43 protein-coding genes and 1 riboswitch (1 of these 44 running past the window's edge) are annotated in these 54999 nt (G+C 70.8%); of the genes, 12 read left to right on the forward strand and 31 right to left on the reverse strand.

Annotated elements, in window-relative coordinates; all coding sequences use genetic code 11:
• On the reverse strand, nt 1-1211 hold the 5' portion of the coding sequence (locus ACZ6QO_RS08135; RefSeq protein WP_465848814.1) for a PQQ-dependent sugar dehydrogenase. 1219 nt of this gene lie to the left of the window's left edge; 1211 of the gene's 2430 nt are visible here — the first part of the coding sequence; it begins with the start codon at nt 1209-1211; the stop codon falls past the left edge of the window.
• Nucleotides 1212-1915: 704 nt separating this feature from the next.
• A complete protein-coding gene (locus ACZ6QO_RS08140) occupies nt 1916-2038 on the reverse strand; it encodes a hypothetical protein (protein WP_465848816.1) in 123 nt (40 codons plus the stop codon).
• A 173-nt stretch (nt 2039-2211) separates the two neighbouring features.
• Between ACZ6QO_RS08140 and ACZ6QO_RS08145 the strand changes: the two genes are divergently transcribed.
• Together ACZ6QO_RS08145 and ACZ6QO_RS08150 are read left to right on the forward strand one after the other, a co-directional pair.
• Nucleotides 2212-3504, forward strand: a complete 1293-nt coding sequence (locus ACZ6QO_RS08145; protein ID WP_465848817.1) for an L-fuconate dehydratase — start codon at nt 2212-2214, stop codon at nt 3502-3504.
• A gap of 1 nt (nt 3505) precedes the next feature.
• Nucleotides 3506-4213, forward strand: a complete 708-nt coding sequence (locus ACZ6QO_RS08150; protein WP_465848819.1) for a FadR/GntR family transcriptional regulator — start codon at nt 3506-3508, stop codon at nt 4211-4213.
• A 42-nt stretch (nt 4214-4255) separates the two neighbouring features.
• On the opposite strand, the gene ACZ6QO_RS08155 is transcribed toward ACZ6QO_RS08150, so the two are convergent.
• From ACZ6QO_RS08155 to ACZ6QO_RS08175, 5 genes are all read right to left on the reverse strand, one after another.
• Nucleotides 4256-5302 (reverse strand): ABC transporter permease, encoded by a 1047-nt coding sequence (locus ACZ6QO_RS08155; RefSeq protein WP_465848821.1) that lies wholly within the window; start codon nt 5300-5302, stop codon nt 4256-4258.
• The gene (locus tag ACZ6QO_RS08160) at nt 5295-6863 is read right to left on the reverse strand and encodes a sugar ABC transporter ATP-binding protein (protein WP_465848823.1); all 1569 of its coding nucleotides are present in this window, start codon (nt 6861-6863) and stop codon (nt 5295-5297) included. The genes ACZ6QO_RS08155 and ACZ6QO_RS08160 overlap by 8 nt, the downstream gene beginning before the upstream one ends.
• An 11-nt stretch (nt 6864-6874) precedes the next feature.
• Nucleotides 6875-7957, reverse strand: coding sequence for a sugar ABC transporter substrate-binding protein (locus ACZ6QO_RS08165; RefSeq protein WP_465848824.1), 1083 nt, complete (start codon nt 7955-7957; stop codon nt 6875-6877).
• A gap of 369 nt (nt 7958-8326) precedes the next feature.
• Nucleotides 8327-9901, reverse strand: a complete 1575-nt coding sequence (locus ACZ6QO_RS08170; RefSeq protein ID WP_465848826.1) for a cellulose binding domain-containing protein — start codon at nt 9899-9901, stop codon at nt 8327-8329.
• A gap of 386 nt (nt 9902-10287) precedes the next feature.
• Nucleotides 10288-11037, reverse strand: a complete 750-nt coding sequence (locus ACZ6QO_RS08175; protein ID WP_465848828.1) for a FadR/GntR family transcriptional regulator — start codon at nt 11035-11037, stop codon at nt 10288-10290.
• A gap of 445 nt (nt 11038-11482) precedes the next feature.
• Here ACZ6QO_RS08175 and ACZ6QO_RS08180 point away from each other — a divergent pair, with 445 nt between their 5' ends.
• The 4 genes from ACZ6QO_RS08180 to ACZ6QO_RS08195 all read left to right on the forward strand — a co-directional run bounded on the left by ACZ6QO_RS08180 (nt 11483) and on the right by ACZ6QO_RS08195 (nt 19393).
• The gene (locus ACZ6QO_RS08180; RefSeq protein WP_465848830.1) at nt 11483-11896 is read left to right on the forward strand and encodes a hypothetical protein; all 414 of its coding nucleotides are present in this window, start codon (nt 11483-11485) and stop codon (nt 11894-11896) included.
• A gap of 104 nt (nt 11897-12000) precedes the next feature.
• Nucleotides 12001-14133 carry a family 43 glycosylhydrolase gene (locus ACZ6QO_RS08185; RefSeq protein ID WP_465848832.1) on the forward strand — a complete coding sequence of 711 codons (2133 nt, stop codon included), beginning with the start codon at nt 12001-12003 and terminating at the stop codon, nt 14131-14133.
• 184 nt (nt 14134-14317) lie between these two features.
• Entirely contained in the window at nt 14318-16654 is a 2337-nt protein-coding gene (locus tag ACZ6QO_RS08190) for a beta-L-arabinofuranosidase domain-containing protein (protein WP_465848834.1), read from the forward strand.
• A 681-nt stretch (nt 16655-17335) separates the two neighbouring features.
• A complete protein-coding gene (locus ACZ6QO_RS08195) occupies nt 17336-19393 on the forward strand; it encodes a family 43 glycosylhydrolase (RefSeq protein WP_465848836.1) in 2058 nt (685 codons plus the stop codon).
• A 170-nt stretch (nt 19394-19563) separates the two neighbouring features.
• On the opposite strand, the gene ACZ6QO_RS08200 is transcribed toward ACZ6QO_RS08195, so the two are convergent.
• Entirely contained in the window at nt 19564-20586 is a 1023-nt protein-coding gene (locus ACZ6QO_RS08200) for a cytochrome d ubiquinol oxidase subunit II (RefSeq protein ID WP_465848837.1), read from the reverse strand.
• Nucleotides 20587-20588: 2 nt separating this feature from the next.
• The gene (locus ACZ6QO_RS08205) at nt 20589-21956 is read right to left on the reverse strand and encodes a cytochrome ubiquinol oxidase subunit I (RefSeq protein ID WP_465848839.1); all 1368 of its coding nucleotides are present in this window, start codon (nt 21954-21956) and stop codon (nt 20589-20591) included.
• A gap of 248 nt (nt 21957-22204) precedes the next feature.
• Here ACZ6QO_RS08205 and ACZ6QO_RS08210 point away from each other — a divergent pair, with 248 nt between their 5' ends.
• Nucleotides 22205-23191, forward strand: a complete 987-nt coding sequence (locus ACZ6QO_RS08210; RefSeq protein ID WP_465848841.1) for an NAD-dependent epimerase/dehydratase family protein — start codon at nt 22205-22207, stop codon at nt 23189-23191.
• 9 nt (nt 23192-23200) lie between these two features.
• On the opposite strand, the gene ACZ6QO_RS08215 is transcribed toward ACZ6QO_RS08210, so the two are convergent.
• From ACZ6QO_RS08215 to ACZ6QO_RS08260, 10 genes are all read right to left on the reverse strand, one after another.
• Nucleotides 23201-25264 (reverse strand): hypothetical protein, encoded by a 2064-nt coding sequence (locus ACZ6QO_RS08215; protein ID WP_465848842.1) that lies wholly within the window; start codon nt 25262-25264, stop codon nt 23201-23203.
• Nucleotides 25261-26427, reverse strand: a complete 1167-nt coding sequence (locus ACZ6QO_RS08220; RefSeq protein WP_465848844.1) for a molybdopterin-dependent oxidoreductase — start codon at nt 26425-26427, stop codon at nt 25261-25263. Before ACZ6QO_RS08220 ends, ACZ6QO_RS08215 begins: the two co-directional genes overlap by 4 nt.
• The gene (locus tag ACZ6QO_RS08225; protein ID WP_465848845.1) at nt 26406-27017 is read right to left on the reverse strand and encodes a methyltransferase domain-containing protein; all 612 of its coding nucleotides are present in this window, start codon (nt 27015-27017) and stop codon (nt 26406-26408) included. Before ACZ6QO_RS08225 ends, ACZ6QO_RS08220 begins: the two co-directional genes overlap by 22 nt.
• A gap of 501 nt (nt 27018-27518) precedes the next feature.
• Entirely contained in the window at nt 27519-29483 is a 1965-nt protein-coding gene (locus ACZ6QO_RS08230; RefSeq protein ID WP_465848846.1) for a glycoside hydrolase family 127 protein, read from the reverse strand.
• Nucleotides 29484-29512: 29 nt separating this feature from the next.
• Nucleotides 29513-30331 (reverse strand): carbohydrate ABC transporter permease, encoded by an 819-nt coding sequence (locus ACZ6QO_RS08235; protein ID WP_465848848.1) that lies wholly within the window; start codon nt 30329-30331, stop codon nt 29513-29515.
• A complete protein-coding gene (locus ACZ6QO_RS08240; protein ID WP_465848850.1) occupies nt 30328-31308 on the reverse strand; it encodes a carbohydrate ABC transporter permease in 981 nt (326 codons plus the stop codon). The genes ACZ6QO_RS08235 and ACZ6QO_RS08240 overlap by 4 nt, the downstream gene beginning before the upstream one ends.
• Before the next feature lie 5 nt (nt 31309-31313).
• On the reverse strand, nt 31314-32600 hold the full coding sequence (locus ACZ6QO_RS08245) for a sugar ABC transporter substrate-binding protein (protein WP_465848851.1): 1287 nt from the start codon (nt 32598-32600) through the stop codon (nt 31314-31316).
• Between the two features lie 97 nt (nt 32601-32697).
• Nucleotides 32698-33714 (reverse strand): LacI family DNA-binding transcriptional regulator, encoded by a 1017-nt coding sequence (locus ACZ6QO_RS08250; protein ID WP_465848853.1) that lies wholly within the window; start codon nt 33712-33714, stop codon nt 32698-32700.
• A gap of 363 nt (nt 33715-34077) precedes the next feature.
• The gene (locus ACZ6QO_RS08255; protein WP_465848855.1) at nt 34078-35802 is read right to left on the reverse strand and encodes a CBM35 domain-containing protein; all 1725 of its coding nucleotides are present in this window, start codon (nt 35800-35802) and stop codon (nt 34078-34080) included.
• Nucleotides 35803-35931: 129 nt separating this feature from the next.
• Nucleotides 35932-37887, reverse strand: a complete 1956-nt coding sequence (locus ACZ6QO_RS08260) for a glycoside hydrolase family 127 protein (RefSeq protein ID WP_465848856.1) — start codon at nt 37885-37887, stop codon at nt 35932-35934.
• 218 nt (nt 37888-38105) lie between these two features.
• Here ACZ6QO_RS08260 and ACZ6QO_RS08265 point away from each other — a divergent pair, with 218 nt between their 5' ends.
• Nucleotides 38106-39122 carry a LacI family DNA-binding transcriptional regulator gene (locus ACZ6QO_RS08265; RefSeq protein ID WP_465848858.1) on the forward strand — a complete coding sequence of 339 codons (1017 nt, stop codon included), beginning with the start codon at nt 38106-38108 and terminating at the stop codon, nt 39120-39122.
• 147 nt (nt 39123-39269) lie between these two features.
• On the opposite strand, the gene ACZ6QO_RS08270 is transcribed toward ACZ6QO_RS08265, so the two are convergent.
• The 4 genes from ACZ6QO_RS08270 to ACZ6QO_RS08285 all read right to left on the reverse strand — a co-directional run bounded on the left by ACZ6QO_RS08270 (nt 39270) and on the right by ACZ6QO_RS08285 (nt 42949).
• Nucleotides 39270-40454 (reverse strand): anhydro-N-acetylmuramic acid kinase, encoded by a 1185-nt coding sequence (locus tag ACZ6QO_RS08270; RefSeq protein ID WP_465848860.1) that lies wholly within the window; start codon nt 40452-40454, stop codon nt 39270-39272.
• A gap of 138 nt (nt 40455-40592) precedes the next feature.
• Nucleotides 40593-41318: a CHAP domain-containing protein gene (locus ACZ6QO_RS08275; protein ID WP_465848862.1), complete on the reverse strand. Its 726-nt coding sequence runs from the start codon at nt 41316-41318 to the stop codon at nt 40593-40595.
• A gap of 304 nt (nt 41319-41622) precedes the next feature.
• Nucleotides 41623-42009, reverse strand: coding sequence for a hypothetical protein (locus ACZ6QO_RS08280; RefSeq protein ID WP_465848864.1), 387 nt, complete (start codon nt 42007-42009; stop codon nt 41623-41625).
• 64 nt (nt 42010-42073) lie between these two features.
• The gene (locus ACZ6QO_RS08285) at nt 42074-42949 is read right to left on the reverse strand and encodes a glycoside hydrolase family 25 protein (RefSeq protein WP_465848865.1); all 876 of its coding nucleotides are present in this window, start codon (nt 42947-42949) and stop codon (nt 42074-42076) included.
• Nucleotides 42950-42961: 12 nt separating this feature from the next.
• Nucleotides 42962-43106, reverse strand: a riboswitch (cyclic di-AMP (ydaO/yuaA leader).
• A 311-nt stretch (nt 43107-43417) separates the two neighbouring features.
• Here ACZ6QO_RS08285 and ACZ6QO_RS08290 point away from each other — a divergent pair.
• Complete coding sequence (locus ACZ6QO_RS08290) at nt 43418-44464, forward strand: LacI family DNA-binding transcriptional regulator (RefSeq protein WP_465848866.1); 1047 nt, start codon at nt 43418-43420, stop codon at nt 44462-44464.
• Nucleotides 44465-44486: 22 nt separating this feature from the next.
• Here the strand turns inward: ACZ6QO_RS08290 and ACZ6QO_RS08295 are convergent, their stop codons facing one another.
• Entirely contained in the window at nt 44487-44690 is a 204-nt protein-coding gene (locus ACZ6QO_RS08295) for a hypothetical protein (RefSeq protein ID WP_465848868.1), read from the reverse strand.
• Nucleotides 44691-45046: 356 nt separating this feature from the next.
• Here ACZ6QO_RS08295 and ACZ6QO_RS08300 point away from each other — a divergent pair, with 356 nt between their 5' ends.
• Nucleotides 45047-46291, forward strand: a complete 1245-nt coding sequence (locus tag ACZ6QO_RS08300) for a PP2C family protein-serine/threonine phosphatase (protein ID WP_465848870.1) — start codon at nt 45047-45049, stop codon at nt 46289-46291.
• A 57-nt stretch (nt 46292-46348) separates the two neighbouring features.
• Here the strand turns inward: ACZ6QO_RS08300 and ACZ6QO_RS08305 are convergent, their stop codons facing one another.
• The 3 genes from ACZ6QO_RS08305 to ACZ6QO_RS08315 all read right to left on the reverse strand — a co-directional run bounded on the left by ACZ6QO_RS08305 (nt 46349) and on the right by ACZ6QO_RS08315 (nt 48138).
• Nucleotides 46349-46726 carry an STAS domain-containing protein gene (locus ACZ6QO_RS08305; RefSeq protein WP_465848872.1) on the reverse strand — a complete coding sequence of 126 codons (378 nt, stop codon included), beginning with the start codon at nt 46724-46726 and terminating at the stop codon, nt 46349-46351.
• A 162-nt stretch (nt 46727-46888) separates the two neighbouring features.
• The gene (locus ACZ6QO_RS08310; RefSeq protein WP_465848874.1) at nt 46889-47296 is read right to left on the reverse strand and encodes a four-helix bundle copper-binding protein; all 408 of its coding nucleotides are present in this window, start codon (nt 47294-47296) and stop codon (nt 46889-46891) included.
• 221 nt (nt 47297-47517) lie between these two features.
• The gene (locus tag ACZ6QO_RS08315) at nt 47518-48138 is read right to left on the reverse strand and encodes a TetR/AcrR family transcriptional regulator (protein ID WP_465848876.1); all 621 of its coding nucleotides are present in this window, start codon (nt 48136-48138) and stop codon (nt 47518-47520) included.
• 90 nt (nt 48139-48228) lie between these two features.
• Here ACZ6QO_RS08315 and ACZ6QO_RS08320 point away from each other — a divergent pair, with 90 nt between their 5' ends.
• Complete coding sequence (locus ACZ6QO_RS08320; RefSeq protein ID WP_465848878.1) at nt 48229-48945, forward strand: SDR family NAD(P)-dependent oxidoreductase; 717 nt, start codon at nt 48229-48231, stop codon at nt 48943-48945.
• 61 nt (nt 48946-49006) lie between these two features.
• Here ACZ6QO_RS08320 and ACZ6QO_RS08325 read toward each other — a convergent pair whose 3' ends face one another.
• From ACZ6QO_RS08325 to ACZ6QO_RS08340, 4 genes are all read right to left on the reverse strand, one after another.
• A complete protein-coding gene (locus ACZ6QO_RS08325; protein ID WP_465848880.1) occupies nt 49007-49429 on the reverse strand; it encodes an ester cyclase in 423 nt (140 codons plus the stop codon).
• 308 nt (nt 49430-49737) lie between these two features.
• Nucleotides 49738-50373, reverse strand: a complete 636-nt coding sequence (locus ACZ6QO_RS08330; RefSeq protein WP_465848882.1) for a CHRD domain-containing protein — start codon at nt 50371-50373, stop codon at nt 49738-49740.
• Between the two features lie 241 nt (nt 50374-50614).
• On the reverse strand, nt 50615-51817 hold the full coding sequence (locus ACZ6QO_RS08335; protein WP_465848884.1) for an SGNH/GDSL hydrolase family protein: 1203 nt from the start codon (nt 51815-51817) through the stop codon (nt 50615-50617).
• A gap of 315 nt (nt 51818-52132) precedes the next feature.
• Complete coding sequence (locus ACZ6QO_RS08340; RefSeq protein WP_465849181.1) at nt 52133-52927, reverse strand: ATP-binding protein; 795 nt, start codon at nt 52925-52927, stop codon at nt 52133-52135.
• A 1160-nt stretch (nt 52928-54087) separates the two neighbouring features.
• Here ACZ6QO_RS08340 and ACZ6QO_RS08345 point away from each other — a divergent pair.
• A complete protein-coding gene (locus ACZ6QO_RS08345) occupies nt 54088-54909 on the forward strand; it encodes a helix-turn-helix domain-containing protein (RefSeq protein ID WP_465848885.1) in 822 nt (273 codons plus the stop codon).
• Nucleotides 54910-54999: the final 90 nt, after the last annotated feature.

The raw sequence follows: 54999 nt of genomic DNA on the forward strand, positions 1-54999 counted from the left end.
GCGGCGTCGTACCGGTAGACCGGGCCGCCCATCGGCGACTCCGAGCCGCTGCCGAACTCCGGCGGCGAGCCCGAGTCACCGCCGTACTTGATCCAGCTCGGCTTCGCCGGCGGCAGGGTCGCCAGGCCGGTGTTGCGGAAGGAGTTGTTGGCCGGGCCGTTCGCGCAGTCGTACTTCCCCAGGGAGGGGCCGCTCGGGAACGTCCACTCGTTGTAGCTCTCGGCGGTGGTGTTGGTCCCGGTGCAGTACGGCCAGCCGTAGTTGCCGGCGGCGGTGATCCGGTTGAACTCCACCTGCCCGGCCGGACCGCGGGTGGAGGAGGTCGTGCCCGCGTCCGGGCCGTAGTCCCCCAGGTAGACGATGCCGGTGGCCTTGTCCACGCTCATCCGGAACGGGTTGCGGAACCCCATGGCGTAGATCTCCGGCCGGGTGTTGGCCGTGCCGGGGGCGAACAGGTTGCCGCTCGGGATGGTGTAGGTGCCGTCGGCCTGCGGCTTGATGCGCAGCACCTTGCCGCGCAGGTCGTTGGTGTTGCCGGACGAGCGCTGCGCGTCGTACGACGGGTTGCGGTTGGTGCGCTCGTCCAGCGGCGAGTAGCTGTTGGACTCGAACGGGTTGGTGTCGTCCCCGGTGGTCAGGTACAGGTTCCCCTGCGCGTCGAAGTCGATGTCACCGCCCACGTGGCAGCACAGCCCCCGGTCGTTGGCGACCTCCAGCACGACCTTCTCGCTGCTCAGGTCCAGCGTGTCGTCCGACTTCAGCGTGAACCGGGACAGGTTCAGATGCCCCTTCCACTGGTCGAACTGCGACTGGGTGCCGGTGGCCGGCGCGTCGCCGCCGGGCGTGCTCAGCCGCGGCGAGTAGTACAGCCAGACGTAGCGGTTCGTCGCGAAGTTCGGATCGACCGCCACACCCTGCAGACCCTCCTCGTCATGGGTGTAGACGCTCAGCTTGCCGGCCACCTTGGTGTTGCCGGCCGCGTCGGTGATCCGCAGTGTGCCGTCGCGGGCCGTGTGCAGGACCGACCGGTTCGGCATGACGGCCAGCGCCATCGCCTCGCCGAGTTCCGAGCCGCCGGTCGCCAGGGCGATCTGCTGGTAGTCGGAAGCGGGGATGGCCGCCGCGTCGGCCGCGGGGGCGGCGAGCGCGATGCCCGCGGGGATGAGCAGCGCCAGCGTGGCCAGTGCGGAGAGCCACGGAGGTCGGGTCATAGAGACGTTCCTTCCTGACGTGAAAAGTTCAGTCAGGCAAGGCGCGCGCCGTCGCGCTGTTGCCGGATGAAGGTTGAGCGTCGACCGTGCCGATCTCCGCCTCAGACACCCGATGTTAAGCGCGCGTTTCCGACTGTCAAGGCCCTCCTAAGGTCACCTGGCATGGATACATCGGACCTTTATGTCGACCGGCCGTGGAGGTGCCCCGTACCAGGGGTTTCGACGCGGCATCGGCCCGGAACGGGCTCTTCGCGAAGGCGGAGAAGAAGGGCCGCAAGGCCTCTGAGCTGAAAGTTTCAACTCAAGACATGGGATGTGGGCCGGCGCAGAGAGCCTCTAAGGCTCGTGGTGCGATGCGCCACCTGCCACCGCCTGTCCCCGCTGCCATTCCACAAAGCTGGACAAGGCGAAGATTTGCCCCTAAAAACTCATCCCATGTCGGTGCGCGGTTTCGGAGCGTCCTCCCACAGGACGACCGTTGGGGCGCCGGCCCGATCGCGGGCGCGCTCGTGCCGCGCGGCCCGCCTCCGGCCGGACGCACACCGTCCATCCACCCCACATGCTCCCGTCCGCCCGTCCGGCGAACCCGCCACGGCGCCGTCGGCGCCGACTTCGGCTCCGTGGCAAGGGTGCCGCTCGTCCGGATACGGGCGGACGGGTCCCCGGCTCGCCGGGCGCCGGCCCGTTCAGGCCGCCCGCGCCCGCTAGACGCCTCCCCCCGCCAGGAACGCGCCGTCGAGGTCCGCCGTCGGCGACGGCAGATCGAGCGACCGGCCGCCGGACTCCATGACGCAGGGCCGCTCGTGGCCTCGCAAACCCACACGCATCAGCTTCACGGTCCGCCCTCTCCGCTCGCGCTCAGGCATGTGTCGTGGGGAGCTTGGCAGATTCATCGGGTTAATGTACAGCCAGTGTGACAAGATCTGCCGGTGCGCTTGACCGCACTCAGGGCGGACCTTACTGTTCACAGCATATTCATCGGGTCAATTGGAGTTCTCTTATGCCGACGATCACCTCGGTGAACGTGATCGACATCAGGTTCCCGACGTCCGCCACGCTCGACGGCTCCGATGCCATGAACCCGGACGGCGACTACTCGGCGGCGTACGTCGTGCTGGAGACCGACGACCCTGACCTGGCGGGGTACGGCCTGACGTTCACGATCGGCCGGGGCAACGACCTGTGCGTGGCCGCGGCCGAGCAGATCGGGAGACGACTGACCGGCTGCGACGTGGACCAGGTGGCGGCCGACCTCGGCGGCCTGTACCGCGACATCATGGCCGACAGCCAGATGCGCTGGCTCGGGCCCGAGAAGGGCGTCGTGCACCTGTCGGCCGCGGCCGTGCTGAACGCCGCCTGGGACCTGGCGGCGCGCCGGGCGGGCAAGCCGCTGTGGCGGCTCGTCGCGGACATGTCGCCCGAGGAACTGGTCGCCGCCTGCGACTTCCGCTATCTGTCCGACGTGCTCACCCCCGCCGAGGCCGTCGAGATGCTGGCCGCGCTCGCGCCCACGCGCGAGACGCGCGTCGCCGAACTCGCCGAACACGGGTACCCCGGCTACACCACCTCCCCCGGCTGGCTCGGCTACGACGACGACAAGCTCCGCCGCCTGTGCCGTGAGGCCGTCGCCGACGGCTGGACCCACGTCAAGCTCAAGGTCGGCGCGATGGTCGAGGACGACATCCGCCGGCTGTCGATCGCGCGTGAGGAACTGGGCGGCAACACGCTGATGATCGACGCCAACCAGGTGTGGGACGTGCCCCAGGCCATCGAGTGGGTGAACCGGCTCGCGCCGTACGAGCCGCTGTGGATCGAGGAGCCGACCAGCCCCGACGACGTTCTCGGCCACGCGGCCATCCGCAAGGCCGTCGCGCCGGTCGGGGTGGCCACCGGCGAGCACTGCCACAACCGGGTCATGTTCAAGCAGCTCCTGCAGGCGGGGGCGATCGACTACTGCCAGATCGACTCCTGCCGCCTGGCCTCGGTCAACGAGATCGTCCCCGTCCTGCTGATGGCGGCCAAGTTCGGCGTGCCGGTGTGCCCGCACGGCGGCGGCGTGGGCCTGTGCGAGCTGGTGCAGCACATGGCGATCGTCGACTACGTCTGCGTGAGCGGCAGCCTGGAAGGCCGCGTCCTTGAGTACGTGGACCATCTGCACGAGCACTTCACCGACCCTGTGCGCGTCCGGCGCGGCCGCTATCTGCTGCCCGAGGCGCCCGGTTACAGCGCCCGCATGCACCCCGGCTCCGTGGCCGCCTACCGCTACCCTGAGGGGCACCGATGGGGAGGCTGAGATGGGCGTCGTCGAGGGCGCGATCGACACGATCAAACAGATGATCATCGATGGGAGACTGCGCCCCGGACAGAGACTCCCCGTCGAGAAGGACCTCGCCAACCGGCTCGGCGTCGCCCGCAACACCCTGCGCGAGGCCGTCCGCGCGCTGATCGCCATGCGGGTCCTGCACGCGCGCCAGGGCGACGGCACCTACGTCACCAGCCTGTCTCCCGGCCTGCTGCTGGACGGGATGGGCTTCGCCGCCGACATCCACGTGGACGCCGTGGCCGGGCAGTTCCTGCACGTGCGCAGGATCCTGGAACCGGAGGCGACGGCGGCGGCGGCCACCCGCATCCCCGACGCCGACCTCGTCCGCCTCGGCGAACTGCTCGACGAGGCCGAGCGGCTCGTCGCCGCGAGCGAGATCGACCACGGCAAACTGGTCGCCCTCGACGAGGACTTCCACTCGCTGATCATCTCTCACTGCGGCAACCCAGTGCTCGCCGCCGTCATCCAGAACATGTCCGGCCGCACCGTACGCGCCAGGATCTGGCGCGGCATGTCCGACCCCGGGGCGGCCCGGCGCACGCTGCGCGAGCACTGGGCCGTCCATCGGGCCCTGCTGGCGCGCGACCCCGAGCGTGCCCGCCTGCACGCCGCCCTGCACGTCCTCGGCGTCGAAGAGAGCCTCACCGGCTCGCGCGCCCCGGGCGACGCCCCCGACTGACGTCGCCCGGACCGCGCGAGGCCGGCCGGCCCCCTCACCCCCTCATTCCTGGATCTTCCCGCCGGTGAGGCGGGAGATGGCGAGGGCGGTGAGGATGATCCCTCCGTTGAGCGCCTCGATCCACTGCGCCGGGACGCCGGCCAGGGTGAGGACGTTCTGGATCATGTAGAGCAGCAGGATGCCGGTGAAGGCGCCGAACACCGTGCCCTTGCCGCCGTTGAGACTGACACCGCCGATGACGGCCGCGGCGAACACCGTGAAGATCGCTCCGTTGCCCTGGCCCGCTGCGACGGAGGCGAGCCGGCCCGACAGCAGGAGCCCGCCGATCGCGGCCAGGACGCTCGCGGCGATCAGCGTGATCCACAGGACCCGGCCGGTGCGGATGCCGGCCGCCTTGGCGGCGTCGATGTTCCCGCCGATGGCGTACAGCGAGCGGCCGAACCGGGTGTACCCCAGGAGCACGATGCCTCCCGCGAACAGCAGCAGGCAGATCCAGATCGACGCGGGCACGCCGAGCCACATGGTCGAGCCGAAGTAGGTCATGGAGGGGGGAAGGTTGAAGAACGTCTGCCCGCCCGAGATGCCGGTGAGCAGTCCCCGCAGCACGATGAGCATGCCGAGGGTGACGATGAAGCCGTTCAGCCCGAAGCGGACGATGAACAGCGCGTTCACCACTCCGGCCAGCGCCCCGACGGCGAGGGTCACCGGGATGGCCCACCCTCCCGACAGCAGCCCGAGCCCGTGCCCGGCCCCCGCCGCGACCGTCATCCAGGCGGCCACGCCGGGCGCCAGCCCGAAGGTCGACTCCAGTGACAGGTCCATCCGTCCGCCGACCAGCACCAGCGTCTGCGCCAGGACCAGCAGCGAGATCTCCGACATGGTCTGCAGGATGTTGATCACGTTGTCGCCCTGCAGGAAGATCGGATTCACGATCTGCCCGACGATGGCGATCACGATGACCGCGGGGACCAACGCCAGGTCCCGCAGTCTGGCCAGGCGAAGTCCGGCACGGCGACTTCGCGCGCCTTCCGGCGGCGGCGAGTCCGCCGGGCGTCCCGCCGTGGCTTGGGCGGCGGTGGTCTCAGGCATCGAGGTCGACTCCTTCCATGGCGGCCACCATCTCGTGGTCGTGCCAGCCGGCGGGCAGCTCCGCGACCACGCGGCCGTGGAACATCACGAGCACCCGGTCGCATAACCGCAGGTCGTCCAGCTCGTCGGAGGCGATCACCACGCCGGTTCCCTTCCCAGCGATCTCCTCGACCTTGCCGAGCAGGAACTCCTTCGACCGGACGTCGACCCCCGCGGTCGGTGTGATCAGCACGAGCAGGCGGGGGTCGTTGGCCAGAGCGCGCGCCATGACCACCTTCTGCTGGTTGCCGCCGGACAGTCCCGAGACGGGCAGTTCAGGGCCGGGTGTCTTGATCGCGAGATTGTCGATCATCTCGCGGGCCAGCTCGTCCTTGCGCCGGCCGCTGACGAAGCCCGCCGCGCCGAGCCGTTCGGGAACGGTCATGGTCGCGTTGTCGGCGATGGACATCAGCGGCACCAGGCCCTGGTGATGGCGGTCCCGGGGCACGAACCCCACCCCCGCCGCCAGCGAGGACGGCACGCTCCCGGGGCGCGGACGGCCGCCGGCCACCTGCACGGTTCCCTCTCGCGGAGCCCGCAGGCCCACGATCGTCTCGGCGAGCTCGGTCTTCCCGCTGCCGCCGAGGCCGGCCAGTCCGACGATCTCTCCCGAGCGAACCTGGAGATCCACCTCCTGGTAGACGCCTTCGTCGGTCAGGCCCCGGGCGTCGAGGACGACCGAGGCGTCCGCCCGGACCTGCGGGCGGACGGCGTGCTCGCGGAGCCCCGCCGCCTCGCCGGTCATCGCTGCCACCAGCTCCGCCTGCGGCAGCTCCTCCACCGGCGCGGTGAGGATGTGCCGGGCGTCCCTGAACACCGTGACCGTGTCGCAGATCTCGTAGACCTCCTGCAGGTGGTGACTGATGAACAGGAAGGTGACTCCCTGCTCGCGCATCGCCCGCATCCGCTGGAAGAGCCGGGCGATCGCCGCGCCGTCGAGCTGGGCGGTGGGCTCGTCCAGGATGATGAACCGCGCGCCGAACGACAGCGCCCGCGCGATCTCCACGAACTGCCGCTGCTCCACGCCGAGCTCGCCGGCCGGGCGGCGGACGTCGACGTCCACCGACCACATCTCCAGCAGCTCGGCCGCCTTCCTCCACAGGCCCTTCCAGCCGACCAGCCCGAACCTGTTGCGCTCGTGCCGGTTCAGGTACAGGTTCTCCGCCACGGTCAGCTCGGGGATGATCGTGGACTTCTGGTACACGCAGGCGACCCGCTCACGCCAGGCGTCCCGGTCGGACAGCCGCGGTGCGGGAGTCCCGGCGAAGTCGATCTCGCCGTCGTCCGGCGCCTGCAGCCCGGTGAGCACGGACACCAGGGTCGACTTGCCCGCGCCGTTGCGGCCCACGAGGGCGTGGGTCTCACCCGGGTTGATCGTGATGTGCGCGCGGTCAAGCGCGACCGTCTCGCCGTACCTCTTGGTTATGCGCCGCGCCTCCGCGATGGCGGGCCGGCCCGTGCGGACCGGCTCGCCCTCGCGGGCGGGTGAAGGGCTCGCGGGCCCTCCCGCGAACTCGCCCATGACAGTGCCTCTCAGCTCAGGTTGTTGCCCCAGAGCGACTTGTCGTCGTTCTTCAGGCTGGAGATGCCGCCGTATGTGCCGCCGTCCCTGGTGACCAGGGGCGCGGACAGCTGGTCCTCCAGGAGTCCGGGACGCACCTCGATGATCGTGCTGTCGTGGTCGGTCTTGCCGGGCTGGAAGGTCTTGCCCTCGGTCGCGGCCTTGGCGTACGACAGCGCGTACTTCGCGTAGAGGTCCGCGGGCTGGGAGACGGTGGCGTCGATGTTCCCGGCGGCGATCTCCTTGAGCTCCTGCGGGATGCCGTCGTTGGACACGACGAAGACGTGCTTGGGGTCGTCCGGCGGGACCAGGAGGTTCCGCTGCTTGAGCACCTGAAGCGTGCCGGCGAGGGCGAAGCTGGACTGCATGTAGACGCCCTTGATGTCCGGGTTGGCGGTGAGGTCGGTCGACAGCTTCTGCGCGGCCACCGCCCCGTCCCACTTCGCGGCCTCGCCGAAGACCTTGATGCCGGGGTAGTTCTGCTTCATGCAGTCGTTGAACGCCTCGGTGCGGTCCCGGCCGTTGATGGACGCCAGGTCGCCCTGCAACATGACGACCTTGCCCTTGCCCTGGAGCTTCTCTCCGAGGAAACGGCAGGCCTTCTCCCCGTACGCCCGGTTGTCCGCGCGCACGACCATGAAGGCGTTGCCGGTGTCCGGGCGGGTGTCCACCAGGACGGCGGAAATCTTCTTGGTCTCCAGCTGCTGGAGCGTGGGGGCGACGGCGGCGGTGTCCTGCGGCGCCATGACGATGCTGCGCACGCCCTGTCCGACCAGGGTCTGCACGTTGGCGGTCAGCTTGGCGATGTCGTTCTGGGAGTTGGTGGTCTTGAGCTCCACCCCCAGCTCACCGGCGGTCTTCGGCACGTAGCTGATGTAGGAGTTCCAGAAGTCGGTGTCCGAGCGCGGGTAGTCCACGCCGATGATCTGCTTCGCCGGCGCGCCGGCGCCACCGGTGTCTTGGCCGCCGCCTGTGCCGCCGCTCCCGCCGCAGGCCACGGCCAGCCACCCCGATATAGCGAGGGCCGCGACGAGCGCGAACCGTCTGCGTTCCATCGTCTCTCCTTTGAAGCACCACGGCTGCCCCGCCGTCGCCGACCGCACCGCACTCGGGCGGGTCCACGCTTCGGTACGTGGAACTCCGGGAGGTTCGCTCGAGCTAGCCCATCACCGACAGGACATGGGATGTCTTTCTATGACCAAACCGAGGTCGGTGTCCAGACCTGCGCCGCGAAATCGCCAATATCCGTGCATATACCGGCGTCCGCACCTCGGCGGCTCGCTGCGCGCACTCGGCGCGGGGCGGAGATGACAACGGATACATCGCATGTCTTCGGCCCTGCGAGCACTCCGGCGCCGCCCGGCGCGCTCGCGCGGCGTCGTACGGCCGCGGTCACGCGCCTGGCGGCGCCGGAGAGCCGATCGTCACGGGTTCGAGCAGGTCACCTCGCTGGGAGTGGTCGAGCCGTTGCCGTTGGCGGTGAACCCGAACGCCGTCGACCCGCCGGCGGGAACGGTGCCGTTGTAGGGGGCGTTCGCCACGGAGATCGTGCCGCTGGTCCCGGTGTTCACGCCGCTCCACAGGCTGGTGATGGTCTGTCCGCCGGCCAGCGTCATCCGCACCGTCCAGCCGTTGATCGCCGACGGGCCGGTGTTGCTGACGGTCACCTCACCCTGGAAGCCGGAGCCCCAGCTGTTGATCAGGCGGTACGTGGCCGCGCATCCGGCCGGCCCGCTCGGCGAGGGTGTGGGCGTCGGGGTCGGAGTGGGCGTGGGGGTGGGGGTGGGGGTCGGCGTGGGGGTCGGGGTCGCGCCGCCGCTGACCCGGTAGACCACCGTGCCGTGCGCCGGGACGCTGGCCGAGATGGTTCCGTTGGTGGTGCTGGTCGCGTTGGTCCAGGCGTCGCGCAACGTGAACGAACCGCCCGACAAGCCGATCGCGGAGGCGGTGGTCGAGACGGTGGTGGTGCCGCCGCCCTGGTTGAACAGCGCGACCGCGACATCGCCGTTGGCCAGCCGCTTGGCCAGCACCCGCCGCGTCCCGTCGTTGCTCACCTGAACCGCCTGCACCCCCAGGGTGTCCTGGTTGATCGCGATGAGATTGGCGTTCTTCAAAATCGTCTGCGTCGCCGAGTCCATGTTCCGCAGATCGTTCCCCGCGATCAGCGGCGAAGCCATCATCGCCCACAACGCGAAATGACTGCGCATCTCGGTGTCGTTCATCCCGCCCCGGCCGACCTCCATCATGTCCGGATCGTTGAACGCCCCCGGCTTGGCGTACCCCGCCAGCGGCACCGTCACGTTCACGATGTTCTGAATCCCCATCGGATACCCGTTGGTCTGACCGGTGTCCCACTTGTTGGTGATGTCCTCGGTCGTCCGCCAGATATTGGCCACATCACCCCAGTTACGCCGCGGCCCGGTCTTGTCATGCACACTGTTCGAATTGATGCTGTACAAGATCGGCCGCCCCGCCGCCGCCAGCGCGTCCCGCATCTTCGCGAACGTCCGCACCTGATCATCGATGCTCCCGCTCGGCGAGCACCAGTCGTACTTCAGATAGTCCACCCCCCACGCGGCGAACTGCCGGGCATCCTGCGCCTCATGCCCCTGCGCCCCCGTCGCCCCCGGATAGGAGTTGAAGTACTGCGCACACGTCTTGTCGAGCGGAGCCTGATAGATCCCGAACTTCAGCCCCTTGCCATGCAGATAATCCCCCAGCGCCTTCATCCCGCTCGGGAACCGCGACGCATTGGCCTGCAGGTTCCCCGAGGAGTCCCGGGTGGAGTTCATCCAGCAGTCGTCCACCACCACATACTGATAACCCGCGTCCCGCATCCCCGACGACACCATCGCATCGGCCATCTGCCGGATCAACGACTCGCTGATATTGCACCCGAAGGTGTTCCAGCTGTTCCACCCCATCGGCGGCGTACGCCCCACACCGTTCTCCAGCGCGCCGGCCTCGGTCTGGACGGCGAGCAGGCCGCCGACGAGCACGGCGGCGGCGAGCGCGGCCGAGAGGGAGCGGGATCCCACCTTGCTCAAGGTTCCTCCTATGGGTGAGCGAGCGGGACGGCCCGGTGCCCGCGGCGATGCCGGGCCTCCTGGCGTCCGCGGCCCCGCATGGCCCCGCGCTCGGAGCACAGCCCACCTGTTAGCGTTAACAAATCGGCTGTTCGAGCACGGCTGGGACGGTCGCGACGGGGATTCATGACACGCCGGAGCAAATCGAAGGATCCGAATCTCGTCAAGGCCCGGCTTCGGCCCTTCCACCGGCCGGGCGGCCCCGAGGGCTCGTACCCGGGCGCGGACCGCGCGCGGGAGCGGCGCGCTGAGCTGAAAATTTCAGGCAGGGAAGCCGCAACGGCGGCCGAACCCCCCGATCAGCGGACGGCCGCCGGGTCGTCGGCCCCGGTCTCCGCGGCGCTCTCTCGCGCCTCGGCGTCGGTGAACGACCTGCCGAGGTTCGCTCTGAGCCAGGTCTCGGTGGTGCTGACGTGCATGAGGGCCGCCGCCTGGGCGAGCGGGGCGTCGCGCAGCACCAGCGCCTCGTAGATGGCGGTGTGCTCGGCCACGGTACGGCCGGCCGCGTTGTTCTCGACCAGCCCGCGCCACACCCGGGCACGAAGCGTCTGGCCCGCGATGCCCGCGAGCAGGGCGAACAGCGATCTGTTGCCGGTCGCCTCGAACACCGCGCGGTGGAAGGCGTCGTCGTGGTGGTTGAGCGCCTCCACGTCGTCCTGGGCGTCGATCATCACTTCGAGGTGACGCTCGACCACCGTGAGCTGGGCGGCGGTGATGCGGGTGGCGGCCAGCCCGGTGGCCACCGGCTCGAACAGGCGGCGCACCTCCATGATCTCCAGCAGGTCGTCGCCGCGGATCATCTCGACGGCGAGGCCGACGCCTTCGAGCAGCAGTTCGGGCTTCAGGCTCGTGACGAACGTGCCGTCGCCCCTTCGCACCTCCAGCACACGGGTGGTGACCAGGGAACGCACGGCCTCCCTGAGCAGGTTGCGGGACAGGCCGAGCTCCACGGCCAGCTCCTGTTCGGGCGGCAACCGGGCCCCCGGCGGCAGCGCGCCTTCCTTGATGAGCTGCCTGATGTGCTCGATCGCCTGCTCGGTCAACGACATAGACGAATTCTCGTCTCTTGGCGCAGGACACGACCACCCGCCCCCGCCGCCCCCCGGCAGGACGGCGCCCACTTCAGAAGGGCGGCGCGGCGTCTCGCCGGAGGGCGGCGCGGGATCGGCCCGCCGCCGCTGAAAGTTTCAACGCGCCGGATCCGCCGGAGTCGCCGCCCGCTCCAAATATCCGCACACCAGGCGCGCTCCGGCGCCCCGGGGCGCCGGGACGCACGAGGCCGGGCCGTTGACGAAAGCGGGCGTGTCGTATTGGCTCCGCCCCACCACCGTCTCCGGCCTCGAAGAGAGGAGCGATCGGGACCGTCCGCACATGTTAGCGCTCACAATATCGCCGTTCGGTCCGTCCGAATCGAGTGCCGACTGTGTCCCGAATCCGGGATTCCTGTCGGACCCGCAGGAGTCGTCCGTCCATCACCTCACCGGGAAGGTGGTCGTGAGAATCACATCGCCGCCGTTCGTCGACGTCAGATCCAGGCGCGCCGCCGGCGCGCCGCCCGGCGGCGGCGGTCGCACCCGCTCGGTCGCGGTGGAGAAGCCCGGCTACAACTCCGACGCCGGGAACGTCGACTGGTGGCGGTTCACCACCACCGGCGGCGGGAACCCGCTGACGAAGGGCGACATGGAGGGCGGCACGCCGAGCGTGAAGGCCACCCTCGCGCTGACCGCCGACGGCACGACGCGCTACATCCGGCTCACCCCGGCGGCGACGGCGAACACCGGCGGCTGGACCCGGATCTCCGCCAAGGCCGAGGTGTCGTGGACCGGCACATTGCCGAACGCGAGTTTCTACGTCGAGACCGCGTCGGGCACCGACGGCTTCTCCATCGACGACGCCTCGTTGCAGTAGCCGCCCGGCGATCGGTGCGAGCAGCGGTTCCAGGGTTCGGCCGATCTGAGACCCCACAGTCGTGATCAGGCCGCCTGGAACCACCTCGTCCCCCAAGGAGAGTCATGATCAACACCGTTGAACCCCCGCGGCCGGTGCCGCGGCGGCGAAGTCTGTGGTCGCGGGTGGCGGCCATCGTCGTGGCGATGCTGCTGGCCGGCACCGCCGCGGCGGTGAACTCCTCGACCGCGTCGGCGGCGACCGTCGACACCAACGCCTGGTACGTGCTGGTCAACCGCAACAGCGGCAAAGCCCTCGACGTGTACAACCTGTCGACCGCCGACGGCGGCCGGATCACGCAGTGGACCCGCAACAACGGCAACAACCAGCAGTGGCAGTTCGTCGACTCCGGCGGCGGCTACTACCGGCTGAAGTCACGTCACTCCGGCAAGGTACTGGACGTCTACAACTTCTCCACCGCCAACGGCGCGTCCATCGTGCAATGGGCCGACGGCAACGGCACCAACCAGCAGTTCCGCCTGGCCGACTCCGCCGGCGGGTACGTGCGGCTGATCAACCGCAACAGCAACAAGGTCGTCGAGGTCCAGAGTGCCTCCACCGCCGACGGCGGCAACATCGTGCAGTACGACGACTGGGGCGGCAACAACCAGCAGTGGCAGCTCGTCCAGGTCGACGGCGGCTCCGGCCCGACCCCGACTCCGACCCCGACTCCGACTCCGACTCCGACGGGTGGTGGCGGCACGTACAACAACCCGGTCGTCTGGCAGGACTTCCCCGACGTCGACATCATCCGGGTCGGCGACGCCTACTACATGTCGTCCTCGACCTTCCACTACTCGCCTGGCGCGCCGATCCTGCGCTCCTACGACCTGGTGAACTGGGAGTTCGCCGGCCACTCCGTGCCGACGCTGGACTTCGGCAACAAGTACAGCCTGAACGGCGACCGCGCCTACGTCGACGGCATCTGGGCGTCGGCCTTCGGGTACCGCCAGAGCAACAACCAGTTCTACTGGCTCGGCTGCATCGACTTCGCCCGGACGTACGTCTACTCCTCCTCGTCCGTCGAGGGCCCGTGGCAGCGGCGCTCGGTGATCAACAACTGCTACTACGACGCCGGCCTGCTCGTGGACGACAACGACACCATGTACGTCGCCTACGGCAACAGCAACATCAGCGTCGCCCAGCTCTCCGCCGACGGCACGAGCCAGGTGCGGACGCAGCAGGTGTTCACCACGCCCTCCAGCGTGGGGACCCTCGAAGGCGCGCGGTTCTACAAGCGCAACGGGGCCTACTACATCTGGCTCACCCGTCCGGCCAACGGCCAGTACGTGCTGAAGTCCACCAATGGACCGTTCGGCCCGTACGAGATGCGCCAGGTGCTGCTCAACATGCCGAGCCCCATCTCCGGCGGAGGCGTGCCGCACCAGGGCGGGCTCGTGCAGACGCAGAACGGCGCCTGGTACTACATGGCGTTCGTGGACGCCTACCCCGGCGGCCGGGTGCCCGCCATGGCGCCGGTCACCTGGACCTCCGACGGCTGGCCGGTCGTGACGACCGTCAACGGCGGCTGGGGCGCGACCTACCCGCGCCCGAACCTGCCCACGCCGCCGCGCCAGGTGAAGCCGCTGACCGGCACCGACACCTTCTCCGGCACGACCCTCGGGCCGCAGTGGGAGTGGAACCACAACCCCGACACCAGCCGGTACTCGGTCAACGACGGCCTGACGCTGCAGACGGCCACCGTCACCAACGACCTATACAACGCGCGCAACACCCTGACCCACCGCACACAGGGACCGTCGTCCACGGCCACCATCGAGCTGGACTACTCGACGATGCGCGACGGTGACCGCACGGGTCTCGCGATCCTGCGCGACTCCTCGGCCTGGATCGGGGTCAGACGCGACAACGGCGCCACCCGGGTGGTGATGACCAACGGCCTGAGCATGAACGGCAGTTGGAACACCACCAGCACGGGGACCGAGGTCGCGTCCGCGTCCGTCTCGGGCGGCCGGATCTGGCTGCGGGCCACCGCGGACATCCGCCCGGGAACCGGCAGACAGGCCCGCTTCTCCTACAGCACCGACGGGGTGAACTTCACCTCGTTCGGCTCGGCGATGACGCTGGGCAACGCCTGGCAGTTCTTCCCCGGCCACCGGTACGGGATCTTCAACTACGCCACCCAGGCGCTCGGCGGCTCCGTCACCGTGCGCCGGTTCGACCTGACGACCCCGTAAGGCTCCGAGCGTGACGACCGGCGGTCGTGTTCCGTGTGTTCCCGGGCACGGCCGCCGGTCCACCGCACTGGTGGCCGATGGCTCTCACCGTGCGGCTCCGACCACCCGAACGCTGCACCAACGCCTCGAAAGCACTGATTGTTAGCGCTAACAACCCGTCCCCCTTCCCGTTTCAGGAGATCAAGTGCCGTCCTCACCTCTCAGCCGCCGTCAACTGTTCCAAGCCGCGGGTGTCGCCGTGGTCGCCTCCACCGCCGCCCAGGCCGTCGGCGCCACGGCGGCCGAGGCCGCGGTCGTGCCCCCCGCCCGGCCCGACATCGGGGTGTCGGCGTACGCGTTCGACGCCGGCCAGGTGCGGCTGACGTCCGGCCGCTTGATGGACAACCAGAACCGCACCCTGTCGTACCTGCGGTACGTCGACGTCAACCGGATGCTGTACAACTTCCGGGCCAACCACCGGCTGTCCACCAACGGCGCCGCCTCCAACGGCGGATGGGACGCCCCGTCGTTCCCGTTCCGCACCCACATGCAGGGGCACCTGCTCACCGCGTGGGCCCAGGCCTACGCCGTGCTCGGCGACACCACCTGCCGGGACAAGGCCACCTACATGGTCGCCGAGCTGGCCAAGTGCCAGGCGAACAACGGCGCCGCCGGGTTCAGCTCGGGCTACCTGTCGGGCTTCCCCGAGTCGGACTTCAACGCCCTTGAGGCCCGCACGCTGAACAACGGCAACGTGCCGTACTACTGCATCCACAAGACCCTCGCCGGCCTGCTCGACGTGTGGCGCCTCATCGGCAGCACCCAGGCCCGCGACGTGCTCCTCGCGCTCGCCGGCTGGGTGGACCAGCGCACCTCCCGGCTCAGCTCCAGCCAGATGCAGAACATGCTGGGCACCGAGTTCGGCGGCATGAACGCCGTGCTGACCGACATCTACCAGCAGACCGGCGACTCGCGCTGGCTGACGACCGCGCAGCGGTTCGACCACGCCGCCGTGTTCAACCCGCTGGCCTCGAACTCCGACCAGCTCAACGGCCTGCACGCCAACACCCAGGTGCCCAAGTGGATCGGCGCGGCCCGCGAGTACAAGGCCACCGGCACGACCCGCTACCGGGACATCGCGAGCAACGCCTGGAACATCACCGTCGGCGCGCACACCTACGCGATCGGCGGCAACAGCCAGGCCGAGCACTTCCGCGCCCCGAACGCGATCGCCGGGTACCTCGCCAACGACACCTGCGAGCACTGCAACACCTACAACATGCTCAAGCTGACCCGCGAGCTGTGGCTGCTGAACCCCGACCGGGTGGCGTACGTCGACTTCTTCGAGCAGGCGCTGTACAACCACATCCTCGGCGCGCAGAACCCCGCCGACGGGCACGGGCACGTCACCTACTTCACCCCGCTCAAGCCGGGCGGCCGCCGTGGTGTCGGCCCGGCGTGGGGCGGCGGCACGTGGAGCACCGACTACAACTCGTTCTGGTGCTGCCAGGGCACGGGGGTGGAGGTGAACATGAGCCTGATGGACTCCATCTACTTCTACAACGGCACGACGCTGTTCGTGAACCTGTTCGCCCCGTCGGAGCTGAACTGGACCCAGCGCGGCATCACGGTCACGCAGTCCACGTCCTTCCCGGTGAGCGACACCACCACGTTGCAGGTCGGCGGGAACGCCGCCGGATCGTGGACGATGCGGATCCGCATCCCGAGCTGGACCAGCGGCGCCACCATCAGCGTCAACGGCGCCCAGCAGGACGTCGACACCACGCCCGGCGCCTACGCGGCCGTGACCCGCGACTGGGCCGCCGGCGACACCGTCACCGTCCGCCTGCCCATGCGCGTGGTCATGAAGGCCGCCAATGACAACTCCAACGTCGCGGCCGCCACCTACGGGCCGGTCGTGCTGTCGGGCAACTACGGCAACACTTCGCTTTCGGCGCTGCCCTCGCTGAACACCGGGTCGATCACCCGAACCAGCACCACGGCGCTCGCCTTCACCGCCACGGCCAACGGCTCGTCGGTCAACCTGGGTCCGTTCTACGACGCGCACGGCCACAACTACACCGTCTACTGGAACACCAGTGGGCAGGGCAACGGCGGGACGGGAAGCTACCGGCTGGTCAACGCGGCCAGCGGCCTGGTCCTCGGCATCCTCAACATGTCCACGGCGGACGGCGGTCTCGCGCTGCAGTGGATGGACAACGGCACCGCGGACCACAACTGGGTGATGGTGACCGACGGCAACGCCGTGCGGTTCCGCAACGTCAACAGCGGCAAGGTGCTGGGCGTGGAGAACATGTCCACCTCCGACGGCGCCCGCGTCCTGCAGTGGTCCGACAACGGCACCGCCGACCACCGGTGGACTCTGGTCAACAACGGCGACGGAACCTACAAGATCCGCAACGTGAACAGCGGCAAGCTGCTCGCGATCCAGAACAACTCCACCGCCAACGGCGCCCAAGCCGTCCAGGACTCCGACAACGGAACCGCCGACAACCGGTGGCGACTCGTGGCCAACAACTAGAACCCGCCTTCGCCGGAGCGGCGCGCCCCGCTCCGGCGAAGGGCCGCGATGAGATCGTCCCCGTCGATGAACGTTTCATCGGCACGCCGCTCTCACGCGGTGCGACCACCCCTTCGTTCGAGCAGATGAGCATGCGCCCCGGCCGCGCGGGGCGGCGAGAGGAGGTGATCACGGGCCTTGACGGCCGTCCGCCGGTTCGTATTAGCTCCGCGCACGACCACTTCCCCCTGACGAGAAGGAGTGATCCGACAGCCACCTTTTGTTAGCGCTAACATCGCGCGGCCTCCAACGGACGCCAGGAGCCGGACCGACCCGACCTCGGCCCGGCCGCGCGCCCGCGGAGCCTTGGTACGGCACCGAGCCGCGACCTTCCCCCCGGCACTCCCGGGCGTCGGACCGGCCGCCGGACCTGATCGGTAAGCGATCTTCGCCTTGGAGGTTTTCCATGTTCAGATGGAATGTTTCACGGCCGTCCGCCGCCATGGCGGTGTGGGGGTCGTGCGTTCCCGTGCACGCGGACGGCGCAAGCCCGCCGGCGCGTCGCGCCCGATCCGCGGACCCCGGACCGTCCAGTGCGCTCCGTCGCCTGGCGTGCTCTTCCCCCCGGACGGAACCGGGCTCGATGTTAGCGCTAACTCACCAACTCATCGATCACGTCATCGTGCCGGGAAGGGCGTGGACATGCGCGCGCTGAGTCTCAATCGTCACCGCCGCCGGTTCGCGGCCCTGGCCGCGGTCATGCTGACCGCTCTCGGACTGGTGAACGCGGTCGCCGCCGACGCGGCCACGGGATGCCGGGTCACGTACACGGTGACCAACCAGTGGCAGGACGGCTTCGGCGCGAACGTGGTCATCGACAACCTCGGCGACCCGATCGACGGCTGGCGCCTGACGTGGGCTTTCACCGCCGGGCAGACCGTCACCCAACTGTGGAACGGCACCGTCGCCCAGTCGGGCGCCCAGGTCACCGTGACCAACGCCCCCTACAACGGGTCCATCCCCGCGAACGGCACCGTGTCGTTCGGCTTCAACGGCGCATGGAGCGGCGGCAACCCCGTACCCGCGAGCTTCGCCCTCAACGGCACCACCTGCACCGGCGTCCCCGACCCCACGCCGACCCCGACGCCCACTCCCACTCCCACTCCCACGCCCACCCCAACGCCGACACCCACCCCGACACCGACTCCCACCCCCACGCCGACGCCCACCCCGACGCCCCAGGGGCCGTGGCCGCCGTCGTCGCAGTTCTCCAACCCGGTGCTGTGGGAGGACCTCGCCGACGTCGACATCCTCCGGGTGGACGACACCTACTACTACTCCGCCTCGACGATGCACTACTCCCCCGGCGCGCCCGTCCTGCGGTCCTACGACCTGGTCAACTGGGAGTTCGCCGGCCACTCGGTGCCGAAGCTGGACTTCGGCTCCAAGTACGACATGAGCGGCGGACGCGGCTACGTGCGGGGCATCTGGGCGTCGTTCCTGAACTACCGCAAGAGCAACCGGACGTTCTACTGGGGCGGCTGCATCGACTTCGACAAGACCTACATCTACACCGCCTCGTCGGTCGAGGGCCCCTGGAGCAGGCTCACGACGATCAACGGCTGCTACTACGACGCCGGGCTGCTCGTCGACGACAACGACAAGTTGTACGTGGCCTACGGCAACACCAACATCAGCGTGGCCGAGCTGTCGGCGGACGGCCGCACGCAGGTCCGCAGCCAGCAGGTGTTCACCACGCCGTCGAACATCGGCACCCTTGAGGGCTCGCGCTTCTACAAGCGCAACGGGGCCTACTACATCTGGCTCACCCGTCCGGCCAACGGCCAGTACGTGCTGAAGTCCACCAACGGCCCCTTCGGCCCGTACACCCTGCGGCAGGTGCTGCTCGACCTGCCGGGCCCGATCTCCGGCGGCGGCGTGCCGCACCAGGGCGGCCTGGTGCAGACCCAGAACGGCGACTGGTACTACATGGGATTCGTGGACGCCTACCCCGGCGGCCGCGTCCCGGCCCTGGCCCCGGTGACCTGGACGTCCGACGGCTGGCCCGTCCTGCAGACCGTGAACGGCAGGTGGGGGACGCAGTACCCCTACCCGAACGTCCCGCGCCCGCCGCGCGAGGTGAAGCCGCCGACCGGGGTGGACACCTTCGCCGGCACGCAACTCGGCCCGGAGTGGGAGTGGAACCACAATCCCGACACCAGCCGCTTCTCGGTGAACAACGGCCTGCGCCTGCAGACGGCCACGGTCACCAATGACCTCTACAACGCCCGCAACACCCTCACCCACCGGATCCTCGGCCCGAGTTCGACCGCGACCGTCGAACTCGACTTCTCCGGGATGCGGGACGGCGACCGCGCCGGGCTGGCGATGCTGCGCGACTCCTCCGCCTGGATCGGCCTCAAACGCGACGGCACCACGACCCGCGTCGTGATGACCAACGGGCTCACCATGGACGGGAGCTGGAACACCACCGGCACGGGGACAGAGGCGGCGAGCGCCGCGGTGTCCGGCGACCGGATCTGGCTGCGCGTCAACGCCGACATCCGCCCGGGCAGCGGCAGGCAGGCCCGCTTCTCCTACAGCACCGACGGGGTGAACTTCACCTCGCTCGGCCCCGCGTTCACGATGGGCAACGCCTGGCAGTTCTTCATGGGCTACCGCTACGCGATCTTCAACTACGCCACCCGGTCGCTCGGAGGCGCCGTCACCGTCAACCGCTTCGCCCTGACCACGCCCTAGCTCCGCGACGGGAGCCGGCTCCGGGCCCGCGGCCGGCTCCCGTCCCGGTTCCGAACGGTCCTGGTCACCGGCAACGGTGACCAGGACCGTTCGTGGGAGCCATGAGCGCCGGCCGGGCCCTCGCCGGTCCTGAGGTCCGTACGGGCGTCAGCGCGAGATCCGTACGGGCGTCAGTGTGGGGGCCGGCTGCGTGGGGGTGGGGTGTGGTCGCGTTGGAAGGTCGCGTAGAGCCACCACAGGGACGGCAGCAGCAGGACGGCGCCCACGGCGAGCGAGCCGAGGGTGGCGGCCAGGACGCTGGGGGTGGCGGCGGCCTCGGTCAGGCTGACGCCGGGAAGCAGGAGGGGGTACTGGCCCACGCCCCAGCCCCACAACAGCCCGGCCACGGCCAGCGCCGCGGTGAGGCGGACGGCCAGGTAGGCGCGCCGCCACAGCAGCACGAGAGAGACCAGCCCCGCGGCGATCGACAGCACCAGCAGCGGCAGCGCCCGGCCCGCGGTGAGCTGGGCGAACAGCGGCGGCACGTCGGCGCGTAGCACCAGAAGACCGGCCCCCGACATCAGCCCCACGACGGCGCCGCAGGCCAGGGCGCGGCGCCGGAACTCCTCCGCCAGGTCATGCTCGCCCGCGCGCTGGGCGTCGCGGGTCAGGTACACGGCGGCGAGGTAGGCGGCGGCGCCGACCGCCAGCGCGCCGGCGGCCACGGAGGTCGGGTTGATCCAGCTGGAGACGGTGTCGCCTGCTGCGATGCCCGCCGGGACCCGCCCGGAGGCGATCGCGCCGGCCACCGCGCCCAGGAAGAACGGCGTGACGACCGAGGAGAAGGCGAAGGCCGCGCCGAACAGGCGGCGCTGCCACAACCGGGTGGAGACCTTGCGGAAGGCGAAGGCGGCGCCGCGGGCGATGATGCCCAGCGCCGCCAGGGTAAGCGGGATGTACAGGGTGGAGGCCACGGCGGCGAACACGGCGGGGATGCCGGTCCACATCAGGACGATCACGAAGATCAGCCAGACGTGGTTGGCCTCCCACACGGGTCCGATGGAGTGCTCGATCAGGTCCCGCCGGCGCCGTCCCGAACGGGAGCCGCCGGCCAGCAGGTCCCAGACGCCGCCGCCGAAGTCGGCCCCGCCGAACAGGACGTACGCGGTCAGGCCTACCCACATGACGGCGAGGGTGATCTCCGCCAACGGCATGATCACACCACTCTCTCATCGGCGACGTCCGGTTCCTGGGGCGCGACGGGCACCGGCCTGTCGCGGGCCAGGCGGCGGAGGACGTACACGGTCGCGACCGTCAGCACGACGTACACCAGGCTCACCAGCACGAAGCCCCACACCAGGCCGGGCGCGGGGTTGACCGCCTCTGCGGTGCGCATCACGCGGTAGACGATCCACGGCTGGCGTCCCACCTCGGTGACGACCCAGCCCGACTCCAGGGCCAGCACGGCGGCCACTCCGGAGACCGCGGCGGCGCGCAGGAACCACGGTGAGCTCGGCAGGTCGCGACGCCGGATCCAGGCCACGGCCAGCCAGGCCGACAGCGCCAGCAACGCGAACCCCGCGCCGACCATGATCTGGAAGGCCCAGTGCACCACGTTGACCGGCGGGTGGTCGGCGAGCGGCACCCGGTCCAGCCCCATGATCTCGGCGCCGGTATCCCAGTGGGCCAGCAGCGACAGCCCGTTGGGTATCTCCAGGGCGTAGCGCATCTCGCCGTCCAGGGCGATGCCGCCCAGGTGCAGCGGCACACCGCTCCGGGTGTGGAACACCCCTTCCATCGCGGCGAGCTTGACCGGCTGGTTGTCCGCGACGAAGTGGGCCGCCCAGTCGCCCACGACGATCTGCGCCGGGGTGACGACGGCCGCGACCGTCAGCGGCAGCAGCAGGCCGAGGCGGTGGTAGCGGTCGCGGCGCCCGCGCAGCATGGCGACTCCGTAGACACCGGCGATGCCGAACCCGGCCACCATGAACGCCGCCAGGATCATGTGCACCGTCTGCGGCGGCGTCGCCGGGTTGAACATCGCCGCCCACGGATCCACCGCCACCACCCGGCCGCCCTCCGTCCGGAAGCCGGTCGGCTGCTGCATCCACGCGTTGGCCGTGACGACGAAGAAGGCGCTGGCCACCCCGGCCAGCACGATCGGGATGCCGGCGAGCATGTGGGCCACCGGAGGCATCCGGTCCCAGGCGTACAGGTAGACGCCGAGGAAGATGGCCTCGATGAAGAAGGCGATGCCCTCCAGGGCGAACGGCAGGCCGATGACCTGGCCGTACAGACCCATCAGTCCCGGCCACAGCAGGCCCATCTCGAACGACAGGATCGTCCCCGACACCGCGCCGACGGCGAACAGCACGCCCATGGCCCTGGCCCATCGGCGGGCCAGCAGCCGGTAGTGGACGTCGCCGCGACGGTGCCCGCGCCACTCGGCCATCAGCGTGATGGCCGGCATGCCCACGCCCAGGCACGCCAGGACGATGTGCCAGCCCAGGGACAGCGCCATCTGCGCGCGAGCGGCGCCGAGGCCGGCGGCACCGGCGACGGCCGGCAGGTCAGCGATCATCATGATCCACCCCCGATGACTGGTGGAGCGCCGCGGCCGGTGATGATCAGCACCGGGACGAAGGGCGACCGGGACGGACGGCCGTCCCAAGGAACGGGCCGCGAGGCCCTTACCCCTCCGTGCCTGCCCGATCTTCCGGCCCCGGCAAACCTCCGTCCTTCCCTGGACGCGGAAGGCCTACTTCTTACGGTGTGCGAACGGTGGCGGGCCGGGCCGGGCCCGCGGGCGGGGCGCGGCCTACGCTCGGCCGGGTGAGGGTACTCGTGACCGGTTCGGCCGGGTTCATCGGTGGTCATGTCGTGGAAGCGCTGGCAGAGGCCGGGCATGACGTGGCGGGGTTCGACCTGCGCGACGGACAGGACGTGCGCGACGACGCCGTGCTGGACCGGGCGCTGCCCGGCGTGCGGGCCGTGGTCCACCAGGCGGCCAAGGTCGGCCTGGGCGTGGACGTCGCCGACCTGCCGGACTACACCTCGGTCAACGCCTACGGCACCGCCGTCCTGCTGGCGGCGATGGCCCGGCATGGCGTGCGCCGGCTGGTGCTGGCCTCCTCGATGGTGGTCTACGGGGAAGGCGCCTACGACTGTCCCCGGCACGGGCGCGTGCGGCCGGGCCCGCGCACGGCCGCAGACCTGGCGCGGGGGTCGTTCGAACCGCGCTGCCCCCGGTGCGGCTCTCCGGCGGTCTCCGCCACGATCGGCGAGGACGCCCCGCTCGACCCGCGCAACGCCTACGCCACCACCAAGCTCGCCCAGGAGCACCTGGCCGCCAACTGGGCCAGGGAGACCGGCGGCACGGCGGTCGCCCTGCGCTACCACAACGTGTACGGGCCGAGGATGCCCAGGGACACGCCGTACTCCGGCGTGGCGGCCATCTTCCGGTCCGCCCTGGAGGCGGGCCGAGCGCCGAAGGTGTTCGAGGACGGCGGGCAGCGGCGCGACTTCGTGCACGTCCGCGACGTCGCCCGCGCCAACCTCGCCGCCCTGTCCGGCGGGACGCCTGGGGCACTGGCGGCGTACAACATCGCCAGCGGCGAACCTCACACGGTGGGCGAGATGGCCGCCGCGCTCGCCGCGGCGCGAGGTGGCCCCGAGCCGGTCGTCACCGGGGAGTACCGGCTCGGCGACGTGCGGCACATCGTGGCCTCACCCGTCCGGGCCGCCGAGGACCTCGGCTTCCGGGCGCACGTCGCCTTCGCCGAGGGCATGAAGGAGTTCGCCGACGCCCCCCTCGCCTGACCCCGCACGTCACCAGGGGGAGGCGACCAGTGCCTGCAGCAGCAGGCCGGTGAGGGCCTGCGCGGCGAGCATGCGGCGTCCGGGCGCGTACGCCGCCGCCAGGCCGATCCAGACGGCGAAGGGCACCCAGATGCGTTCCACCTCTCCCCGGGTCACCCCGCTGACGTCCAACGCCAGCACCGCCGCCATCGCCGCCGCCACGATCGCGGCGACGCCGTCGCCACGCGCCCGGTCCGTCACGACGGTGACGGCACGCCGGAGACGCGTCCGACTCGTCCCGGCGACGCCGCCCGGGGCGATGTCGGCGTCGGGGGCCGTGCCGGCGCCGGGCCGGCGATCACGGTCGGCCGGGTCGACGGCGGGGCGGCCGGTGAGGCCCCGAACGGCGCGGACGGCGCGGACGGCGCGGAAGAGCCCCGCGGTGGTGGCCGGGCCGGTGACCAGGGCGAGGACGCCGAGGTTGGCCACCAGGAAGTACAGGTAGGGCCGGGCGGCGCCCGGGTCGGCGGCCCACTCCGCATGGGTGGCCGCCACCCCGGCGGGCCACCAGAAGCCCGCCGCCGCGAACGCCACGGTCACGGCCGCCGCTCCCGCCAGCGCGGCGAGCACGGCCCGGCGCGGCAGGCGTACCAGCACGGCGGCCGTCGCCGGGATCGCCAGGTAGGGGACCAGGCCGTAGCTCAGATACGGCAGCGCGCCCAGCAGCACCCCCGCGCCCGCCGCGAACCACGTCCTGGCCGCGGTGCTCCCGCCGAGGACGAGCAGCGCGACGCCCCACGCGCCGACGCCCGCGAAGAAGGCGTCCATCGTGGTGGCGATCCAGACCGAGACCGGCGCGAGGGCCAGGTACGGCAGCGCGCGCCGCGCCGCCTGCTCGCCCGCCAGGCGGCGCACGGTCAGGCCGATCGCCACCACGGCCGAACAGCCGACGATGATGACGAGAATCGCCGCCCACAGCGGCCCGTCCAGTCCCACGGCCGCGAGCGCCCAGACGACCAGCACCGGCAGCGGCGGATGCCCGCGTACGTGCGTCGGATACTCCGGCAGCCGCTGGGTGAAACCCGCCAGCCAGCCGAGCGGGTCGTCCCCCACCGCGGGCAGCGCCGCCAGGTACTCCTGAGGATGGGTGAACGGCGCGGCCGGCCCGTCGGCCGACATCGCCAGCAGGACCGTCCAGGCGAGCGCGAAGCCGTAGGCGACCAGAGACGCCCGCCAGAACCCGCCCCGCCTGACCAGAGCGGGAAGGATCTGTACCGCGACGGCGGCCATGACCGCCGCCGGCAGGAGCGTGACCGTGAGGACCCGGAAGTGGGCGTGCAGCGGCGGCAGGTGGTCGATGCGGAGCACGCCGAGCCCGTGCAGCACCGCGCCGGCCGCGAAGCAGCCGGCGACCAGCGCCCCCCACACCACCAGCGCCCCCCGCCCGGCCACCACCTCACGACCGGCGCCCGCTCCACGTCCGGCCGGGGCCTCGCTCTCGGCCGGGCGGGCCGTGAACCGGGACGCGAGCCGGGATGCGAGCATGGCCGCGATGGCGGCGAGGGCGATGACGGCCAGGACCAGGAGCAGGTTGCGTCCGTAGTCCAGCGGCAGCAGCGACGGGTTGTCGGCTCGCCGGCCGATGCCCAGCACCATGGGCAGCGCGATCAGGCAGCACACCGCCGCCACGCCCAGCGCCGCTCGCACCCAGAACCGGTACGGCTCGCGCACCGCCCCGGCGAGGGCGGCGGCCGCCATGACGAGCGGCACGAGGACGCCGTCGTGCGCGGCGATCAGCCCGCCGAACCACAGGGCCCAGCCGAGCGGGTCGGTGCGGTGGGCGTCCACCGCCAGACCGCCGAGCCCGGTGACGACCAGCGCGCCGCCCGCGCCGTACCCCGCCCATCGCGGCCACCGGCGGCGGGACGCCGCGGCCGGAGCGCCCGCCATGGCGCCGGAGGTCGCGACGGGCTCGTCCACGGCGTTCCCGGAGACGTCGAGCGGCTTGTCCGGGAGGTCGTGGGAGTCGACGGCCGGCCGTGTGCCGACTCCGGCCGCCTCGCGCGCCTCTGCCGCCTCGGGCGGCTCGTTCATGAGACCACCACCTCGGTGACCCACTTGGTCTGCAACACTCCGGGCCGGTCGGGCGCGATGAGGCGGACCGGGAAGCCGTGGTCGGGCGCGAGCGGCGCGCCGTTGAGCCGCAGGGCCAGCAGCGTCAGGGGGTCGCGCCAGTGCGGCGGACGCACCTCGCTGGACCGGTAGGCTCCGCCCCGCTCCAGCGACTCGACCGTGACCACGGCGTCGCCGGCCGCGCCCGCCCGCGCGAGCAGGTCGCGCAGCCGGATCCCGGTCCACTCGGCGTCGGCGCTCCACCCCTCGACGCAGGAGATCGGCAGCCGGACGGTGTGCTGCGGCAGCCGCAGCAGATCGGCGTAGGCGAAGGACAGCTCGGCGCGGACCGCGCCGGTCACCCGCAGGCGGTACCCCGGGTCGCCGGCGGCCCCGGTCACGCCGGCGGCGGCCGCCGTCTTGTTCACCGGGACGCCCTGCGGGCCGACGCCCTGGGCGCGCGGGGCCAGGACGGCGAGCCGGGACAGGGGCGGGTAGGTCTCCCCCACGGTGACCAGGACGGTGAGCCCGGAGGCGGCGGCCACGGTGGCGAGGAACCGCCGCCTGCCCGTGGCGTCCGGACCGACCGGCTCCCGGGTCCACAACCGCGCGCGGACCTTCGCCCACTCGTTGACCACGTGGACGACCAGCGCGCCGTAGACCAGGTAGGCCGTCCAGTAGTGCGCGGCGGTGAACGAGAACGGCCACAGGTAGGCGTAGGAGATGTTGAGCAGTCCGGTGACGAGCTGGAACAGCGAGCCGCCCACCAGGAGCAGCACGAGCGCCCGTTCCACCGCGTGCGACGCCGACCGGAACGGCGGCCACTGGAACAGCTTGGGGTAGACGGTCCACAGCTTGGCCAGCAGCAGCGGGATCGTCGCGAGCCCGCCGATGACGTGCACGCCCTGGGTGACGCGGTAGAGGTTCACCGGCCGGGACGGCCAGAGCAGCCACGCGGGCGGGTGCTGCATGAAGTGGCTGACCAGCCCGGTGGCGAACGCGGCCGTGAAGGCGCCCCCGAGCCACACGCCGAGCTGGGCGGCCACCCGTTCCGAATGCAGCGAGCTGCTGAACCGCCCGGACACGCCTCGCACGAAGCCCTCCGCCCGGGTGTTCAGGGCGGTCAGGTCAGGGCGGCGAACCATCGTCCCGCCTCGTTCCAGTGGTCGGCGGCCGGGAAGCCGCAGCGCCTGGCCAGCGGCTCGATGTCGTCGGCGGAGACCGTCGCCCAGGTGAACCACTCGGCCACCCGGCCGCCGTGGCGCAGCCGTACCCGCTCAACCCCGCTCGGCGTGCCGGGCGGCGCCAGTTCGGCGAGCACCGCGCCGCCGGGACGCACCAGCTCGCGCAGCCGCCGCAGCAGCGCCACCGGGTCGCCGCCGATGCCGATGTTGCCGTCGGCCAGCAGGGCCACGGCCCACCGGCCGGTGCCCGGCAGCGGCTCGAAGACGTTCCTGCGCAGCGCGGGACCGCCGGCGCCGCGCGTCAGCGCGACGGCCAGGGGGGTGATGTCGATGCCGAGGACCGGGACGCCCATGCGGGCGAGCGCCGAGGTCAGCCGGCCGGGACCGGAGCCGACGTCCAGCGTCGGACCGTCGCACCTGTCCAGCAGCCGGCGATCGCCGGCGATGGGCCGCAGCCAGCGTTCGGCGGCCAGGGGGCGGACTCTGCCGTCGGAGTACTCGACGTCCACGTCCTCTCCCTGCAACGCGTCTTCGTAGAGGGCGCCGATCACGCGGCAACCTCGCCCTCGCCCGGTGCCGCGGCCGGAGAGCCGGCGGAAGCCTGGGCACCGGTGGTAGCCGGGGCGCCGCCCCTTTCACCTGCCGGCCGGCCGAGGGCGGGGAATTCCGCCGGGCGATCGGTCGCGTCGGACTTCTTGATCACTCTGCGACCTTACAGCGGAAGGCGTTCGTCAACCCTTACGAAGCTGTGACGTGATGTCCCACCTACGCTCACAGGTAGGTTGACCTGGGAGTACGCGTGCCACCGAGGAAGCGGGGCGCCGACGGCGGAATACCGTTTCCAAACAGGGACCGATAAGCGTGAGAAATTATCGCTGAACCGGTTCATATAACAAGTGTGACGATGATCTCCCACTCTTCGCGCGGCGACCGCGCCCGCGCGGGCGGCGGGGCCGTCCCCGCCCGCCGCACGCGAAGTTATCCACAGTTTCCACAGAGTCGTACACAGGTTCGAATATGATCTCCACCGGTACCGGCGGGGCGTCCGCCGGTCAGTCCGTCGTGGAGACGGGCAGCCACACGCGCATGCCGGACGGCCCGCGCTGTGCCCACGAGTGGTACGGCCGCAACGGCACGTCGAACCACCCGCCGCCCGCCTCGTCGCCGGCCGGGCCGCCGCCCGCGGAGTAGGCCCAGCCGGCGTCGCCGTACGAGACCAGCCGGCCGCGCACACCCGCGCCCCCGGCGTCCTCAAGCGGGCCGGACGCCGGGTCCACGACCAGGGCGTCGAGCCCGTCGGGGCCTGGAAGGTCGCGCGACTCCACGCACATCACCTCGGGGCCGCGCTCGACGGCGACGCAGCCGCGCACCGCGTCGATGCGCGGGTCGGGCCAGGTGAAGCGGGGCCGTACCGGCAGTTCGAGGATGATCACCTCGCCCGCCCGGAAGGCCCGCCGGATCGTGGCCGTGCCGGGGCCGACCGGCCGCGTCCGCCCGCCTTCGGTCACCGTGGCCCCGTCCGCCCACGCGGGCACCCGCAGCGACAGGGTCCACGGCGACGGAGCGTCGGCGGCGATGTGGACGCGGACGGTCCCGGTCTCGGGGTAGGCCGTCTCGACGTCGACGGCCACCCGCCGCCCGTCCGGCAGGTCGGCGCGGATCACGGAAGGGGCGTACTGGTGGATCTGCAGGCCGTCGTCGTCGGTCGTGGCGAGGTAGCCGCCGAGGCCGGCCAGCGTGCGGGCGACGTTGGTGGGACAGCAGGAGACCTCGAACCACGCGGCCCGGGTGCCCCCCTCTGCGCGGGGGCTCACCTCGTCGGCGACGGCCTCCTTGCCGGGAACCCGCTGGTGCAGGGGGTTGGCGTAGAAGAACGCCGTCCCGCCGGGGCTCGGCGAGGTCGCGACGACGTTGTAGAGCGTCCGCTCGATCAGGTCGGTGTAGCGGACGTCGCCGGTGGCGAGGTACAGCCGCCAGGACACCATGACGGAGGCGACGCCCGCGCACGTCTCGCAGTAGGCCCGGTCGGGCGGCAGCTCCCAGTCCTCGCCGAAGCCCTCGTCCTGGTGGCGCGAGCCCATGCCGCCGGTGATGTAGGTCCGGCGCGCCACCGAGCGCTCCCACTGCCGTTCCACCGCGCGCAACAGCTCGTCGTCGCCGCGTTCGACGGCGACGTCCACCGCGGCCGCCGTGAGATAGAGGGCGCGCACGGCGTGGCCGCGCCAGACGCCGGCCTCCCTGATCGGCACGTCGTCCTGGAAGTACGCGCGTCCCAGCGGGACGTCGCGGAGTGTGCCGTGGCCGCGGCGTTCGAGGAACAGGCGGGCCTGCTCGACGTAGCGGTCCTCGCCCAGCGCCCGGCCGAACTCGGCCAGGCCGACCTCGATCTCGGGGTGGCCGCAGATCTTCCGCATCCCCGTCTCGCCGAACGTACGGCACACGTGGTCCGCGGCGCGCCGGGCGACGCGGACCAGTTCGTCCTCGCCCGCCGTGCGCAGCCGCGCCACCGCGGCCTGCAGGAGGTGCCCGGTGTTGTAGAGCTCGTGGCCCATCTCAAGGTCGCTGTAGCGCGGCGGCCGCCCGGGGTGGCCGAAGCAGGTGTTGAGGTAGCCGTCGGGGTCCTGCGCCCGGGCGACGCGCGCGGTGAGCCGCTTGATCGCGGCCTCCGCCCCAGCGTCGCCGGTGCGGCCGAACTCCCAGGCGAGCGCCTCCAGCAGCTTGTAGACCTCCGAGTCGGAGAACGACCAGCCGGGACGGTCGGCGGACGTCGTCCCGTCGGCGACGCGGTCGAAGTTCGCCAGCCAGCCGAGGCGTTCCATCCACTCCTCGCAGTGGGCGAGCGTCGCGGCGGCGTTCACGGCCTGGCGCTCGCCCCAGAAGCCGCCGGTGACCGCCGCCTGCGCGAGGCCGAGGGGACGCGCCCGTCCGTGGGACGGGACCACGGGGCGGCCGCCCGCCGGGTCGGCGACGGGGCGGGCGGCCGCCGGATGGGCGCCGGTCCGGCGGGGTTCGGTCATGTGCTGAGCCTTTCGCGTCGTCACGGTGGTCAGTCCTTCACGGCGCCGGCGGTGACGCCGGCCGCGATGTAACGCTGCGCGAGGACGAGGAGGAAGGCGGCCGGGATCGAGGCGATCACCGCGGTCGCCATGATGGAGTTCCACTGCGTGGTGTTGTTGCCGATGTAGCGATAGATGCCGAGCGTGATCGGGATCGTGTCGCTGTTGCGGTTGAGGGTCGAGGCGAAGATGAAGTCCGACCAGGCCCACAGGAACGCGAACAGCGAGACGGTGATCACCGAGTTGCGGCTCAGCGGCAGGATCACCGACCGGAACGTGCGCCAGGTGCTCGCCCCGTCGATCTGGGCCGCGGCCATGAGCTCGGCGGGGATGCCCGCCATGAACGCGCGGAAGAGCAGCACCCCGAACGGCACGGCCAGCGTCGAGTCGGCGACGATCAGGCCCCCGATGGTGTTCAGCATGCCGAGCCTGATGTAGATGGCGTAGAACCCCATGGCCATGACGACGCCGGGGATCATCTGCGCGACGAGCAGCACGAAGTCCAGGCCTCCGCCGCCGCGCGGCCGCAGCTTGGCGAGCGCGAACCCGGCGGGCAGCGCCACCACCAGGGTGAGGACGACGGTGCCGAGGCCGATGAACAGGCTGGTGGCCAGCGCGGGCAGCTGCTGGCCGAGCGCGGCGGTGTACCCCTCGAACGTGGCGTCCCACGGGAACCAGTGCGGGGGGTCGGCGCGCATGTCGCTCGTCTTGGTGAGCGAGACGTTGACCATCCAGTAGACCGGGAAGAGCATCAGCCCTACCAGCACGATGCCCAGCGCGGTCTTCCACCAGGAGCGGTGCCCGGTCATCCGCGTTCCTCCTTGCGCCGCAGGTACACGTGGGCGAGACCGGCGGCGAACGCGATGAGGATCAGCAGGTTGCCGACGGCCGCCGCCGGGGAGAAGTCGGGCTGCCCCGTGCCGAACGCCTCCCGGTAGGACCAGATGGCCAGCGTGGTGGACGCGTCCGCCGGGCCTCCCCTGGTCATGATCCAGATGATGTCGACGACCTTGAGCGTGTAGATCAGCCCCAGCAGCAGCGTGATCGCAGACACCGGGCGCAGCAGGGGGAAGGTGATGCGGCGGAAGCGCTGCCACGCGTTCGCCCCGTCCAGACCCGCGGCCTCGTACAGGTCGGGCGAGATGTTCTGCAGACCGGCGTACAGGATGACCAGGTTGAACGGGATCCCGAGCCAGATGTTGGCGATGGTGACCGCCAGCAGCGAGGTGTCGGGGGAGGTGAGCCAGTTGATCTGGCCGATCCCGAACGCCTGCAGGGCCGCGTTCACCACGCCGTTGTCGCTGTTGAGCATCCACGACCAGGTGGAGGCCGAGACGATCAGGGGCAGCAGCCACGGGACGAGGAACATCGCGCGCAGCACCGCCGACAGGCGGAAGTTGCGGTGGAAGAACACCGCGAGGGCCAGGCCGATGGCGTACTGGGCGGCGATGGAGCCCAGGGTGAACACGACGGTGTTGCGCAGCGCCCGCAGGAAGGTGTCGCCGGACAGCACGTCCTGGTAGTTGGCCAGGCCGACGAAGTCGGGGTCGCCCCGCACGAACGCGCGCGGGGTGTAGTCGTGCACGCTCAGCTCGATGTTGCGGTACAGCGGGTAGGCGTAGAAGACCAGCAGGTAGACCAGCAGCGGAGCGAGGAAGGCGACGGCCGTCCACCGCCCGGAGCGCGGGGCGCCCGGACGGGGACGGCGCGCACGGCCGTCGTTCCCCGCCGGACTCCCCGCGCCGCCGTCCGATGCCGGGACCGGGCCGGTACGAAGGGCAGTCATCGGTCTCAGTCGCCGATGGCCTGCTTGGCCTGGGCCTGCGCTTCCTTCAGCGCGTCGGCGGGCGAGGCCGCGCCGCTGAGCGCCTTCTGCACCGCGGTCCACAGCGCCTCGGAGATCTTCGGGTAGTTCGTGCCGAGGTTGTCGCTGGTGCGGCCCTTGGCCGAGCGGACCGCCTCCACCCACGGCTTGAGGCCGGAGTCCTCGGCGAGGATGGCCTGCTGCCCCTCGGCGGTGGAGGGGATGTAGTAGGCGAACGTCTTGCCCGTCTCTACCAGGCCCTCGGGCGTGGTCATGCACTCGACGATCTTCTTGGTGGCGGTGTAGCGCTTGGTGTCCTTCTGCATCGGCACCGTGATGAACTCACCGCCCGTCGGCGCGGGGGCCGCGCCGCCCGCCTTGGCGGGGATCTGGATGACGCCGGTGGGGAACTTCGCCTTGGCGGCGCTGTTGATCTGCCAGGTGCCGTTCTCGGCGAAGGCGAAGTCGCCGGTCAGGAACTCCTCCCAGGTGGTGTTCTGGGAGTTGCTGATGACGGAGTTGGGGGCGATGCCGTCCTTGACCCACGTGCGCCACAGGTCGAGCGCCTCGACGGCCTGCGGCGAGTCGAGCTGGGTGAGCTGCGCGCCGGAGCCCCAGAACCACGGCAGGAACTGGAAGGAGCCCTCCTCGGTGCCGATCGCCGCGAACGTGATCGGCTTCTTGCCGGCGTCCTTGACCTTCTTCAGCGCCGCGCCGAACGACTTCCAGTCCGTGATGGAACCGGGGTCCACGTCGGCGGCGTCGAGGATCTTCTTGTTGTAGTACAGCGCGAGCGTGTTGGCGCCGATGGGGATGCCGTAGGTCTTGCCGTCGAGCTCACCGGCGGCGATGAGGTTCTTGTCGAACTTCGCCGTGTCGAGGCCGAACTCGTCCATGGTGGCGAGCATGCCGGCGTCCGCCAGGGTGGAGACGACGGGGTTGTCGAGCAGGATGACGTCGGGCGCGGTTCCCTCCTGGCCGGCGAGCAGCGCCTGGTTCGTCAGCGCGGTGGTGTCGTAGGCGGTGCGCTTGACGGTGACGCCGGCCTGCTTGGCGCAGGCGTCCACGCGCTTCGCCCAGGCGGAGTCGGCGTCGTGCTGCGGGTAGGGGTCCCACCAGGTGTAGGTGGCGGCGGCGCCGTCGCCGGTCGCCGCCGTCCCGCCGTCGCCGCCGCCGCTGCCGCCGCTGGGAGCGGACGCGCAGGCGGTCAGCGTGCACAGGGCGAGGGCGGCGACTCCGAACGCGGCCTTGGCCGGGAAAGATGTACGGTGCATCGGATCACTCCAGATGTGTTAGCGATCACATCGCGCATTTCGGGGGGTGGTAACGCGCTTTGGGGCCCGCGTTCGGCGGGCGGGGGACGGGTGGGTGCTACGCCGGAGGGCTGGTACTGCCCCGAGACACCAGCTCGGCGGAGATGAAGCGCACGACGTAGGGTTCTCTGCGCGCCGCGGCCGACTCGACGCGGCGCACGACCTGGCGCACCGCCATGGAGCCCAGCCGGTCCGGCGCGCTCTCGATGAACGAATAGGGCAGGGAGAAGGTCGCCGCGAACTCGGCGGAGTAGCGCCCGATGACCGACAGGTCCTCGGGCACCCGCAGCCCCCGTTCGTAGGTGACGGACGGCAGTGCCGCGGCGGCCGCTTCATTGTTGATCAGCAGGCCGGTCGCCGAGGGGTAGGTGTCGAGCAGGGTGTGCAGCAGACGCCCGACGGCCGGCTGCCGCGACTCGCCGTACACGGCGTGCAGGGTGACGCCGTGCCGTCGTGCCTGTTCCAGGGCCGCGTCCCGCAGGCGCCACACGTACGCGCCGCCCCGGGCCACCACGTGTTCGGGCTGCGAGATCAGGATGAGCTCGCGGTGGCCGAGCCGGTGGAGATGGTCCACCATGCCGCGCCCTGCCTCTTCGAAGTCGAGGTCGAACACGTCCAGCCCTGAGCAGTCGCCGGGCAGGCCGACGAGGGCCCCGGGCTGCGCCGCCGCGCGCAGGACGGGCAGCCGCGGATCGTCCTGCGCGATGTTCATCAGGACGACGCCGTCGACCATGCGGGAGTCGGTGATGCGCCGCAGCGCCCGGGAGCCCTCGGCCTCGGTGACCAGCAGCGTGTCATAGCCGAGGTCGCGGGCGGTGTCGGTGACGCCCTGGATGTACTGCATCATCGCGGGCGCGAACTCGTCTTTGTGGAACCGCGCGAGCAGACCGAGGACCTTGGTCTGGGAGGTGGCGAGCGCGCGGGCGCCCGCGTTCGGCGTGTAGTCGAGCGCCTCGGCGGCCGCGAGGACGCGCCGGCGCACCTCCTCCGAGATGGGCCGCTTGCCCGACAGCGCGTAGGACGCCGTGCTGCGGCTCACCCCGGCCTCCCGGGCCACGTCTCCGATCGTCGCCACTCGCACCTCCTCCATTGAACCGGTTCGACGATTAGCCAAGCCATTGCTTCCCCGAATCGCGCCCCGGCCGCCGCGGTGCAGAACGCCGCATCCGGGAAGTACACAGGCCACACCGCCCTTGACTCGGCACGTCTCAGGCGGCGATCACCGGTGAACGTTCGGATCGGCGAACCGGTTCAACGATGTGCTCGACGTTACTCGGAGATGAAGCCACGTCAATAGCATGTTTCCGGCTATATCGAATCGTGACTCGCCGTAGCGCCGGCGGCGCGGCGCGACGGCCGGGAAGCGGGCAGCACAAGGTGACCGTCCGCGCCCCCGGACCGTGGGGGCGCGGACGGCCACGCGGGCCGCGCCGGCCGGTCAGGTGAGCTGGATGTAGTCCAGCTCGGCGTAGCCGGTCCCGCCGCCGAAGGAGGGCGACCCCTTGGCCAGGCGGATCACGTTGTAGCCGGCCCGGAGGTTCACAGTGGTGGCCACCGTGGCGCCGAACTGGCCCCAGCCCGAGGTGGGCGGATAGCTCACGGTGGTCCAGGCCCCGCCGTTCCAGGCGAGGCCCTGGGTGGCGGTGGCCCCGGTCCCGTTCGCGTACCCGATGGTCATGGTGTACGAGCGGGCGGACGGCACGTTGACGACGAAGTCGACGTAGCTGTCGGTGCGCGGCGTGCCGGAGTTGTCGATGCGGCCGACGTACCCCCGGCCGGACGCGCTCGCCGAGGTGAGCCGCTGGGCGCGGAAGACCGAGGCGTTCTCGGCCTCGTAGCGCTGCTGGTAGGACGGCACCCCGCTGACCGGCTGGACGACCAGGTTGTAGGCGCTGGTGGCCGACATGTTCGGCACCGGCACACTGATCTGGCCGTTGCTGACCGTATAGGTGCTGGTGGAGATCGTGGTGGGCGCGGACACGGCGGTGAACCGGCCGCCGGCCGGGGTGGACTGCAGCGTGACCCGCACGCTGGAGCCGAGGGCGCCGAGGCCGGTGACGCGCACGGTGTTGGTGCCGGACTCGTTGCCGAACACCACGTTGACGATCTTGCGGGTGCCGTCGTAGGCGGCGAAGCCGTCCAGCCCGGTCTGGGTGGCGGGCGTGGTGGCGACCATGTCGCCGGCCATGTCGCCGTACCACTTGTACAGCCACCAGGTGCCGGTGGGCTGGTTGTTGTTGACGACCAGGCCGTTCATCGTGCCGTACTCGTACCAGAACGCCCGGTGCGCGGACTCCACCCCCGCGCGCTCGAACTTGGCCACGTAACTGGCCACCCGGCCCGGCACGTCGACCTCTCCGGTCGCGGCGTACTCGTTGATGGAGATGCGCCGCGGGCTGATGCCCAGCGACGACTCCAGTGCGCGGTAGTCGGCGATGTCACCGGCGACGCGCGCGGGGTCCACCAGCTCGTGCCAGCAGATGATGTCGGGCAGCGTGCCGGTGGCCTTGGCGTTGGAGAGGAAGGACGACATCCAGGAGCGGTTGTAGGTCGCCGTGCTCGGCCCGACGATCGGGGTCTGCGCGTCCAGCGCGCGCACGGCCCGGTAGGTGCGGGTCCAGCCGTCGTTGAACGAGCCGGCGGCGGCGGTGTCCCACGTCCAGTCGGGCTCGTTCCACAGCTCCCAGCCGATGATGTTGGTCACGCCGGTCGCTCCCAGCCGCGCCCGCACCATGGTGTCCACCTTGGCGAGCCAGTCGTTCCAGCTCACCCACCGGTAGGGGAAGTTCGGGTAGATGTCGGGCATCCGGATGAACTCGCCGGCGCCCACCCGGGTGGCCTGCGGGGCGACCAGAAGCGCGTCGCCGCCGGGCGGCTGGCCGTTCGGCCGCTGACCCACCCCGGGGGCGGGCTGGGTCAGCGAGTTGACCTTGATCGGCAGCAGGGTGGAGTCGGCCGGTCTGCCGTTCTCGGCCAGCCCGTACAACCCGCCCGAGGCGACGTGGGTCACCGGCCGGAACGGCTGGGCGACGTTGACGGTGAGCGTGGCGCCGGCCGCCTCGGCGGGGGCCGAGGGGACGAGCGCCCCCACCGCCACGGTGACCAGGGCCGCGGCCAGCCGGACGGCTCTGGCGCGGCGGGGTTTGCGCTGGGATCTGTGCACGGGCCTACCTCGTTTCGTCGGATCGTCGATGCCGGTGAGGTGAAACCGGACCGCGTCCCCCCGAGGCGGCGCACCGCGCCGCGGGCGGTCCCTTGCAGACGGCGGGCCGTGCGGGAACGGCCCGTCCGGTCATCCCGCGGCGGCCACCGGAACCCACACGCGCATCGGGCCCTCCGTCCGGTTCCCCCACAGGAAGTACGGCACCGCCGTGAGGGCGAGCGGGGCGCCCGGCCGCTCCCGCGCCTCGCCGGCGGCGTAGAGCGGCGCGTCCGCCGCGTCCGCCGGCAGCCCGGTCGTGTGCAGCACGACCGGGACGTCCTCTCGCCCGGCCGTCGTGACGGGCGCCGCCGGGTCCAGCCGGACGTCCTCCAGAAGGGCGCCGGGCGGCAGATCGGCCTGTTCCAGGCAGTACACGAGCGGCCCGCGGGTCAGGGCAGCGCAGCCGCGCACCGCGTCCACCCGAGGGTGCGCGGCCACCCGGCGGACGGGCATCTCCAGGTCCAGGACGACGCTCGTCGCCTCCCCCCAGGCCCGGGTCAGCCGCACGTACCCGTCCCGGGCCTCGGCCGCGACCGGCTCGCCGTCGACCAGGACCGTGTGCGAGGAGCACCAGGCGGGCACGCGCAGGGCCAGCGTCCACGGCTCGTCGCCGTGGCCGGCGTCGGTGGCCACGGTGAGCTCGACCCGTCCATGCCACGGGTAGTCGGTGCGCATCCGCACCGAAGCCGGGCCGGCCGCCACGGTGGCCGTGGCGTAGAGGTGGACGCGCAGCTCGTCGCCGCCGGTGGCCAGGTAGCCGTGCAGCGAGGACATCAGCCGGGCGATGTTGGGCGGGCAGCAGGCGCACGAGTACCAGGGCAGCCGGCGCGACGCCGACTCCTCCCCCGACGCCGCGTGGCCGGTGCGCACCTGGAGGGGGTTGGAGTAGAAGAAGCGCCTGCCGTCGGAGGAGACCGAGACGGCGACGGCGTTGTACAGCACCCGTTCCATCTCGTCGGCGTAGCGGGCACGGCCGGTGGCCAGCAGCAGCCGCCAGTTCCACTGGAAGCTCGCGATGGCCGCGCAGGTCTCGCCGTACGCCCGGTCGGGCGGCAGCTCGTACGCGTCGCCGTAGGCCTCGTCGCGGTGGCGGGAGCCGTGCGCTCCGGTGAGGTAGGTGCGGGCGCGGAAGGCGTCGTCCCACAGCCGCTCGGCGGCCGCCAGCAGTGCCGTGTCGCCGGTCTCCACGGCCACGTCCACCATGCCCGCCAGCAGGTAGAGCTGCCGCACGGCGTGCCCGGCGACCTCGGTCGCCTCGCGCGGCGGCACGTGGTCCTGGTAGTAGTGCGCGCCGAACCGTCCGTGGCCGAGCAGACCGCGGCCGCGCAGGTCGATGAAGCGGCGGGCCAGGTCCAGATAGGGACGGTGACCGGTGAGGCGGTGCAGCTCGGCCAGCGCGGTCTCGATCTCCGGGTGGCCGCAGACCTCCTCGACGCCGTCCGGCCCGAAGCGCTCCACCAGCAGGTCGGCGAAGCGGCGGGCGACGCGGACCAGCTCGGGGGCCACATCACTACGGGCGGCGGCGACCGCGGCCTGGATGAGATGGCCCGCGCAGTACAGCTCGTGGCTCCAGTCGGGCCTTCGCCAGCGCTGGTCGGGCTCGGCGACGGTGAAGTAGGAGTTGAGGTAGCCGTCGGGCCGCTGGACGCGGGCCAGCAGCTCGGTCGTCTCGTCGACGAAGCCGCGCAGGAAGGCGTCGCCGGGGGTGGCGCCGAGCTGCCAGGCCGCCGCCTCCAGCGTCTTGTGGACGTCGGAGTCGGCGAACCACATGCCACGGAAGGCGTGGGCGGTCCCATCGGCGGTCCCGGCTGCAGTCCCGGCTGCAGTCCCGTCGGCGGCCGCGCGGAGGTTGCCGAGATTGCCGCTCGCCTCCAGCCGCTCCACACAGTGGGGAAGGGTCTCCTCGGCGTTGCGGCGCTGCCACTGTCCGAGAAGGCCTTCCCCGCCCAGCCGCACCTGGTCCATGCTCAACGGGCGAAGGGCGGCGACGGCTTCGGGACCCGGGACGGCCGGGCCTGGGACGGCCGGGGATGTGAGAGTGGCCACGGCGTTCTCCGCCGGCTTCGGCTCGGTCATTCCCTGTCTCTGTCTCTCGTGGTGTCTCGTGACGTGCAGGAAACGCTAGGAAAACGATTTCCTGGACGTTACAACGGCTGATCGCGTGCGTCAATACCACGTTTCCACAGTGTGAAGACGACACGTGTCCGCCGCCCGCCAGACTGTAAAGTGAGCTGGAAGAAACGACGTCGGAAACCGAGGAAAAGATGGGAAAGCTGGAGCGTCACGCCACGATCGCCGACGTCGCGGCGCTGGCCGGGGTGTCGGTGGGCACGGCCTCCAAGGCGCTGAACGGGCGCGGGTCGCTCCGCGAGGAGACCCGCCTGCGGGTGCGCGAGGCCGCCGCACAGCTGAGTTTCCAGGTCAACGCGGGGGCGCGCAGCCTGCACTCGGGCCGCACCTACACGGTCGGCATGATCACGACGGACACCATCGGCCGCTTCAGCATCCCGGTCATGATGGGCGCCGAGGACGCCCTGGGCGCCGGGCAGATGTCGATCTTCTTGTGCGACGGGCGCGACGACCCCATCCGCGAGCAGTACTACCTCAACACGCTGCTCGGCCGCCGGGTCGACGGCATCATCGTCACCGGCAGGCGCACGCAGGCGCGGGCGCCCATCGGCGCGGGCCTGCCCATACCGGTGGTGTACGCCTTCATCAGCTCCACCGACCCGGGCGACTGCTCGGTCGTGCCGGACGAGGCCGGCGGCACCCGCAAGGCCATCGACCACCTGCTCGCCCTCGGCCGCCACCGCGTCGCCCACATCACCGGGCCCGAACACCACCACTCGGCGCAGGTGCGCTCGGCCGCGGCGGCCGGGCGACTGGCCGAGGCCGGCCTCTCCCTGGCCGCGCCGCCGCTGTTCGGCGAGTGGAGCGAGATATGGGGACGCCAGGCCGCGGGCATCCTGCTGACCCGGGGTGCCGAGTTCGACGCGGTCTTCTGCGGCAGCGACCAGATCGCCCGCGGTGTCTCCGACGCGCTGCGCGCCGCCGGGCGCGGGGTCCCGGGCGACGTCGCCCTCGTCGGCTTCGACAACTGGGACGTGATGGCCGAGAGCTCACAGCCGCCGCTCACGAGCATCGACATGAACCTCGAAGGGCTCGGCCGCTCGGCCGCCGAGATGCTCCTGGCCGCGATCAACGGCGCGCCGTCCCCCGGCCGCCACACCCACCCCTGCCAGCTCGTGGTCCGCGAGTCCACCTCGATCCCGCTGCCCTAGCGCGGTGTCCACTCACCTTGACCGCGCCCAAGGATCTCGCCGCCTCAGTGGGTGTGTTCTCCGGCGCCGAAACGGCCGGTCATCGGTACGGCGAAACCGGCGCCGCCCTTACGGCGGCCGGCCCGGCGAACGTCCGTGGACACCGCACTAGCGGTGGCGGCGGGTCAGCGTGAGCGCTCGCGGCGCCTCGGTGACGGCGGGCGGGAACGCGAGCGGCCCCGATCCGGGGGTGAGGGCGCCGAGGACGCGGGCGGCGGGCGCCCCGGTGCCCGCGGGGATGTTCCCCGGCAGGCCGTGCGCGGTGTGCCAGCCGATCAGGGCGAACGCGATCGCCTCCTTGTCGTCGGCCGGCGCGCCGTACTCGTCGCTGAGCCGCACGGTCACGCCGGGAAGCGCCCGGCGCAGGCCGTCCATGAGCACGGGGTTGCGGCATCCGCCCCCCGAGACGACGAGGAGGCCGGCGCCGCTCGCCGCCACGTCGCGGGCGACCGTGCGGACGGTCAGCTCGGTCAGGGTCGCGACGAGGTCGGCGGCGCCGGGCCGGGTGCCCGCCTTCGCCATCGCCTCCTCGACGTGGCCCAGGTGGAACAGTTCCTTGCCGGTGCTCTTCGGGGCGGGCAGCCGGTAGTACGGCTCGCCGAGCAGGACCGCGAGAAGGCCCTCGTCGACGGAGCCCGAGGCGGCGATGCGCCCGTCCACGTCGAACCCGCGGTCGTTCAGCCTCCGGCTCGCCACGACGGCGTCGATGAGCGCGTTCGCCGGCCCGATGTCGTAGGCGACGATGTCGCCGGGGCCGCGCAGCACCGTCATGTTCGAGATCCCGCCCAGGTTGAGCGCGGCGGCGGCGCCGCCGGAGTGGCCGGCGAGCAGCAGGACGTCGAGCAGGCAGACGAGCGGAGCGCCGTTCCCGCCCGCCGCGATGTCGCGGACGCGCACGTCGGACAGGACGGGCGCGCCCGTGCGTTCGGCGATCCACGCGGCGCCGCCGATCTGCAGGGTGCCAAGGGCGTGCGCGCCTTCGACCCAGTGGAACACCGTCTGCCCGTGGGAGACGATCAGGTCGACCGGCCCGGCCCGGCCGATCGCGGCGGCCGCGGCCTCGGCGAAGCTCTGACCGATGAGGGTGTCGAGCCGGCACACCTCGCCGAGCGTGGTCGCCGACGGGGGAAGCGCCTCGGCGAGGCGGGCGCGGAGCCCGGCGGGGTAGGGCGTGGACGCGGTGAACTCGACCACTCCGCTGAGCGTGCCACCGGCGTACGCGGGGTCGAAGTCGACCAGGGCCGCGTCGACGCCGTCATGGGAGGTTCCGGAGATCATGCCGAGGATCCTCATGACGGCCCTCCGACGCTCGACGCCTGCCCGGTCCTCTCTTGTCGACACTATCGGCAGGCCGCGGGCCTCCCGCGTCACCGGTGCCGGGTCGCGCGGGGCCGGTCTGCCATGTCAGGGAGTTTCGCGGGCGCCGGCCTGTCAGGTCAGGGAGCGGTGCCGCCTGGCGCGCCTGCGGTGGCGGCCGTGGGACACGGCCGCGCGCCCGGTCCGGGTCACGTGGCTCATCACCAGAACGGATCCGAGCAGGATGGTCACGACTCCCGTCGCCATCGCCGCCGCGTCCTCCGGGCCGGAGAACCCGAACACCGGCTGTGCCCGTGCCACCGCGCCCGCCGCGGCGTTCGACCCGGCCGACGCCCCGTCCGCCGCCGGCATGACCGGCGCGTCGGTGCGGCTCCGGTTCTCCAGGACCTTGCGCGGCAGGCCGTAGCCGACGACCTTGCTCTCATCGCGGACCTTGCGCTTCAGCCACACCTTGTCGACGTTGGCCTCGATGGTGTGGATGTTGCCGTTCTCCACCTTCTCGACCACGCCGACATGGTCGATCTTGCCGATCTTCTTGGAACCCGCCCAGTCGTAGAACACGAGCGCGCCGGGCTCGGGGACGTCCGACCACGCTCCCTGCTCTTTGAACCAGTTCGCGTGGGACGGCGTCCAGGCGAACTGGCCGACGTAGTCCTGGACGCCCGCCTTGTCGGCCGCCCAGGCGATGAACATGTCGCACCAGGGTGCGTTCTTGTACTGAGGGTCGCGGTCGACGTTGCCCGCGTACCAGCTGCCGAACTTGGTGTACTGACCCGCCTTCTCGCGATAGCCCAGTTCCGGGCGTATCGCTTCGAGTAAGCCATCAGCGATCGGATCCACTACTTCGGGGTCTCCTCTGCGCGATCCGCCCGCCGGGAGGCGACGCCTGCGTACGGGAACGATCCAACGGTGACGCCGACCGGGCGCACTGCCACGGTCACCCTCGCGGAGACGCGGTTCCCCGGCTTCCGATCTCCACGGCGCGGCCCTTGACCTGGCGGCCGCCTCGGAGCGCGGACCGCTTACCGAGCACTGTAATAGATCATAAGCGACAAAGTATTAAGAACGCCGGAATTCACCCAAGTGATCAAACACCGCCGCATCACGACATTCCGGACAGCCAACGGCGGGATGACATCGCCGCTCAGTGCCCGGAATCGCCGTGCGCGCCGTCCTCGGCGTGCGGACCGGAGTCCGCCGGCGCCTGCTCGGCGCGGAGGGTGAAATCAGCGGTGCGGACCTCGCCCTCATGACGGAAGTCGAGGAACAGCCGGTAGTCGCCGCCGCTCGGCGCCTCGGCGTAGAAGACGATCTCAGGCCCGGGCTTGGTCCTGCCGTCGCCCGGCACGCCGTCGGGATGGACGTGCAGGTAGGCCAGGTCTCGGGCGCGCAGCGCCACGAGGTGGCCGTACGCCCCGAGGTAGGGCTCAAGGCCGGTGACCGGCGCGCCGTTCCTGGTGACCTTCAGGGTGAGCCTGCTCGCCCGCCCGGGGGTCAGGTCGCCGTCGAGGGTGACGGTGTAGCCGTCCACATGGGCCGTCCGGCTGGGTTCATGCGCGGCCGACGGCGTCATGACCGGCCGGCGCCGCGTGCTCTCAGCGGCGGCCGAGGGCGCGCAGCTGGTCGGGGGTCAGGGGGGAGACGTTCTGGTCGACGGGAACGTCGGTGTACTGGTGGATGGTCCAGGACTTCCAGTCCGCGGGCGGCGTGACGTCGCCCTTCGCCCTGCCGTAGTAGGCGACCCACAGGGGATAGGCGGCCAGGCCGTGTCCGTAGGTGTCGGCGAAGTTCCAGCCGCTGTAGAACAGCGGGGTGACGCCGGTCTCGGCCTTCACATGGGCGAGCCAGGTCTTGGCCCAGGCGTTGACGTGCTCGACGGACTCGCCGTCGGCGGTCTCCAGGTCCAGCACCAGCAGATCACCGCGCTCGGCGGGCTGTGAGTCCACCACAGACAGGAAGTAGTCGGCCTCGGCGATGGGGTCGTTGCTGGGATGACCATAGTGGTACGCGCCCCGGACGATGCCCTTCTTGCCCAGTTCCCGCCAGTGGCGGGCGAAAGCCGAGTCGCGGAAGGTCAGGCCCTCGGTGGCCTTGATGATGCCGAACTTCGCCGGGCTCGCGCTCCAGTCGTGATCGGCCTCGTAGGCGGAGACGTCCTGGCCGTAGGTGTGGTCCGGGGTGAGGTCCGTCGGCGCGGCCTCCGCCGGACCGGTCAGCACGAAGGCGGCCGCGGCCGCGGACACGGCCAGCGTCGTGATCGCGACGGCGGCGCCGCGGCGCCTGCGCGCGAGGTTCGAAAGGACGCCGGAAAGGCTCAGGCGTGTACCGGGGAGGCTCGAGCGGGTACCGGAGAGGTCCGGGCGTGTGCCGGAGGGGTTCGGGCGGTCCCCGGGGGGGCTCGGGCGGTCCTTGGAGAGGTGCAGGCGGTCGCCGAGGGAGCGGACGACCAAGGAAAGCCGGTAGGTGGGCATGAAGGGGCGTACTCCTAGCTTCCTTACCGCTTACCGGGTTAGCTGACGGGTTCGGGCAGGAAGTGCCCTACGGTGCGCCCTGGGGCCGGCGCTCCGATTCACCCCGGAAGACTTGGGTCCCCGGTTCCGCGAGGCGCGGATTCAGCGGGCGCGTGACCCCGCCGGGACGGAGTCCCATGGGGTACGCGCGGTGTGGGCAACGAACCGGCAACGGGTACGACGGCGAGAGCCATCGGCACGTATACCGTGTCCGCTAAAGGTACATGCAACACCATAAGGGTGTAAACATGGACAAATCGCCCACAAGGCGTCGCGACCTCGCCGGCGGGCACGCCGAACGCCGTCCGCCGGAGGCCGAGACGTTCGGGGCACGAGGAGATGAGCGCCGATGACCGAGGGCGGCGCCATGGCGGGCGACACAGCCGCCCACATCGGAAACACGCGGTCATCGGCGGCTAAGCTGCTGGCATGACCGCTTCGCGCGAGTCGCCTCCTGCGGCAGGGCACCGTTCCCCCCTCACCATCGCGGAGATCGCCGAGCTGGCCGAGGTGTCGATCTCGACGGTGTCCAAGGTCGTCAACGGCAAGGCCGAGGTCTCACCGGGCACCCGCGCGACCATCGAAAGGATCATCGAGGAGCACGGCTACCGGCGCCGCAGAAAGCCGGCGAGCCGGACCTCGATGGTCGAGCTCGTCTTCCACGAGCTGGAACCGGCGGCCGGCTACGCGATGGAGATCATCAGCGGCGTGGAGGCGGTGGCGCGGGAGCACCGGCTCTCCCTCCTGCTGTCGCAGCTCCTGGGCCGGCGGGTCGCCGACCCCGAATGGTTCGAAGGCATCCTGCACCGGCGTCCGTCGGGGTTGATCGCCGTGTTCTCCGGGTTCACCCGCGACCAGCTGCAGCGGCTACGCGACCGGAACATCCCCCTGGTCCTGCTGGACCCGACCGGCGAACCGGGTCACGGGGTGCCGTCGGTGGGCGCCGGCAACTGGAGCGGAGGCCTCACGGCCACCCGTCACCTGCTCGAACTGGGGCATCGGCGCATCGCCGTCATCACCGGGCCCCGGCAGCTGCTGTCGGCCAGAGCACGGCTGGACGGCTACCGCGCGGCGATGGACGAGGCCGGCGTGCCGGTGCATCCGTCCTGGGTGCGCGAGGCGGAGTTCCTGCTGGAGGCCGGCATCGAGAACGCCCTCGATCTGCTGGCCCTCCCCGAACCGCCGACCGCCGTCTTCGCCTCCAACGACAGCCAGGCCATGGGCGTCTACCAGGCCGCGGCCAAGCTGGGCCTGCGCGTTCCCGACGATCTCAGCGTGGTCGGCTTCGACGACCTGACACCGGCGCGGTGGGTGACCCCTCCGCTCACCACCGTCCGCCAGCCGCTCAGGGAGATGGGGACGGCCGCCGCGTCCATGGTGATCGCACTCGCCCGCGACGAACCGCTGTCGCACAACCGCCTCATCCTGACCACCGACCTGATCGTCCGCCAGAGCACCGCCGCTCCCCGGAGGTGACGCCGGAGCCGGGCGGCGCGTGTCAGGCCGAGGTCGGCCTCTCGTATCCCTCGTCCTCTCCGTAGACGTCCTTGTCGGGATCGCCTTCCGGCTGGTTCGCCGGATCGGTGGGCGAAGGAGCGAACTCGCCGGCGAAGTCGGGTTCGTCGTGGATGTCCTCCTGTCGCGCTCTGCGGTCCGCGAGCGGGATGCCCTCGTCGTCCGGCCGGGATTCAGGGTGTGACATGGTTCCTCCCAAGAGACGGCGACGCCGCGCACCGGAAGCGCCCGGCGACGGTCCTGCCTGCGTACCCCACGATGACCTGCTCAATCGGCGGCACGCCTGAACCCGCCAGACGCTTCGGCGCGCGATCGGCCAAGGACGATCTACCGGGGACGGGAAGCGCCGTCCGCCGCCGAGGGGTGTTCCGCGCCGGACGGTGTAGGCCGCAGAGCCGTGGGCAGATCGCACGACGAGCCCTCCGGCTTCCCGGCCGGTAGGCGACGATGGGCGTTCGGACGCGCGGTCGCCGGCCGATCGCGGGGCACCGGGTCGTCGGACAAAGAGCACTGAGGTTCATCAAGGGACGCGGGTGGTCGCATGTGGCCGGGAACACCGGGAACACCGGGGACGTGGTAGACACCGGAACGGCGCGGATGCTCGCCGGGCTGCTGGACGACAGCCACGTGGCGGCCTTCGAGGATGTGCCTTCCTTGGTTCGGCGGCACGCGAGCCGGGCCGGCCTGTGCGGCGTGCTGATCTATCTCGTCGACCTGCAGCAGGAGGTGCTCCGCCTGCTCACCGGTCGCGGAGACGACGCCGGGCAGGGCGCGCAGTCCGAGCCGGCCGAGCTCAGGATCGACACGACGCCGGCCGGCCGGGCCTTCCAGGAGATACGGATCCTCGAGCTCACCGGCGCCGTGGGGCGGCCGGCCCATTGGTGGGTGCCGTTGCTGGACGGCACGGAGAGGCTCGGAGTCCTGCGGGTGTCGGCCGCCGAGCACCGCCACGCCTCGCGCGACGACATGCTGGCCCTGGCGTCGCTGGTCGCGCTGCTGGTGGTGAGCAAGCGCTCCCACAGCGACTCCTACGCACGGCTGGTGCGCACCCGGCCGATGCACGTCGCCGCGGAGATGCAATGGAACCTCATGCCACCGCTCACCTTCGCCTGCCGGCAGGTGGTCATCAGCGCCGCCCTGGAACCGGCCTACGAGGTCGGCGGAGACGCCTTCGACTACGCCGTCGCCGGCGAGAAGGCGCACCTGAGCATCTTCGACGCCATGGGCCATGACGTCTCGGCCGGGCTCACCGCCTCCCTGGCGGTCGCCGCCTGCCGCAACAGGCGCCGCCAGGGCGCCGGCCTGGTGGAGACCAGCGAGGCGATCGGACACACCCTGATCGAGGAGTTCGGCCGGGCCACCCGCTTCGTCACCGCGATATTGGCCGATCTGGACCTGTCCACCGGCATGCTGACCTGGGTCAACCGCGGTCATCACCCGCCGGTCGTGATCCGCGGCGACCGCCTGACCACCCACCTGCGTTGCCCGCCCGCGCACCCCATGGGGCTGGACCTCGGCCTGCCGGCCATCCTGTGCCACGAACAGCTGCGGCCCGGCGACCGGGTGCTCCTGTACACCGACGGGATCACCGAAGCCCGCGATCCCCAGGGCCTGGAGTTCGGCCTGAGCCGCTTCACCGACTTCATCATCCGCGAGAACGCCGCCGGCCTGCCGGTACCGGAGACCCTGCGCCGCTTGATCCACAACGTGCTGGACCATCACGGCCATGATCTTCAGGACGACGCCACGGTCCTGCTGGTCGAATGGCACGGTTCCGGACCCGGGTGACCACGGGATTCATCGACATCCGAATGACCACGGGATGACCGACGCCGCCATGCGTCCTCACCCCGGCGAGGACGCCTCCCGCAGAGCGTCGCCCAGTGTGGGGCGGATCTCGAACACCTTCTGCAGGCCGGTGATCGTGAGTAACCGCGCCAGCGTGTCGGGGACGCCGCTCAGCATGAACCGCGCGCCCTTGTCCTCGCTGCGGTGCAACGCCAGGACGAGCTCGCTCATCCCGACCGAGTCGCAGAAGGAGACCCCCGCCATATCGATGATCACCGGCGGCATCTCGGGCGACTCGCAGAGACGGTGCAACTCTTCACGCAGTACCGGAGCGGAGTGCAGGTCGAGTTCCCCGGCGGCACTGATGACGACGACGCCGTCCTGCGTGTGCGAAGAGGCGGTGAACAGCGCTTTCGGGTATGACGCGGCGGTCATGGTGAAGCTCCTTGTCACGAAATCGCAGGATGCGCGGGAATCGCCGGAATCGATCACTGCTCGCCGCTGGCCCTGTCCATCGTTCATCGCAGGGCGCCGGTTCTCACCGGGGCAAGGCGGACCGGCCTTGCCCCCCGCGTGCGCCGCCGTCACGGCGCCCGCTCAGCTCATCGTCGCCCGCAGGTCGCGGCAGGCCTGCTCGCAGGCGCGGCACGCATCGGCGCAGATGCGGCAGTGCTCGTGCATGTCGGCGTGGCTCGCGCACTCGTCGCCGCAGGCTTCGCACGCCATCGTGCAGGCGTCCAGGAGGGTGCGGCTGATGTTGGCGTCGTATCCGGTGTGCCTGGACAGCACGCGGGCGGTCGTGCCGCAGATGTCGGCGCAGTCCATGTTGGTGCGGATGCACTTCGTCAGCTCCGCCACCATGCCCTCGCTCAGGCACGCGTCGGCGCAGGCGGTGCACGCCTCACTGCAGGCGATCAGCGCATCGATCGTGGCCGCCAGCTTCGTCCGGTCGAGGTTGATCTCGGCTGGATAGGTCTCCAGCATCGGCATCGTGGTGGTGGTCATCGTTCGGCTCCTTCAGCTGCTCGGCGTGCTCGGGTCCGGCGGTCTGGATGCGGTCGACATCACCTCCGCGTTTCGGTCGGCTCGCCCGGCGACGTACGCGCCGGGTGGGCTACCCCCGGCCCGGCAGAAGAAACGGCGCGGGCGAAGTCCGTCGTCGGCGCCCGCTCGGCCCGGCCGCGGCCGTGGTGTCCGGCGAGGCTGGAGCACCCCTCCTTCTCACGCTACTCCCAGGCGCCCGGACCACGGTCGGAGGCCCCCAGCAGCGCCAGGCAGTTGCGCCACATCGCCTCAAGCTGGCCGGGGTCGTTGAGCAGCTTCGCGAACAGGACCCGGCCCTCCAGTTGCGCCACGATGGAGCGCGCGGCGTCCCGGGTGTCCGCCGTCGCGGCGGTGTCGCCGCGGTCGCGCGCCTCGGTGACGACCTGCTCGATCATGTCGATCTGCGCCTCGAAGATCTCCTGCAGCCGGCGTTGCATGTCCTCCGCGTGGCTGCTGAGCTCAAGCGCGAGGTTGCCGAACAGGCAGCCGACGACGGCGCCGTTGTCCCGCTGCCCGCCGCGCTGCACCGCCTCGGTCGCCTCGAACAGGTCGCGCAACCGCGCGAGCGGAGGACGGTCGCCGCCGAGCAGCTCGGTCCACTGCCGGCGTTGCTCGGCCCAGTGCTCGTCGATGACGGTGAGCGCGAGCGTCTGCTTGGAGTCGAAGAAGTGGTAGAAGCTGCCCTTCGGCACGCCCGCCGCGCCGCAGATCTCAGCGACCCCCAGGGCCGTGTAACCCCGTTGCGCGATCAGCGACCGCGCCGCGATGAGGATCTTTTCCCGTGCCTGCCCGCCGCGTCCCATGTTGCGAGTATACGACCAGTCGTCTACCTTCGTAGTAGACCGGTCGTCTCGAAACGGTCCTAACCCGTCTCACCTGCAAGGAAGTGCACCATGAACAGCAAGCACGGACAGAAGGTCGCCGTGATCACCGGAGCGTCCCAGGGCATCGGCGCCGGCCTCGTCGAGGGCTACCGCAACCTGGGCTACGGGGTCGTCGCGACGTCCCGCTCCATCGCGCCCTCGGCGGACGCGGGCGTCGTGACCGTGCAAGGCGACATCGCGGAAGCCGCCACGGCCGAACGCGTCATCGACGCGGCGCTGAGCCGCTTCGGCCGCGTCGACACCCTGGTGAACAACGCCGGCATCTTCATCGCCAAGCCGTTCACGGACTACACCCAGGACGACTTCGCCAACGTGATCGCCGTGAACGTCGCCGGGTTCTTCCACATCACCCAGCGCGCGCTGCGTCCCATGCTGGAGCAGGGCGGCGGTCACATCGTCGGCATCACGACCAGCTTCGTCGACCACCCCAACTCCAACGTGCCGTCCGTGCTGGCTTCGCTGACCAAGGGCGGGCTCGCCGCCGCCACGAAGTCGCTGGCCATCGAGTACGCGACCAGGGGCGTGCGGGTCAACGCCGTCTCGCCCGGAGTCATCAAGACCCCGATGCACGCCCCCGAGACGCACGAGACGCTCGCCGGCCTGCACCCCGTCGGCCGGTTGGGCGAGATCGGCGACATCGTCGACGGCGTGCTCTACCTGGAGTCCGCGTCGTTCGTGACCGGTGAGATCCTGCACGTCGACGGCGGCCAGAGCGCCGGCCACTGAACAACTCCACGCCCCCTCCGGCGGCCGGCGCCCGGCCGGCCTCGGAGTGGGGGCGAGGCGGTCAGCAGGTCAGCTGGCGGTGCAGCCGCAGGAGCTCCTCCACGTGGCGAAACTCGACGATCTTGCCGTCGTCGACGCGTATGAGGTCGATCCCGGTGAAGGAGACCCGCCGTCCGGTGGCGGGGACGCCGAACCAGTCACCGGTGTGGGTGCCGGTCATGCGCCAGTGGCAGACCACCCAGCCGTCACCGGTCTCCCCCTGATACAGCACCTCGTGACGGGTGCCGGTGAACCCGTCCCGGACGGCGGCGACCAGCAGTCGCAGGCCGTCGATGCCCGACTCGGCTCCCTGGACGGGATTGTGATCGACCATGCCGGGGGCCACGATGTCATCGACGCCCGCCACGTCGCCCTCGTCGAAGAGCCGGTAGACGCTGAGGGCGACGGCACGCGGGCTCGTTCGTAAGATGTCCTTAGCACCCATATCTACCTGCCAGAGAACCCGGAAACCGACCGCCGCGTGCCGAGCCCGCCACACGGACCCGCACCTCCGGCGCGGACGGCCGGCCGGCGGCGGACCCCTCGTGTACCAGTGAGCCATACCCCTCTGACCTGGGGCGACACTGATCGTGCCGTTCCCCTCGCGCGAGCGGGCCGTATCGATACCTGAACCTGTATCTGTTCCGCAACGCTCATCGCGACGAGCCCGGACCGGTGATCCCGGTCCGGGCTCGCGGTGTCCGCCGCTCTGCGCTCCGCTACGCGGGGCGGATCTTCACCCGCACCTGGTGGCTACCAGCGGCCGGTCTTGAGGAGCTGGCCGCGCACGGCGCCGTCGGCGAACTGCTTGGTGTGCAGGTTGGCGTACCAGTTCCTCGGGTTCTTCTTGATCCCGGCCAGCACGCTGCGGTCGGCGACCCGCACCGAGCCGAAGGCGGTGTTGCCACGGATCCGGCCCGCCGACAGCAGGTCGATCACGACCGGGCCGTTGACGCCGGCCTTGCCACGGTGGATGTGGAACGCGGTCGGCCTGCCGGTCCGCTTCCACTGCACCAGGAAGTACATCCGGTCGCCCTTGATCCGGAACTTGGCCACCGCCAGCCCGTCACGGTCGTTGACCTTCTTGCCCGGCTCGGGCACCTCGTTCCTGCCCCGCAGCACCGCACCGAAGTAGTAGTTCCTGGTCTTCACCGACGTGTGCCGCGCCACCGAACCGGCCGACGCGGCGGTAGCGGTCGTCGTCGCGGTCGCGGCGGACGCGGTCGCCGCCGGGGCGGGGGTGTGGCTGTGCCCGGTGTCGGCGCCGGCGGGGATCGCCGCGACGCCGACGGCCAGAGCCGCGGTCACCGCACCGGCCGCCACCCGGCCCGCCAGACGCTGCCAGGAGGTCTTGACACCGGTCATGGTGGTCATCTGCTCAACGTTCATCACAAATCTGCTTTCGTGTGAGGGTGTTCGCCGAATCGCTCGTTTCGGACACCGCAGACGTTAGGCCGACATCCACCGCGTCTATAGGTACGAATCCACACAACGCCCCGAGTATGCACAACGGCACACACTCCGCCTCAGAACTTCTCCTCGGTCGCTCTCCCGCAGGATGACGGGACGGCATGTTCGGCCTCACACAAAGGCCGGACGGAACCCCGGCCGCTGACGGCGGCCGACTCGCTCACTCCAAGCCGGAGCCGAAGCCGAAGCCCCCTGGAAGTGCAAGCGGCTCGTCCTCGAACAGGCCGACCGGCACGGCGTCGGCCAGGGCCTGATAGCCGGCCGGGTTGAGGTGCAGGTGGTCGCCGCCGTCGTAGGCGGGCAGCAACCGACGGGGATGCGCCGGGTCGCGGGCCGCCTCGTCGAAGTCGACCACCGCGTCGAACCGGCGGCCGGTGCGGATCCACTGGTTGACCGCCTGCCGGGACGCCTCACGGAACCCCCGCGGGTCGTCGTACATCTCGTTGTCCCCGAACGGCGTCAGCGTCGCGCCGTACGCCCGGACACCCTGCGCGTGGGCGCGGACGACCATCTGGTCGTATGCGGCGATCAGGTCGGCGGTGACCTGCTTCTGGGCGGCTTCGGTCGCCTCGGCGGTGCCGATGTCGTTGACGCCCTCGAAGACGAACTGCCACCGCACGCCGCTCTGCGCGTACACGTCCCGGTCGAGCCGCGCGAGCGCGTTGGGGCCGAGCCCGTCGTTCAGCACCCGGTTTCCGCCGGCCGCCTGGTTCAGGATCGCGACGCCCGCGGTGGCGGGGCGGGCGTGCAACCGGTCGAGCAACCGGTCGGGCCAGCGGTCGTTCATGTCGGTGGTCGAACCCCTGCCGTCGGTGAGCGAGTCGCCGACGATGGCGACCGCCGCGGTGCCGGGCGCGGACCACACCTCCAGCCCGCTGAGGAAGTACCAGTGAGCGGTGGAGGCCGCCCCGGGCAGGTCCTCGGCGTCGACATGGTCGCCGTTCAGCATGTGGGAGGTGGTCCTGGAGCCGGGGTGGGAGGTGATGCCGCCGGAGTTCTGCCCCTGTTCCAGGTACATCGTCACCGTGAGGTTGGACCGGGGGGCCAGCTCGAAGTCCAGCGGATCGGAGACGTACTGCGCCCCGGCCGGAATCACCACGGAGGACCGCCCGTGGAAGGTCACCGGCTGCGAGGTGCCCGCCTTGACGGCGCCGACGCCGGCCTGCCCGCCGGCCGGAAGCGCCACCGAGACCCGCGTGATGGGCAGCGGCGTGCCGCCGAAGACGTTGGAGAAGCGCAGCCGCACCCGCCGCCCGCCGACGGAGACGTGGACGGTCTGCCGCAACGTGCTGTCGGCGAGCACCAGCCCGTCCCGGACGAAGGGGGCCGGCGGCAGATCGTCGGGCTCAGTGAGCTGCGGCATCGACCCCCACGTACCGACCCAATGCCCGTTCACCCTCGGCATCACCTGGCCGCCCGCGCGACGATGCCCACGACCGCGACGACCACCGCAGCGCCCAACCGCATGACGGAGAACCCGCCTGCCCTCATGCTGGAGACCCCCCCTGCGCGCGACCCACGCCCACCACCGAACCCGGCTCGGCCCTGCCGACCGGACCGTACGTCACAGCGATCATCCGGTCAACGCCCACCCGAGCACACCTCAAAAGCACCGACTTCCGCGCCCCCATCACCGCAGAACATCCCCATGTAGCCCCGACGTGACGGGGAATCGCCGTCAGCCGACTTGAGATGTGTCCGCCGTCCGGGACGGCAGATGCCAGCGGCACCAGACCGTTTTGCCCTGGCCGCCGGGTAGCGGAATGACACCGGTGTCGTCGGCGAGGGCGTCGACGATGGTCAGGCCGCGTCCGTGCACGGCCTCGATGTCGAGGTCCAGATGGCGGGGCAGCTCGGAGCCGTGGTCGGTCACGCGGACGCACAGGTCCCCGGCGCCGAGCCACAGCGACAGCCTGACCGGCGGTTTCCCGTAGGTCACGGCGTTGGCGAGCAACTCTGCCACGGCGAGGACTACGTCGTCGGCGACGGTGGCCAGCGTCCAGGCGATCAGGACCTCTCTGACCATGGCGCGGGTCTTGCCGATCATCGACAGGTCGTCGGACAGGTCCCAGCAGGCGGTACGCAGCCCGCCCTCCTGCGTGTCTGGCATCGATGCTCCGTGAGGTGTCGGGGTGCCCATAAAGGCGGGGTAGGGCAGGAAACCGGGATCCTCGGCCTGCGCCACGCGGCCGCGATCAGTGCCAGAGCAGTCGCCCGGTACACGAGCGCGATCGGTGCCAGAGCAGTCCTCCGGCACGCGGGCCCGATCAGTGCCAGAGCAGTCGTGCGACACGCGGGCCCGATCGGTGCCGGAGCGATACAGCACCGCTTGTTCGGCCGCGCGCATCAGGTCGCGCAACTGCTCGGCGGTGCCCGCCTGGAGGAGCAGTGGTGGTTCGGGCAACGGCCAGGTGGCGACGGCGTAGAACCGCCGCGACCCCACGCCGTACCAGATCGCCCACGCGGGCTCCATCTGGTCCAACTGCTCAGCGGCGGCTCTTTGGGCCTGGTCCCACGGCCGAAAGGAGACCTGCGCCGGAGCCGCCCCCGGCCGATGCCGGCCCCGGGGACGTGCCTCCAAGGGCTGGCCCCGGTTCACGTCGCCGCCTCCTTACGCCGCCGATGCCGCCCACCGCCCCGTACTCCCGCCCCCGACACCTGCGACCGAACCACCGCCCCGGGACTCGCCGCGTCCGACAACACCCGCTGTGGGAGAAATTGGCGCGGAACGGGCGGCCGGACGTCCGACAGCGGGCGCACCGGCCTGGCGACCGTCGGCGGGCCGGACACTCCCAGGCGCCGCCGGGCTGCCATCCGAGCCTGAACCTGCGCGGGGGTGGGCTGTTCCCAGTCGTGATGAGGTCGGTGCGGAAGGCTCGCGGCCTCGTGCGCGTACGGCGGATACCCACACCAACGGCAACCAAGCGGCATCGGCGGCTCACCGGCATCCCAGCGAACACGAACGACACGAGTTCCCCTGCTGGTGCTGGGACGATGCCCCGTACTAGGGATGTTCATCGGATCGGACCTCCACCGATAGGAAGTTGTCTGGCCAGGGCTTCTCGCACCGACAGGGCGTTGTTCGATCGTCACTACTCCCACCGGCAAGGCGTTACTTGATCGGCGCTTCCCCCACCGGCAGGACGTGTCTGACCGGCGCTCCACCGATAGGGCGTTGTCTGACCGGCGCTCCTCCCGCCGGTGGCGCGTTGTTCGATCGGCGCCGGGACGGCGGGACGTGGGTCGGCGAATCCGGCGCCGTTGTACGGCGCACATCCGGCCCTCGTTCCCATGCACTGAGCCGCTCAGTGTGGCTTGCCGATAAGTGACAAGCTCGTATCTCGCCGCGAGGCCAACTATCCGCTGTAGATAGGGACAAGACAGATATCGATCTCCAATTTGCACCCCCTTATCTGGACATATCTGGCGATTCCTCTGGCGCTGCTGTATTGCATAGATGCATGTGCGGGAGTGACTGCCGCTGGCTACGTCGACTTTTGCTGATGCTCTTCACAGGGTGCCGCCAGGTGACTACCTTCTGCATCAAGAACTCGGACACACCGCTGTGACACTTCTGTGCCGCAAGCTGTGCCATTTTGTGTCCGGTAGCCCTCCACGTCGGACGGAGTCGAAATGTCGCTACGCCAGCAACGCGACCCAGCTATGAAGGCGCTCACCGTTTTCGGGGATGAACTTCGCGAACGCCGCATGCGGGCCAATATCACCCAGCAGCAGTTGGCGGAGATAACTCAATTCAGTCGAAGCCTCCTGGCCTTCATCGAGCGAGGGGAGCGCACGCCGAGCCGCAACCTGGCACAACGCTGCGACGATGCGCTGAAAGCCGGCGGAGAGCTGCTCCGCCTGTGGACCCAACTGACTCGGGATGCCAGTCCTCGGTGGTTTCGCGGCTGGCTCGAAGTCGAGCAAGAGGCGCACACGCTCCATACCTGGGAGCCTCTAGTCGTCCCAGGCCTTCTTCAGACAGAGGACTACGCGCGGGCCATCATTCGCGGAGAAGCTGGAATAACACTCGCGCAAGTGGAGAAAGCCGTACATGCCCGTATGGAGCGGCAGCAGGTCTTCGCTCGCGTGGCTCCGCCGATGCTCTGGGTTGTGATAGACGAGGGAGTGCTTCATCGACCGGTCGGCGGAAAAGAGGTCATGAGAAACCAGGCTCGCCGACTCCTGGAAGCCGCCGAGTCCCCGCATATCGGCGTTCAAGTTGTTCCCATGGCTCTCGGGATCACGACCGGGCTTCTGGGTGGATTCGTCATTGCTCAGATGCCGGATGCTCCAGATACGGTGTATATCGAATCCGCGACTCACGGACACGTGTCCAACCGCGCAGAAGACGTCAAAGTGATCCAGAGCAGCTACGACACGGTGCGGGCTGAAGCACAGCCCCAACCTGTCTCAATCAAGTTGATCAGGGAGGCGGAAAAGCTATGGACCTGAGCGAGGAACTGCGGAACGCAGCCTGGCGTAAGGCGACGAAGAGCGGCCCCAACCAGGGCAACTGCCTGGAGGTGGCGCCGCTGTCCGGGG

It is taken from the genome of Sphaerisporangium sp. NPDC049457 (assembly GCF_055586705.1).

Bases quoted from the DNA above. Each gene is read 5' to 3' on its own strand.
- ACZ6QO_RS08140 (WP_465848816.1), bottom strand. From the start codon at position 2,038: ATGCGTGTGGGTTTGCGAGGCCACGAGCGGCCCTGCGTCATGGAGTCC.
- ACZ6QO_RS08145 (WP_465848817.1), top strand. From the start codon at position 2,212: ATGCCGACGATCACCTCGGTGAACGTGATCGACATCAGGTTCCCGACG.
- ACZ6QO_RS08150 (WP_465848819.1), top strand. From the start codon at position 3,506: ATGGGCGTCGTCGAGGGCGCGATCGACACGATCAAACAGATGATCATC.
- ACZ6QO_RS08155 (WP_465848821.1), bottom strand. From the start codon at position 5,302: ATGCCTGAGACCACCGCCGCCCAAGCCACGGCGGGACGCCCGGCGGAC.
- ACZ6QO_RS08160 (WP_465848823.1), bottom strand. From the start codon at position 6,863: ATGGGCGAGTTCGCGGGAGGGCCCGCGAGCCCTTCACCCGCCCGCGAG.
- ACZ6QO_RS08165 (WP_465848824.1), bottom strand. From the start codon at position 7,957: ATGGAACGCAGACGGTTCGCGCTCGTCGCGGCCCTCGCTATATCGGGG.
- ACZ6QO_RS08175 (WP_465848828.1), bottom strand. From the start codon at position 11,037: ATGTCGTTGACCGAGCAGGCGATCGAGCACATCAGGCAGCTCATCAAG.
- ACZ6QO_RS08185 (WP_465848832.1), top strand. From the start codon at position 12,001: ATGATCAACACCGTTGAACCCCCGCGGCCGGTGCCGCGGCGGCGAAGT.
- ACZ6QO_RS08195 (WP_465848836.1), top strand. From the start codon at position 17,336: ATGCGCGCGCTGAGTCTCAATCGTCACCGCCGCCGGTTCGCGGCCCTG.
- ACZ6QO_RS08200 (WP_465848837.1), bottom strand. From the start codon at position 20,586: ATGCCGTTGGCGGAGATCACCCTCGCCGTCATGTGGGTAGGCCTGACC.
- ACZ6QO_RS08205 (WP_465848839.1), bottom strand. From the start codon at position 21,956: ATGATGATCGCTGACCTGCCGGCCGTCGCCGGTGCCGCCGGCCTCGGC.
- ACZ6QO_RS08215 (WP_465848842.1), bottom strand. From the start codon at position 25,264: ATGAACGAGCCGCCCGAGGCGGCAGAGGCGCGCGAGGCGGCCGGAGTC.
- ACZ6QO_RS08220 (WP_465848844.1), bottom strand. From the start codon at position 26,427: ATGGTTCGCCGCCCTGACCTGACCGCCCTGAACACCCGGGCGGAGGGC.
- ACZ6QO_RS08230 (WP_465848846.1), bottom strand. From the start codon at position 29,483: ATGACCGAACCCCGCCGGACCGGCGCCCATCCGGCGGCCGCCCGCCCC.
- ACZ6QO_RS08235 (WP_465848848.1), bottom strand. From the start codon at position 30,331: ATGACCGGGCACCGCTCCTGGTGGAAGACCGCGCTGGGCATCGTGCTG.
- ACZ6QO_RS08240 (WP_465848850.1), bottom strand. From the start codon at position 31,308: ATGACTGCCCTTCGTACCGGCCCGGTCCCGGCATCGGACGGCGGCGCG.
- ACZ6QO_RS08245 (WP_465848851.1), bottom strand. From the start codon at position 32,600: ATGCACCGTACATCTTTCCCGGCCAAGGCCGCGTTCGGAGTCGCCGCC.
- ACZ6QO_RS08265 (WP_465848858.1), top strand. From the start codon at position 38,106: ATGGGAAAGCTGGAGCGTCACGCCACGATCGCCGACGTCGCGGCGCTG.
- ACZ6QO_RS08270 (WP_465848860.1), bottom strand. From the start codon at position 40,454: ATGAGGATCCTCGGCATGATCTCCGGAACCTCCCATGACGGCGTCGAC.
- ACZ6QO_RS08285 (WP_465848865.1), bottom strand. From the start codon at position 42,949: ATGCCCACCTACCGGCTTTCCTTGGTCGTCCGCTCCCTCGGCGACCGC.
- ACZ6QO_RS08290 (WP_465848866.1), top strand. From the start codon at position 43,418: ATGACCGCTTCGCGCGAGTCGCCTCCTGCGGCAGGGCACCGTTCCCCC.
- ACZ6QO_RS08295 (WP_465848868.1), bottom strand. From the start codon at position 44,690: ATGTCACACCCTGAATCCCGGCCGGACGACGAGGGCATCCCGCTCGCG.
- ACZ6QO_RS08305 (WP_465848872.1), bottom strand. From the start codon at position 46,726: ATGACCGCCGCGTCATACCCGAAAGCGCTGTTCACCGCCTCTTCGCAC.
- ACZ6QO_RS08310 (WP_465848874.1), bottom strand. From the start codon at position 47,296: ATGACCACCACCACGATGCCGATGCTGGAGACCTATCCAGCCGAGATC.
- ACZ6QO_RS08315 (WP_465848876.1), bottom strand. From the start codon at position 48,138: ATGGGACGCGGCGGGCAGGCACGGGAAAAGATCCTCATCGCGGCGCGG.
- ACZ6QO_RS08320 (WP_465848878.1), top strand. From the start codon at position 48,229: ATGAACAGCAAGCACGGACAGAAGGTCGCCGTGATCACCGGAGCGTCC.
- ACZ6QO_RS08325 (WP_465848880.1), bottom strand. From the start codon at position 49,429: ATGGGTGCTAAGGACATCTTACGAACGAGCCCGCGTGCCGTCGCCCTC.
- ACZ6QO_RS08330 (WP_465848882.1), bottom strand. From the start codon at position 50,373: ATGAACGTTGAGCAGATGACCACCATGACCGGTGTCAAGACCTCCTGG.
- ACZ6QO_RS08335 (WP_465848884.1), bottom strand. From the start codon at position 51,817: ATGCCGCAGCTCACTGAGCCCGACGATCTGCCGCCGGCCCCCTTCGTC.
- ACZ6QO_RS08340 (WP_465849181.1), bottom strand. From the start codon at position 52,927: ATGGAGCCCGCGTGGGCGATCTGGTACGGCGTGGGGTCGCGGCGGTTC.
- ACZ6QO_RS08345 (WP_465848885.1), top strand. From the start codon at position 54,088: ATGTCGCTACGCCAGCAACGCGACCCAGCTATGAAGGCGCTCACCGTT.